Here is a 55,550-nt window from a genome sequence, read left to right as displayed (position 1 = left end):
GTCGTATGAGCCGTAGGTCGCGCGCGCCTTGAGGCTCAGATCGTCGGGCAGGTCGGCGGTGACATACTTGATCGCGCCGCCGATGGTGTTGCGCCCGTAGAGCGTGCCCTGCGGCCCGCGCAGCACTTCGATGCGCTCGACATCATAGACATCGAGCACCGCGGCCTGCGGGCGGTTGAGGTAGACATCGTCGACGTAGAGGCCGACGCCCGCTTCGAAGCCGGCGACCGGATCCTGTTGGCCGACGCCGCGGATGAAGGCGGTGAGCGTGGTGTTGGTGCCGCGGCTCACTTCGAGCGTGATGTTGGGCACCTGCTGGGCGACCTGGGTGATATCCTGCACGCCCTGCTTGGCAAGCGCCTCGCCCGAGATCGCGGTGACCGACAATGGCACGTCAAGCAGCTTTTCCTCGCGGCGACGGGCGGTGACGTAGATGACGCCGTCTTCCTCGGCAGCGGCAGCGGCGGCGGCTTCGTCGGCGGCGTCCTGCGCGGCGGCGGGGGCGGCATAGACGGCAAGTCCGGCGGCGCCGGCAAGCAGCAGTGCGCGGGTGCAAAGCATCGTTTTCATGGGTTGGTTCCTCTCCTGGCCCTCTTATGGCCATCACTCGTATTGAAAGTTGAACCACCTTTCAAGTTTAGACTTGTGCGGGCCCGTTGCGCGGCCTACCGAAAGCGCCGAGGGAGAGGCAGATGGGCAACACTCGGGAAGCTGCGGCGCCGGTCGCCGATGATGCGTCGCCTGACGCCAAGACGCCGCGCACCGAACGCGGGCGGCGCACCTTGCGCAAGCTGCTCGACGCGGCGGCCGAGGAGTTCGGCGAAAAGGGCTTCCACGAGGCTTCGGTCAGCTCGATCACCCGCCGCGCCGGCATGGCGCTGGGCAGCTTCTATACCTATTTCGACAGCAAGGACGCGCTGTTCCGCGCGCTGGTCGCGGACATGAGCGAGCAGGTGAAAAGCAGCGCGAGGTCGGCGATCAGCGAGGGCATGGGGGCGCTCGAGATCGAGCGCGCAGGGCTCCTCGCCTTCCTCAACTTCGCGGCCGAGCACAAGGAAGTCTACCGCATCATCGACGAGGCCGAGTTCGTCGATCCGGCAAGTTACCGCGAACATTACGAGACGATCGCCGCGCGCTTTGTCGAGCGCTTGCAGGCTGGCGCGGCACGGGGCGAGTTCCGCGACGGGCTGGGCGAGATCGAGGCCTGGGCGATGATGGGCATGAACGTGTTTGCGGGCCTGCGCTTTGCGGTGTGGGGCCGGAATGACAAGTCCCCCGAAGAGGTCGCCGACGGGGTCAATCGCTTGCTGGCGGAAGGCCTGCTGCGCCGCTAAGGCTTGCGGCGATGATCCTCGCTGTCGACGCTATCCCCGAGGCCGATCGCCTCGCCGCCATCCATGACCGCATTGCCCTGCTCGAATGGCGGGACGGGCGCGAGACGGCAGGGGCGGTCGCGCGCGAGGTCAAGCGCAACGCGCAGGCGGTGATGGATTCCACCGCGGGCCGCAGCCTCGCCGAGGAGATCACGGGCCTCCTGCAAAGCCACCCGGTGATCCGCGCCGCCGCGCAGCCGCGCCGCTTCTCGCACCTGCTGGTCAGCCGGACGGGCGAGGGCGGGGGCTATGGCGCGCATGTCGACAATGCCCTGATGGGGAAGGGCGACCGGCGGGTGCGCACCGACCTGTCCTTCACGCTGTTCCTGACCCCGCCCGAGGCATACGACGGCGGCGAGCTTGTCATTCACGCCGCCGGGGCGACCCAGTCGGTAAAGGGCGAGCCGGGGCATCTGGTGCTCTACCCCTCGGGCTCGATCCACGAGGTGCGGCCGGTGACGCGGGGACAGCGGATCGTGTGCGTGGGATGGATCGAGAGCATGATCGCCGACGCTGCCCGGCGCGAATTGCTGTTCGATCTGGAAAATCTGCGCGCTTCCTTGCGCGCGCAGCTGCCCGCACAGTCCGCCGAGCTGCTGACGCTCGACAAGACCATCGCCAATCTATTGCGGATGTGGGCGCGGGTCTGACCGCTTCGGCGCGGCGGCGCGTTTGCCCTTTACGGTGAACCACACGATCAGGCTCACCCCGATGACGCTCGGCCCCGCCCAGATCGCGGGGTTGAAGACATGTTCGGGCACCAGCCGGATCAGCCCCACCGACAGGAACGCCGTATAGGCCGAAATGCCCATGCCGATGAGGGCGCGGAAATGCTCGCCAATGTGGGTCCCGCGCGGCGGATCGCTCTCGCGCCAGATATAACGCTGCTGGATCAGCATCGCGGCGATGCCGATGAAGGCGACGAGCATCATCAGCGGATGGCCCACCTGCCAGCCGAACCAGCCGCACCACGCGCCGGTCAGTACCACCGCAGCGATGACCGCCTGATAGCGGGCCGAGCGCAAGGCGCGGCGGTTGCGGCTGTGCCTCACCACCCCAAGGCCATAGTCGACAAAGCCGATGGTGAGCATGCCGAGATAGAGCATCATCCACCCGAACAGCCCGTCGAACAGCCTGCGGTCGGTGACCTCGGGGTGGCGGTGTTCGGGGCCGTAGAGCGACAGGAAGGCCATCGCGATGGCGAGCGTCCCTGCGCCAAGGAAGCCGTAGCACGCTGCGCGGCCCCACTTGCGGTGCGCTGCTGCGCCCTTCCTCGTGACGATCGGTCCCCAGAACGCGATCAGCCCCACCGCGCCGGTGGCGACATGGAACACGACAAGCGCGTGAAACAGCGTCATGCCGGCCAGCATGACACAAACCGTGTCCATCCGCTAGGACACTCTGGCGTTCGGCTCAGCGCACCCGCGAGGGCGCGACCAGCACCGCGTTGGCGATCATCAGGTCGAGCCCGTCGAGGAAGGCGCGGGTCGAAGGGTCATGGACAAAGCCGATCACCAGCCCGCGACCGGTCGGCTGGGCCATCAGGTAGGGCTTGTAGGCCATCTGCCGCCGGTTCTCGTCCCACACATAGCCGCTGGCGACGAGGTTGCCGGGCGCCGCAAAGCGCACTGCGTTGACGCCCTTGTCGCGCCCCAAGGGCGTGAAGATCTGCGTCCCTGTCGCCAGCACCACTGCACCATCGTCATAGCCGGCCGAGAGGAAGTGGTCGGGCTCGCCCACCACGTTGAGCAGCGCGCCGGGCAGCGTGTCCGGGAGCGCGGCCGGGTCCTTGATCGCCTCGCGGTAGGCGGCATCGCTGGCGATTTCGGCGGCTTCGGCCAGATCGCTCTTGTCGCCGCTGGTCTCGCCGGGATCGCGGCCCAGCGCCGCCTCGCGCTTGACCGCAAGCAGCGGATTGTCGCCTGAACTGAACGTCTCGAGACTGTCGCCAATCGCCACCAGCACCCCGCCGCGCTGGACGAAGGCGCGCAGGGCCCGCTGGCCGGCATCGCCGAACTGGGCGGAAGGGTTGCCCTCGGGCACCAGCACCACGTCATAGTCGGAGAGGTCCGCGCGGGCCAAGCGAGAGGTGCGGATCGGGGTCACGGGCAAGCCGATGCGCTGTTCGAGCACATAGCGCAGCGCGCCTGCCGAAAGCTGGTCGATCCCGTCGTCCCACGCCACGGCCACGCGCGGCACGGTGAGGCGCACGAAATGCTCGCTGCCGAGATTGGGCCCGTTCTCGACCCAGCCATTGTCGAGCGCGACCGTGGCCGCGCCGATCTCGCCCGCCAGCGCGGCAAGGCGCGCCATCTTCCCGGGCGTGTTGGAACCGGCGGGGAACACCACCGTGCCGCGCGGGAACGTCCGCCCGCCTGCAACGAAGGCCTTGTCGGTGACGCGGCCCTCGATCCCTTCGCGAAGGGCAAGGGTAACGAGGCGCGCCTGCCCGCTGTCGGTCCATGGCACGGCAATGGCGAAGGCCCCGCTGCCTTCGGCCCTAGGCGTGATCGGCGCGTCGGCGCTGACCGTGTCGCCGCCGCTGGCAATATTGCACAGCGCCACGTCGACCCCCGCCATCGGCCCCACCGCCCAGGCGGTCACGTCGTAAAGCTCGTGCGGCAGATCGACCGAGCGGCGGCGCTCCTGTTCGGCGAGGAAATCGGGCGGCAGCGGCGTGTCGCGGTCGAGCAGGCTGCGCACCAGCCGTGCGGCCGGCTGGGCCTGCGGCACGGCGAGGTAGCCGGCGGGATAGGACTTGCCGCAAGCGCTGGCTCCGCCCTCGCGGCGCAGCACGGTGATGCCCTGCGCAGCAAGGCGCCGTCCGAGCCGTTCGGCATTCCAGCGGCGCTTGCCGAGGTCGATCACATAGGTGCCTTTGCCCGCCGCGCCGCTCGCATTGCCCGCGCGGTAGGCGGCGAAATCGGCGAGGAAACGCTGCGCATTGTCCGCCACCGCGCTCGCCGTTGCGAGGCTTGCCGAAAAGTGGTTGGCGATGCCATCGGCATAGGTCAGTTCGGTCCCGTCGCGGCGCTTGAACACGAGCCCGCGCGCCGACCCCTGTTCGTAGGTGCTCCCGACCGCCCCCTGATGCGCGTTCCAGGTGTCGCCATAGCCGGGGTAGAACAGGTCATAGACCTCGCGGGTGAAAAAAGGCTCGCCGCGCGCATCGAAGGCGGCGGCGTTGTAGCGGCCGATCAGTTCATAGGCGCGGATCTGGGCGGGGGTGAGGTTGGGGCTGTAGGGCTGGGCGGCCGGCGTGAAGAAATAGGTCTCGTCCCCGCCCATCTCGTGGAGGTCGACCACCACCACCGGGTTCCACTGGCGGATCGCGGCGACCTTGCCGCGGGTTTCGGGCTGCGAGAGCGTGAACCAGTCGCGGTTCAAATCGAACATGTAGTGGTTGACCCGCCCGCTCGGCCAGGGCTCGTCATGCTCGGCCGCCTGCCGGTCGGCGTCGGCGGCAATGCCGGTCGCGGCGAGGAAGTTGTTGACGAAGCGCGCGCGCCCGTCGGGGTTCTGCATCGGGTCGATCACCACGATGGTGCCGGCCATGATCTTGTCGGCCCGCGCGTCGCCCTTCGCGGCGAGCAGGTGATAGGCGGTCATCAGCGCGGCATCGGTCGAGGAGATCTCGTTGCCGTGGACGCCATATTGCAGCCAGGTCACCGGCAGCGCGCTGCCATTGCCTGCGCGGCCCGCAGCGATGTTCGCCATGTCGGCGCGAATCGCATCGAGCCGCGCCATATTGGCGGGTGCCGAGAGCACCAGATAGTAGAGCGGCCGCCCCTCCCAGCTCGTCGCATACTGCACCAGCCGCGCCCGATCGGGCGCGGCGGCGGCGAGCGCCTTCAAATAGGCATAGGCCTGGTCGGGCGAGGTGATCCGGCTGCCCGGCGCATGGCCGGCGGTGGCGGTGAGCGTCGGGATTGCGGGATCGAACTGCCCTTCGGCAAAGGATTGCGCACCTGCGGGCGAGGCCGAGGCGAAGATGGCAAGGAGAATGAGGCTCCAACCCCGGATCATGTCACGCATCGTCTGTCCCTGTTCGGCCGCAAGCAGCAAGATTGACGGACTTGCCGCGACAACCCCTGCATGGTCAAGCGGAGAGGGGCGAATGACGAAGGCCTGCCCCCGCCGGGCGCGCGGTCGCCGATGCGCGAGGCGGTTGCGCGCCGCGGAATGCCCCGCCATAGACACCCGGACGCGGCAAGGATGTGATTGGCATATGACGGTGATCGACGGTCTCGCTCCTCCCGCGACGACCATCTTCGAACGCATGTCCCGCGCCGCTGCGGCGAGCGGGGCGATCAACCTCGGGCAGGGCTTTCCCGATCTGCCCGAGCCGCCCGAACTGATCGCCGCGGCCGGCGCGGCGGTGGCGGGCCGCAGCAACCAGTATCCCCCGATGCGCGGGCTGGCCGAACTGCGCCGCGCGATCGCCGCCTACTATGCCCGCGAACAGGGGCTGGACCTCGACGAGCGCGAAGTGCTGGTCACCTCCGGCGCGACCGAGGCGCTGGCCGCCACGATCCTTTCGCTGGTGCGCCCCGGCGACGAGGTGATCCTTGTCCAGCCGCTCTATGACGCCTATCTGCCGCTGGTCCGGCGCGCCGGGGGCATCGCGCGGTTCGTCAACCTCGTCCCGCCCGGCTGGACCCTGCCGCTGGACGCGCTCGAAGCGGCGATGAGCGATGCCACGCGGCTGCTGATCCTCAACACGCCCAACAATCCCGCAGGCAGCCTGATCGACCGGGCGACCCTCGAAGCGATCGGCACCCTCGCCCAGCGGCATGACGTGATCATCCTGTGTGACGAGGTCTGGGAGGCGATGCTTTTCGAGAGCGCCGGGCATGTCTCGCCGCTCGCCATTTCCGCCTTGCGCGGCCGCACGGTCAAGATCGGTTCGGCGGGAAAGATTTTCTCGCTTACCGGCTGGAAGGTCGGCTGGGCGTGCGCGGCCTTGCCGCTGGTCGAGACCATCGCGGCGAGCCACCAGTTCCTGACCTTCACCACCCCGCCGATGCTGCAATGGGCCGTGGCCGAGGGGCTGGCACTGCCTGCCGATTGGCACGCGGCGCACCGGGCGCGCTATCAGGCGGGCCGGGCGCGGCTGGTTGCGGGGCTGGCGGATGCGGGCTTTGCCGTGCTTCCCAATGCCGCGACATGGTTCGTCACCATCGATCTGGCCGCATCGGGGATCGACGTGGCTGACGCGGCCCTGTGCGAGCGGCTGATCCCCGAAGCCGGCGTTGCGGCCATCCCGATCAGTGCCTTCTATGCCGAAAACCCGCTGACGGGTTATATCCGCCTGTGTTTCGCCAAGGGGGACGACACGCTGGACGAAGCCGTCCGTCGCCTCGCCCGGTTCCGCAGGAGCCTGCTGTGATGGACTTTGCTGCCGCTGCCGATCTGATTGTCGCCACCGGCCGCCGCCTCGACGCGCGCGGGCTCGCTCCGGCGACCTCGGGGAATTACTCGGTCCGGCTGGCCGATGGCAGCATCGCGGTCACCGTCTCGGGCCAGCACAAGGGGCGGCTGACGGCCGATGGCGTGATGCGGGTCGATGCGGCCGGCGTGCCGCTCGATGCCAAGCGTCCCTCGGCCGAAACGCTGCTCCATTGTCTCGTCTATGACCTCGACGAGGGCGCGGGCGCGGTGCTCCACACCCACTCGGTCGCCGGCACGGTGCTGAGCCGCGCGCTGGGCGAGACGATCATGCTGACCGGTTACGAGCTGCTCAAGATCTTCCCCGGAAACGACACCCACGACACCAGCATCGCCATTCCGCTGGTCGACAACAGCCAGGACATGGCGGCGCTCGCCGACGAGCTGCGGCCCCTGATCGCCGCGCAGCAGCCGATCATCCCTGCCTTCTACATCCGCGGCCACGGACTCTACGGCTGGGGCCCGACGATGGACGCTGCCGAAAACATGATCGAAGCTGTCGAGTTCCTCATCGCCTGCGCCTGGGAGGAACTGAAACGCGAAGGAGCCCGCCGATGACCAGCCTCACCCAGTATGACGACGCCGCCCCCCATGCCGTGCGCCAGCACCTGTCCGATCACCCCGCGATCGCCGCCGCGCTGGCACCGCACGGGATCGTGCTCGAACGTTGGGCGGCCGAAGCGCCGCTCTCGGCCGATGCCGACGACGCGGCGATCCTTGCCGCCTATGCGGGCGATATCGACAAGCTCAAGGCGCGCGGCGGCTACCGGAGCTGCGATGTGCTGCGGCTTTCCCCCGACCATCCCCAGCGCGCCGAGCTGCGCGCCAAGTTCCTCGCCGAACACATCCATGACGATGACGAGGTGCGCTTCTTCGTCGAGGGTGCGGGGCTGTTCTACATCCACGCAGGCGGCATGGTCCACGCGCTCGAATGCACGGCCGGCGATCTCATCGCCGTGCCTGCGGGCACGCAGCACTGGTTCGACACCGGCGAGCGGCCGAGCTTCACCGTCATCCGCCTGTTCACCACCCCCGATGGCTGGGTGGCGCGCTTCACCGGAGACCCGATCGCCGACGCCATTCCCAAATACGATGGCATCGCCGCGTGACGCCAGCCGCGATCCTCACCGATATCGAAGGCACGACGTCGAGCATCGCCTTCGTCCATGAGGTGCTGTTTCCTTACAGCCGGGTGCGGCTTGAGGATTATGTCGCGGCGCACGCCGGCGAGCCCGAAGTGGCCGCGATCCTCGCTGCGGTGCGCGCCGAGGCGGCAGAGCCGGGGCTGGACACCGACGGCTGCATCGCGCTGCTTGCCGAATGGCACGATGCCGACCGCAAGGTCGCGCCGCTCAAGGCGCTGCAAGGCCTGATCTGGGCGAGCGGCTATGCCGATGGCGCACTGCAAGGCCATATCTATGCCGATGCGGCCGAGGGCCTCAAGCGCTGGCACGGGCGCGGTATTCCGCTTTACGTCTATTCCTCGGGCTCGGTCGCGGCGCAGAAGCTGATCTTCGGCCACACCGCCTACGGCGACCTGACGCCGCTGTTTGCGTGCTTCTTCGACACCGCCATGGGAGGCAAGAAGGAAGCTGCCTCCTACACGTCCATCGCCGCCGCGATCGGGGTTTCGCCGGGCAGCATCCTGTTCCTTTCCGATGTCGAGGCGGAACTGACAGCGGCGGCCTCGGCCGGGCTGATGGTGACCCTGCTGGCGCGTGACGGCGCGCCCGCGGCATCGCCCTATCCGGTCGCCGAAGACTTCCGCACGATCCTGCCCGAAGGGGTATCGGCATGAGGATCGAAGGCGCTGTGACCCGTTCGATCTGGGTGGAGCCCGATGGCTGGGCCGTGGGCATTTTCGACCAGCGCCTGCTGCCCTGGCAGGTCGAACGCATGGTGCTTCGCGAGATCGGTGGGGCCGCCGTCGCCATTGCCGACATGGCGACCCGCGGCGCGCCGATGATCGGGGCGGTCGCGGCCTATGGTCTTGCCTTCGGGCTCAAGGCCGACCCGTCCGATGAAGGCCTCGCTGCCAGCTGCGAGCAGCTGCGCGTCACCCGGCCGACCGCGGTCAACCTGCTGTGGGCGCTCGAACGGGTGCGCCGCGTGGTTGCGCCCCTGCCGCCCGCCGCGCGCGCCGCAGCCGCCCATGCCGAGGCGGGCCGCATCTGCGACGAGGACGTTGCCATGAACCGCGCGATCGGTGAAGGCGGGCTCGGGCTGATCCGCGCGATCGCCGCCAGGAAGGCGGGCGCGCCGGTCAATGTGCTCACCCATTGCAACGCCGGCTGGCTCGCCACCGTCGACTGGGGCACCGCCACCGCGCCGCTCTACCTTGCGCATGACGAGGGGATCGCGCTCCACGTCTGGGTCGACGAGACCCGCCCGCGCAACCAGGGCGCGCTGACCGCCTTCGAACTGGCCGGGCACGGCGTGCCGCACAGCTACATCGTCGACAATGCCGGCGGCCTGCTGATGCAGCAGGGTGCAGTCGACATGGTGATCGTCGGCACCGACCGGGTCACCGCCAACGGCGATGTCTGCAACAAGATCGGCACCTATCTGAAGGCGCTCGCGGCCAGGGCGCACGGCGTGCCTTTCTATGTCGCGCTGCCTTCCGCGACCTATGATCCCGCGACCGCGACCGGGGCGGATGTGCCGATCGAGGAACGCAGCGGCAAGGAAGTCGCCTTCGTTGCGGGCGAGGGCGGGCACAAGGTCCGCGTCACCCGCTCGCCGGTCCGCAACCCGGCCTTCGACATCACGCCCGCAAGCCTCGTCACCGCCTACATCACCGAAGCGGGCATCGCCGCCGGCCCCGAAGCGCTGGCGCAGCTGCTCGCCGGGCAGGGATAGCGCCGCGCAGATCGTCTCGCGATGTCCGAAGAAAGCCGCCCGCCCCTTGGCGCCCCCCCATGGCGTGCATCGCCACCATCTCTTCCAAGTCTTTGAAAAGATGGTGGGCGCGACAGGGATTGAACCTGTGACCCCACCCGTGTGAAGGGTGTGCTCTACCGCTGAGCTACGCGCCCGTCCCTATGGCCTGAGGCCCGGACAGGGGGGCGCCATTACTGGGGTCGCGGGCAATTGGCAAGCACCTGCTGCGTGGCCGGTGCGATTTAACTGCCGGCGAGCCATGCGAGGAGCGCGAGCAACCCCTCGGGCCGCACGGCGGCGGCCTTGGGCGGGGCTGCGGCGGAGGCATCGAGGGGGGCGGGGCAGGCTAGGCAATAGGCCTGGACCCCGCGCGTGCCCAGCAGCCGCTCGGCATCGCGGGCGATGCGCGTGCCCATCGCCTGCGATCGCGTCGCGGTCAGCGCGAAGAAATCGCCCGCCGGCGCGGTGCGCGCCTTGGCCGCCTCGCCGGCGACGAGCTGGCGGATCAGCGAATCGTAATTCGCATCCTTCTCGCCGAGATAGACCGCGTGCCATTCGCCCTGCTTCGCGCCCGCCTTGGCCGCCGCCCATTCGAGCGCGTCGGACAGCCCGCCGAATTCATCGACCAGGCCGATCTGGCGCGCCGTGCCGCCGTCCCATACCTGCCCTTGGGCGATCTGGTCGACGCGGCTGACCGGCAGGCGACGCGCGCCCGAAACCAGCTTGAGGAAGTCCTGATAGGTCCCCCCGATCGAGGTCTGGAGCAGCGCATCCATCGCCGGCGAGAAGCCGCCGACGAAATCGGGCTGGCCCGAAAGCTCGGTGGTCCGGTAGCCGTCGGCCGTCACCCCGAGCCGCGCGGCGGCGTTCTCGAAGGTCGGAACAACCGCATAGACCCCGATCGAGCCGGTGATCGTCTCGGGCTCGGCGAAGATGCGCTCGCCCGGCGTGGTGACCCAGTAGCCGCCGCTTGCCGCAAGGTTGCCCATCGACACCGCGACCGGAATCTTGCGCGCGCGGAAACGCTGGATTGCGCGGCGGATTTCCTCGGACGCGGTGACCGAGCCGCCCGGCGAATCCACTCGCATCACCAGTGCGGCCAGATCATCGTCCAATGCCTCGTCGAGCAGGTCGGCGATGCGCGTGCCCCCGGCGATGCCCGGCCCCGCATCGCCATCGACAATCTCGCCGGCGATGGTGACGACCCCGATCGCCTTGCCCTTGCGCAGCTGGCCGAGGTCGGCGAGGTAGGCGGAAAGGTCGCTCGAGGCATAGGCGCCGGGAAGCGTGCTCCACGGGTCCTCGCCCGCAAGTTCGGCCACCCGCGCACCGAAGGCGGCCTTGTCGCCGAGCTTGTCGACCATGCCTGCATCGAGCGCGGCCTTTGCCATGTCGCCGCCCGAGCTTGCCACCCACGCCGCCGGATCGCCGGTGATCCGCGCCAGTTGCAGCTTGGGCCGGGCGCGGGTGACGTTTGCCTTGTATTCCTCCCACAGCGCTCCGTAGAGTCCGCCGATATTGGCGCGCGCCTCCTCGGACATGCCGGAGCGGGTATAGGGTTCGACCGCCGACTTGAACTCGCCCACGCGGTACACCCGCGCGTTGACGCTGAGCTTTTCGAGCAGGCCGGCATAATAGAGATTGCTGCCGCCCGGCCCCGCGATCACCGCCATCCCTTGAGGGTCGAGCCACACCTCGCTGGCATGTGCGGCGAGCAGCATGTGATCGTCGGCATAGGCCATGGCAAAGGTCAGCGCCGGCTTCTTGGCCTTGCGCAATCGGTCCATCGCCTCGGCGATCTCTTTCAGGTGCACCTGACCGCCGCCGAGAAAGGTGGTCATGTCGAGCACCACCGCCTTGACGCGGTCATCGGTTGCGGCCGCATCGATCGCGCGCACCACGTCGCGGGCGCGGATTTCCTCGACCGGCGCCTCGCGCGAGAGCAGCGCCTCGATCGGATCGAGCGCGCTCTTTTCCTCGACCACCACGCCCGCAAGGTCGATCAGCAGCGCCCCGTCACGCACCTGCCCGGGATTGGGCCGCGCCGAGAGCACGCCGAACAGCGCGACAAAGAACAGCAGCAAGAACAGCAGGACAAGCCCGTCCTTGATCCCGACGAGGATCTTCCAAACCTTGCCCACGAAGCTCATTGCATGTCCCTTATGATCTGCCCCGACCGCGATGTAGGATCTTTGCCCTTGCAGTTCTATCGGAAACCTTACGGCGCGGGTTGAGTGACAGACGCGCTTCGATTAAGCGCATCGCTTTAATGGCCAGCACCAATCTTACCGCCCTCTCGGGCCGCTTTCCGCCCGGAAGGCTCGCTTTCCCGCACCGCGATCTCACCGGCATCGGCAAGCTCGCACGGCACGAAATCCTCTATCTGCTGAGCGAGGCGCAGCAATGGGTTGCGCTCAACCGCCAGAGCGCCAAGCACACCGACCTGCTCGGCGGGCTGACCATCATCAACGCCTTCTTCGAGAATTCGACCCGCACGCTCTTGTCCTTCGAGATCGCGGGCAAGCGGCTGGGGGCCGATGTGGTCAACATGCACGCTGCGACCAGCAGCGTGAAGAAGGGCGAGACGCTGATCGACACCGCGATCACGCTGAACGCGATGCGCGCCGATGCGATCGTGATCCGCCACGGGTCTTCGGGCGCGACCGGGCTGATCGCGAACAAGGTCGATTGTCCGGTCCTGAATGCGGGCGATGGCCAGCATGAACACCCGACGCAAGGCTTGCTCGATGCGCTGACACTGCGCCATGCCCTGGCCGAGCGGGGGGAGGGCGCAGAGGATTTCACCGGCCTGACAGTGACGATCTGCGGCGACATCCTCCACAGCCGCGTCGCGCGCTCGAACATCCTGTGCCTCACCGCGCTGGGCGCGCGGGTGCGCGTCTGCGCGCCGCCCGCGCTGATGCCGCAAGGGGTGGAGGCAATGGGGGTGGAGGTGTTCCACAATTTCGATGCCGCGCTGGACGGCGCCGAGGTGGTGATGATGCTGCGCCTGCAATCTGAGCGGATGACGGGCCAGTTCATCCCGTCCCCGCGCGAATATCGGCATCTCTACGGCCTGACGACCAAGCGGCTCGCGCTCGCCCGGCCTGGCGCCCTGGTGATGCACCCGGGGCCGATGAACCGCGGGATCGAGATCGACAGCGAGGTCGCCGACCTTGCGGGCCGATCGCTGATCACCCGGCAGGTCGAGATGGGTGTGGCGATCCGCATGGCGTGCCTTGACGTCCTCACCCGCGAAGCGCGCGGCGTGGAGGGCTGGGCATGAGACAGATGCATCCGCTCGTCATCGTCAATGCCCAGCTGGTGACGCCCGGGGGCGTGGTGCAGGGGGGGCTGCGCTGCGCCGAAGGCGTGATTGCCGCCGTGGGCGCCGGAGTCGAGGCGATGGCGGGCGACGATGTCGTCGATGCGCGCGGCAAGCTCCTCGCTCCCGGCATCGTCGACCTCGGCGTGTTCGCGGTCGACAAGCCCGCGTTCCATTTCGGCGGGATCACCCGCGCCGCGCTGATGCCCGACCAGTCGCCCCCGCTCGATCTGCCGAGCCGGGTCGGCTTCATCGCCAAGAGCGGCAAGCCCGATCTGTGGGTCCACCCGCTCGCCGCCGCCACCCGCAGGCTCGAGGGGCGCGAGCTTGCCGAACTCGCGCTGATGCAGGATGCGGGCGCGAGGGGGATCGCCACCGGGCGGCGCTGGATCGCCGATAGCGGCGTGATGCTGCGCCTGCTGCAATATGCCGCGATGCTCGACCTTGCGGTCGTGACCCACGCCGAGGATGGCGGGCTTGCCGGAGAGGCCGCCGCGACCGCAGGCGAGATCGCCACCCGCCTCGGCCTGCCCGCCGCCCCCGCCGAGGCCGAGGCGCTGGCCATTGCCCGCGACATCGCGCTCGCCGAACTGGCGGGCGCGCGGCTGCATATCCGCCAGGTCACCACAGCGCGAGGGTTCGAACTGATGCGCGAGGCAAAGGCGCGGGGGCTGCCGGTCACTTGCGGGATCACGCCTGCGCACTTCATGCTCTCGGACCTCGCGACCGCCGATTTCCGCACCTTCACCCGCCTCTCGCCCCCCTTGCGAGGCGAGGCCGATCGGCAGGCGGCGCTGGCCGCGATCGCTGACGGCACGGTGGATGTCATCGCCAGCGGCCATGATCCGCGCGGGCCCGAGGACAAGCGCCTGCCCTTCGCTGACGCCGCGCCGGGCATGGCGGGGGCCGAAACGCTGCTCGCCATGGTGCTCGGGCTGGTGCGGGACGGCGTGATCGACACCCCCCGCGCCTTCCGGTTGCTCGCCGCCAATCCGGCACAGCTGCTCGGCGTGCCCGCTGGCGCTCTGGCGGTCGGGCTCGAGGCGGACCTCGCGCTTGTCGACCCCGACCAGCCCTGGATCATCGACCGCCGCAAGATGGAGGCGACTGCCGACAACACCCCCTTCGACCGCCAGGGCGCGCAAGGGCGCGTGCTGGGGCTGTGGAAGGGCGGGGTTGCCCTCGGCCACTGACGCATGCTTGCATTGCGGTGCCGGAGGCGTAGTCTGCCCGCGGGGTTGGCCAAGGGGGCGGGGCAATGGCAACACATGCGCAAGGCTTGAAGGGCAAGAGGGGCGGCTCGGGAACGCTGGTGGAGTTCCTCGACCGCTGGTTCTATGTCGGGATGGCGCTGTTCCTGATCGCCGTGATCCTGATCGGCTTCGTGCCGGATTCCTTCCTGCGGGCCGGTGACATCGCGGCCGGTGGCCGACCCGGGTTCCTCTGGCAGGCGCATTTCCATGCGCTGACCATGGCGGCATGGATGGGGCTGCTGCTCACCCAGACAGTGTTGATGGCGACGGGCCGCAACCGGTGGCACATGCAGTTGGGGCTTTTCGGCATGGTGCTTGCCCCGCTGATGGTGATCGGCGGTGTGATGCTGGTCCCCGCGCAGTTCGCCGCGCGGATCGCCTTTGCCGAGGCCGGCGATCCTGCCGAGGTTGCCGACATGGCGCGGGCAATGACCAACACCGCGCTGCTCCAGCTGCGCAGCGGCATCAGCTTCGCGCTGCTGGTCGCCATCGCGCTGGCCGCGCGGCGGTTCGATGCCGGAATGCACAAGCGGATGATGATCCTCGCGACCATCTCGCCGATCGGAGCGGCTTTCGCGCGGATGCCGTTCCTCTACAATTCGCAGCCTCAATCGCCTCTCTCGACGCTGGCCTGGCCGGCGGTCTGCGTGATCCCGATGATCGCGTGGGACCTCTACCGCCAGCGCCTCGTGCACCCCGCCTACTGGATATTCCTCGCGGTCACCCTGTCGGGCAGCCTTGTGGTCATGTGGCTGTGGGACACGCCCGGCTGGCAGGCCCTTGCCGGGCCCTTGCTGCACCCGTGACAAAGAAAACTCCCGGCCAGCGGCGGCTGACCGGGAGCAAGGCTTGCTCAGCGTGAATGACGACGAGGCGCCTCAGCGGCTGCGCGAGGCAACCTGCACGTCGCGTTTGACGACGCCAGCGGGCGGGGTCGAGGCGGCGTAGGCGAAGCACCCGCGGCCTGCCGACTTCACGGTGCCGCACATGGCGCGGGCGCCCTGCGAGGTGAAGCCGTCGGCGGCGACGCGCCAGAAGGTGCGGCCACCCACCAGCGCTTCGGTGATCACCGGCTTGCGGTCCTTCAGTTGCGGGAACTTGGCCAGCAGCGTGCTCCAGCCGCGCTGGGCTTCGGCCTTGCTGCCGTAGGAGCCGAGCTGGACGAGGTGGGTGGCCGGACCCCTGTCGGCGGCGGCGGCGGCGGCAGGGGCGGGTGCGCCGGCAGCTGTGGTCGCGGCCATGCGGCGCTGCGAGGCGGCCTGGGCGACACGCGGCGCGGCGGGCGCGGCAGGAGCGCGAACCGCCGCCGGCGTGGGCGTGGCGGCCGAAGCTGCGGGCAGCTGCTGGACCATCGGGTTCGAGACATAGCGGATCCCCGGCGCTTTGGGCTGTGCTGCGGCGAAGGTGACGAGGGGCTGTTGGGGCGCCGGTGCGGGGGCCGCTTCGGCAGCGGGTGCAGGCGCGGCGAAGGCGGCGGCGAAGCTGGCCGAGGCGGCGGGATCGGCGACCGCGGCGGGTTCGGCTGCGGCCAGCGCGACGTCAGCGTCGACACCGGCGTCGAACGCGGCGACCCTCATGTCCTGCGCCGGGAAGCCGGCGAGCGCGAGGTGCATCGGCTGGCCGGCATCGGCGCGCGGGGTGACATCCAGCAATGCGGCAACGCGCTGCGCGGCCATTTCGGGTGCGCTCGTCTGGGCCCACTGGGCAAGGCGCGCTTCGATCTGGTCGGCGGGCACGTCTTCGGCGGCCATCACGCGGGCAGCGCGCCAGTTGCCGGCCAGCGCATAGGCATAGGCAAGGTTCTGGCGCAGTTTGGGGGTGGCGACCTCGGCGCTGCGAACGCCGTTCACCAGCACAGCCACGCCGCGTTCCGGCTGCCCGGCAAGGGCCAGCGCAAGGCCGAGATCGGCAGGGTCGATCGCAGCCGAATAGTCATCGAGCACCAGCACCGCCGCCTTGGGATCGCCGATCGCGATCTTGGCGAGCGCGAAGCTGAGCACCGTGCGGGGGTTGTTGTCGCCCAGCTCCAGAGCATCGCCGAAGGTGGCAGCCGCGGATTCGAAGCGGCCCGCCTCGAGATAGGCCGCACCCAGCAGCGCGCGATAGGAGGGGTTGCGGCCATCGGCGAGCACGGCCTCCTCGCCATGCTTGATGGCCTTTTCGACCTTGCCCTTGGCGAGCGCTTCCTGCGCGTTCCCGAAGGACGTCTCGGCACGCGGTGCGGCCGAAGCGGGCGCTCCGGCGAAGGCCAGTCCCGCGATCGCGGTGGTGACGGCGAGCGCGAGACGCGGCGATGTCTTCCGGCCGGTTGTGATGCTGCGGTCCATGGTCAAAGTCCCCCGTAGATCCTGATGGTTCACGTTGTCGTGGCGGTTGTGGTGGCGGGCGCTCAGTGGCGCTTGAGGTGATTGGCGATGACATCGAGCTCGTCATATTCGGCGAGCAGGCGGTCGAGAGCCTCGGTCACGAGCACCTGGGCGCTGACGCCCTGCATGGTCGCGGCAAGGCGCAGCTTGAGGTGGCGGTCGGCATCGAGCCGCAGCGTGAAGGCGGCGCGGCGCGCGGACGGAGCGGCGGCAACGCGGGGCACTGGTGCCGGAGCCGGCGCAGCCTGCGGCACGTGGGACACCTGCGGGACGAGCGGCGAATAGATCGCGGTGTCTGCGTCCTCGTCCTCTTCGTCCGCGTCGTAATCGGCGGAATCGAAGACTTCGCCGTAGGGCGCCTCCTCGTCCTCGTCCTCGGCCCCGTCCTCGTCATATTCGGGCTCGCGGTCTTCCGGGCCGGTCATCGCCGCATCGGCGAGCACGCGCTCTTCGAGGCGGCGCTGTTGGCGACGGACGATCGGGCCGGGGCCGGCGGTGGCGGGGCTGGCGTTGAGGTCGGCGCTGATCGGCACGATCTGCGCGCCGCCCTCGCCATCCGAATCGCCCATATCGTTCCAGCCGAGATCCTCGAGCGCCTCCTCGGGCACCACGGCCGCTTCCTCGGCGACCAGCGGTGCGACCTGCGGACGCATCGCGGGCTTGGCGCCGCCCTTGCGGGCGAGCAGCGAAGGTCCGAGCGAGGCGAAACCGGAATCCGACATGGCCCTGTGCGCCTTCGCTTACTGCGCCACCCGGCGGCCGAAGCCGCCCGCGGGACGCGGCACGCCGCCCATGTGCTGGCCGGAGCCATTGGGCGCGGGCGCAAACACGGTGCGGCGGAAGTTCTTTTCCAGACGATCGGCGATATAGCGCCACAGCGCGGCGATTTCCGCAGCCGAGCGGCTTTCGGGATCGACCTCCATCACCGTGCGGCCGTCGATCATCGAGGCGGCGAAATCGGTGCGGTGGTGGAGCGTGATCGGGGCGACGGTGCCGTGCTGCGAGAGCGCGACCGCGGCCTCCGAGGTGATCTTGGCCTTGGGTGTGGCCGCGTTGACGACAAACACCAGTGGCTTGCCCGCGCGCTCGCACAGGTCGACCGTGGCACCCACGGCGCGCAGATCGTGCGGGGAGGGGCGGGTCGGCACGACGATCAGTTCGGCCACGCTGATGACCGACTGGATCGCCATGGTGATGGCCGGCGGGGTGTCGATCACCGCGAGCTTGAAGCCCTGCTGGCGCAGCACTGCAAGGTCATTGGCGAGACGCGCGACCGTGGTCTGGGCGAAGGCGGGATACTCTGCCTCGCGCTCGTTCCACCAGTCGGCAAGGCTGCCTTGCGGGTCGATGTCGATCAGCACGACCGGCCCGGCGCCAGCGCGCTGGGCCTGGACGGCGAGATGTCCGGACAGGGTGGTCTTGCCCGATCCACCTTTTTGCGATGCCAAAGCGAGTACACGCAACGCCTGGGTCCCCCATGGATTGAACCGCTGCGTGCTGCCCTATTGCAACGCCTGACAACGGCTGGATGGACACGGGATCGCAGGATACCCCTAATTTAGGGTTAACATGCCGGACGTGCGGGGAATGGCTGATGCGGCCCCGGCCCGGCCTCGCCGCGCGCGACCGGGCCTAGACCACGTGCAACCATTTGATAACCGTGTTGCCCTATGGATCGCTCCACCACCCCTTCTGCTGGGCCCAGCACCAACAGGCGAGAGACGATCGATGGCACGCTTCATTATGGCAGGTTCGAGGACGATGACGATGGCCGGCGCAGGGCTTGCGCTGCTTGCGGCTGCGGCGCCCGCGCTCGCGGACGTGAAGGCCGGCGTCGATGCGTGGAGTGCGGGCGACTATGCCCGCGCGGTGGTCGAATGGCAGGGCCCGGCCGCTGCCGGCGATGCCGATGCGCTGTTCAACCTTGCCCAGGCCTACCGTCTCGGGCGCGGGGTCGAGATCGACAATGCCCGCGCGCGCCAGCTCTACGAGCAGGCCGCGGCGCTCGGCCATGTGAAGGCCGCCGACAATTTCGGGCTGATGCTGTTCCAGGAAGGCGAACAGCAGAAGGCCATGCCGCTGATCCAGGCTGCTGCCGACCGCGGCGATCCTCGCGCGCAATATGTGCTGGGCCTGTCGCACTTCAACGCCGACTATGCTCCGCGCGACTGGACGCGCGCCTATGCGCTGATGACGCTGGCGAACGGCGCCGGCCTGCCGCAGGCGCGCGAGGCGCTGGCGCAGATGGACACCTATATTCCGCAGGCCCAGCGTGCCCAGGCGCAGTCGCTCGCCCGCGAGCTTGATGCCGGTGCCAGGGCCCAGCGCCAGACCGAACTCGCCGCCGCCGAGCTCGGCAGCCGCCCGGCCGCCGCAGCGGTGCTCGCGGTCGCAACTGCGCCCGCGCCCAAGCCGCCGGTGGTAACTGTCGCTGCCGCCGCGCCCAAGCCGATGGGCCTGCCGCCCGCACCCAAGCCGCTCGCTCCGGCCCCGGCGCCTGCGCAGCTCACGCTTGCCTCGGCCGGCAAGGGCTCGACCGTGACGCCCGTTCCGGCCGCGCTCGCCCCGCGCAAGCAGGGCAGCTGGCGCGTGCAGCTTGGCGCTTTCGGCGTGGCGGGCAATGCCGACAAGCTGTGGAGCCAGATCGGCAGCCATGCCGCACTCGCGGGCACCCGCAAGGCGCTCTTGCCGTCGGGCAGCCTCACCCGCTTGCTCGCCACCGGCTTTTCGAGCGAGGCCGAAGCCGGCCGCGCCTGCGCCGCGCTGAAGCGCGAAGGCAAGGCCTGCGTCGTCGCCGGGCAGGGCTGACCCACCAAGCGCCGCCGGGAATCGACCGGCGGCTCTTTCCAAGCTCCTGCAAATCGCTAATCTCCCGGCCCGGACCATGGGCTCGGGGGATCAGCCATGAACGACACGCTTTCACCTTCCGCGGCCGATGATGTTTTCGGTGACGGGCAAGCGTCCATCGCGCCGGTCGCCGCGGCGCAGCGCATCGACACGCTCGACTTCATCCGCGGCATCGCGGTGATGGGTATCCTGTGGGCCAATATCGTCGCCTTCGGCCAGCCCTTCGAGGCCTACATGTACCCGGCCGCCTTCCGCACCGATCCGGGCGATCCGGGCGGGTGGCTGTGGATCGCGCAGTTCGTGGCGATCGACGGCAAGATGCGCGGGCTGTTCACCATGCTGTTCGGGGCGGGGATGTACCTGTTCATGGAAAAAGCCTGGGCGCGCGGCGCGACATGGCGCCTCCAGGCGTGGCGGCTCGCCATCCTCGCGGCCTTCGGGCTGTTCCACTTCTTCTTCATCTGGCCGGGCGACATCCTGTTCTTCTATGCGGTGTTCGGCTTCGTGGTGCTCGCCTGCATCGGCTGGTCGGCCAAGGCGCAGCTTTGGACCGGGCTCGTCGGTTACATGTTCGGCGTGCTGTTCTACGCGATCTTCATCAGCCTGCCCTGGGCGGTGGTCGATACATCCTTCGGCACCCAAGGCGGCCCCGAAGTCGTCGAGATGCGCGCCGGCCTGATTGCCGACATCGACAAGACACTCGCCCACGGCGCGGTCCCGTCCGATGCGATCGCCGCCGGGGATTACGGAGCGCTTGTTGCCCACCGCTTCGCCGAGCAGTGGAGCGAGCCGCTCAGCAACGTGCTGTTCTTCTGCTTTGAATCGATCCCGCTGATGCTGATCGGCATGGCGCTTTACCGGATGGGGTTCTTCTCCGGCACCTTTACCCGCAGCAAGATGATCGCCTGGGGCTGGGCGGGGGTGATCGCAGGTGCTCTGGCGCACCTGGCGATCGGGCTCGCCGTCAAGGCGGGGGGCTTCACCTTCTACGGAACGCTTGCCGGGTTCATCGCCTGGAGCCCGCTGCCGCGCCTGCCGATGCTGCTCGGCCTTGCCGCGCTGATGGTGGTCTATGCCCCGTCCGCGACAGGCTGGCTGGGCGACCGCATCCGTGCTGCCGGCCGCGCTGCCTTCACCAATTACCTCGGCACCTCCGTCCTGATGATGTTCGTGTTTCACGGCTGGGCGTTGGGGCTGTTCGGCGCGCTCAACCGTCCGCAGCTTTACGTGGTAGTGGCGCTTTCCTGGGCAGTGATGCTGGCGTGGTCGAAGCCGTGGCTCGACCGCTACAATTACGGCCCTCTCGAATGGTTGTGGCGCTGCCTGACCTATGGGCGGGCCTTTCCGCTCAGAAAGTAGCACCCCCCTTGTTATTGAGAATAATTCGCATAGATTGCCTTGTGCAAACGCTTCGCAGGAGTGATTCGAGCGGCCATGTACATCTGCATCTGCAATGCCATCCGTGAGAATGATTTGCGCAAAGCCGCGCTCGCCTGCGATGGCGATGCCGAGGCGACCTATGCCTGCCTTGGCAAGCGCCCCAATTGCGGCCAGTGCCTTGAAGAGGCGCAGGAAATCATTGACGCCGAACGCGCGGCGGCGCGTTGCGATTTCCTCGCAGTAGAGGCGGCCTGACCCGCGATTGCGAAATCCTCGCAAGATGCTGATTAATAACGAATTTTGAGAATCATCCCCCTTGCGGACAGGCCCGGCAGCGTCTAGAATGGACGCAATGCCGCAACCCGGCTTTGACTTTTCGCAAAAGGACACTCCCCATGAAGGGCGACCCCAAGGTCATCGACTATCTCAACCAGGCGCTCACCAACGAGCTGACCGCGATCAACCAGTATTGGCTGCATTACCGCGTGCTCGACAACTGGGGCCTCAAGAAGCTCGCCGCCTATGAGCGCCACGAAAGCATCGAGGAGATGGAGCACGCCGACAAGCTGGCCGAGCGTATCCTGTTTCTGGAAGCGCTGCCCAATTTCCAGGCAATCCACAAGCTGAAGGTCGGCGAGAATGTCGAGGAAGTGCTCAAGGCCGACCTCGCGCTCGAACACGAGGCGATTCCCCTGCTGCGCGATGCGATCGAGCATTGCGAAAGCGTGCGCGACTATGTCAGTCGCGACCTGTTCGCCTACATCCTCAAGAACGAAGAAGAGCATGTCGACTTCCTCGAAACCCAGTTCGAGCTGATCGAGCGCATGGGGCTGCATAATTACTGCCAGCTGCAAAGCCAGGCTGCGGGCGAGAGCTAAGGGTCGGCCGCAGGGCTGCACAGAAATAGGGCAGAGCGTTTTTGTGTGCCGCCCGCCGTCCGGCGTGCAGTCCTCGACGCTGTTCCTCCGCTGCGCTCCGGGCGTCTGCGGGCGGCCACCTGAACCCTCTGGCGCCCTTGCGGCCCGTCCTCTGGCAGGCCGATCAGGCGTCCCCGCCTGCCGGTGCAAGCGGGTCGCGGGTTCAATCTTTCACTTGCGCACCGATCGCGGCCAGCCGCGTTTCGAACAGGAAGAAGCCGAGGCCCGTCACCAGCAGCACCATTGTCAGCACCCACATTGCGGCAATCAGCGTGCCGATCTGCGAGGTGATATAGGCCGAGACGAACAGCAGCATGATCACCGCGCTGATCATCACTGCCGATGCGGTCGAGAACATGATCGCGCCCTGCATCAGCCGTCGCCGCCGCATCAGCCAGCCATATTCGCGCGCCTGCCTGGCGGTGCGGCTGTCATCCATCTTGTCCTCGATGGTCTCGATCCGCTTGGCGATCCAGATCATCCGGCTCATGATGACATTCATGACCGCCCCGATGCCGGAGAGCAGGAAGGCGGGGGCAAGGCTGAGCTGCACCACCTGCTGGACGCGCGGGGTTGAGGCGGTGCGCTCGAGGATCTCGAGCGCGAAGGGTGCCTGCTGGGCAGCCGCTGCAAGGGTTTCGAGCAGCATTACGGACTACTCCTTGGCGTAGGGGTTCTTGTTGGCCTTGAGCGTCACGCGCACCGGCACCGCATCGAAGCCCAGCTTGGCGCGGATGCCGTTGACGAGGTAGCGTTCGTAGCTCTTGGGGAGCAGGTCCAACCGGGTGCCGAAGATCACGAAGCGCGGCGGGCGGGTGCCGGCCTGCGTGATATAGCGCAGCTTGATCCGCTTGCCGCCCGGGGCCGGGGGCGGATTGGCTTTCATCGCGTCATCGAACCAGCGGTTCAAGGCCGAGGTGCTGACGCGCTTCGACCACGCCTCGCGGATTTCGAAGGCCCCGGCGAGCATCTGGTCCAGCCCCTTGCCGGTCTTGGCGCTGACCGCGAACAGCGGCAGGCCGCGCACCTGCGCAAGGCCATCGTCAAGCGCCGCGCGGATGCCGTTGAACAGCTTGCTCGCGTCTTCGGCCACGTCCCACTTGTTGATCGCGATCATCAGCGCGCGGCCTTCTTCGAGGACGAGGCTGGCGATCTTCAGATCCTGATGTTCAAGGCCCTGCGTCGCGTCGAGCAGCAGCACCACCACCTCGGCAAAGTCCACCGCCCGGCGCGCATCGGCAACAGACAGCTTCTCCAGCTTCTCGGTGACGTTCTTCTTCTTGCGCATGCCCGCCGTGTCGATGAGGCGGATCTCGCGGGTCTCGCCCGACTTGGGATCGGTCCAGTTCCAGTCGATCGCGATCGAATCGCGGGTGATCCCGGCCTCGGGCCCGGTCAGCAGGCGGTCTTCGCCCAAGAGGCGGTTGATGAGGGTGGACTTGCCGGCATTGGGCCGGCCGACGATGGCGAGTTTCAGCGGACCGGAGGGGCGATCATCCTCGTCCATTTCGCGGTAAGCCGCGCGTGTCGCGTCATTGGCCTCTTCCCACTCCTCGGACCTTGCACCGATGATCGGCCACAGCCCGCCGAACAGATCGGCCACGCCCTCGCCATGTTCGGCCGAGACGCCGAGCGGTTCGCCCAGGCCCAGCGCATAGGCTTCCATGATCCCCGCCTCGGCGGCGTTGCCTTCGGCCTTGTTGGCGACCACCACCACCGGCACTTCCTGCTCGCGCAGGTAGCGGGCGATTTCCTCGTCCAATGGCGTGAGCCCCGCGCGCGCATCGACCACGAACAGCGCCGCGTCCGCGCCTGCCAGCGAAGCCTCGGTCTGCTTGCGCATCCGCCCCGGGAGCGAAAGTGCGTCCTCGTCCTCCCACCCGGCGGTGTCGACGATCGTGAAGTGCAGCCCCGCGATATTGGCGTCGCCCATCCGGCGGTCGCGCGTCACCCCGGGCTGATCGTCGACCAGCGCGAGTTTCTTGCCCACCAGCCGGTTGAACAGCGTGGACTTGCCGACATTGGGCCGGCCGATGATGACGACTTCGGGTTTTCTGACGGGGGACATAACCCGCGCCAAGTGGGCGCAAACAGCCCTTTTGGCAAGCTATGAGGCCAATCAGCCCTTCTTGGCGACCGGCGGGTTTTCGCCGAGGTCCTCGTACCAGGCTTCGACCGGGCCGGTCAGTTTGATCGTCAGCGGCTGGCCCTTGCGGTCGACCGCCTTGCCCGCCTGCACCCTGACCCAGCCTTCGGAGATCGAATATTCCTCGATATCGGTGCGCACCCGGTCCTTGAAGCGGATGCCGACCCCGCGCTGGAGCTTCTCGGCATCGAAGAAGGGGCTGCGCGGATTGACCGACAGGTGATCGGGCGGCACGTCGGCGCCGGAAGTGGCGGGGGCGGTTGCGGGGGGCTCTTCGGTCATGGCCGCGCCCTTATCCGCCATTCCGCAAGGCTTCAAGCGTGTTGCGCTTGCCCTTTGGGCGCAAGGGGGATAAGGGCCCACGCTGATACGCGCGGGGGGCCATGCTTCCCGCGCGGCTTCGTTCGGGCATGCGGGCGTGGCGAAATTGGTAGACGCACCAGATTTAGGTTCTGGCATCGCAAGATGTGGGGGTTCGAGTCCCTTCGCCCGCACCAGTTCGCTGCTCGGCACAGCCCGGCCTTACGGAATTCTAGCTTAGAAGGCATCAGACCAGTTCCCATGCAGACCCAGCAGACCGTCAACGAAGGCCTCAAGCGCGCCTATCTGATCACGATCACCGCAGGCGAAATCGCCGCGAAGATCGATGCCGAGATCAAGAAGGTCGCTCCGCAGGTGCGCATGCCCGGCTTCCGTCCGGGCAAGGTGCCCGCCAACCTCGTGCGCAAGATGCACGGCGAGGCGCTGCACGGCCAGGTGGTGAACGACACGATCCGCGAATCGGTCGACACGCTGCTGCGCAACGAGGCGCTGCGTCCGGCGATGCAGCCCGAAATCGGCCTCAACGAGGACTATGAGGAAGGCAAGGACGCCGCGATCACCGTCGCGCTCGAAGTGCTGCCCACCATCGAGGCGCCGAGCATCGACGGGCTCAAGCTTGAAAAGCTGGTCGTGCCGGTGACGGACGAACAGATCGACGAGGCGCTGGCGGGCATTGCCTCGCAGAACAAGAGCTACAAGGACGCGCCCAAGACGAAGAAGGCGGCGGAAGGCGACCAGCTGATCATCGACTTCGTCGGCAAGCTCGATGGCGTCGAGTTCGACGGCGGCAAGGCTGAAGACGCCGCGCTGGTGCTTGGTTCGAACACCTTCATCCCCGGCTTCGAAGATCAGCTGGTCGGCGTGAAGACGGGTCAGGAAAAGACCATCACCGTCACTTTCCCGGCCGAGTATCAGGCCGAACACCTCGCGGGCAAGGAAGCGACCTTCGACATCACCGTCAAGGCGGTGAAGATCGAAAGCGAAACCACGCTGGACGAGGACTTCGCCAAGAGCCTCGGGCTCGACAGCCTCGAGAAGCTGCGCGAGATCATGAAGGCGCAGCTCGAACAGCAGACCGCCGGCCTCACCCGCACGCAGATGAAGCGCGCGCTGCTCGATCAGCTTGCCGCGGGCCACAGCTTCGAAGTGCCCGGCACCATGGTGGAAGCCGAATTCCAGCAGATCTGGTCCCAGCTCCAGCAGGAAGCCGCGCGCGACGAGAACCCGGCCGAGGCCTTGAAGCAGATCGAGGACGAGAAGGACGAATATCGCGCGATCGCCGAGCGCCGCGTGCGTCTGGGCCTGCTGCTCTCGGAAATCGGCCAGGCCAACGGCGTGGAAGTGACCAGCCAAGAAATGGGCATGCTGATCCAGCAGGCCGCGATGCAGTACCGCGCCGAAGACCGCGAGCGTTTCGTGCAGTACATCCAGTCCGAACCGATGGCCGCCGCCCAGCTGCGCGCCCCGCTCTATGAGGACAAGGTCGTCGACTTCCTGTTCGACAAGGCCGAGGTCACGGAGCGCGAGGTGACCGTCGAGGAACTCCAGGCCGCGATCGAAGCCGAAGAGGGCGCGGAAGCGGCTCCGGCTCCGGCGAAGAAGGCCCCGGCGAAGAAGAAGGCTCCGGCCAAGCAGGAAGCAGCGGCTGAAGAAGCCCCCGCCGCAGAGGAAAAGCCCGCCAAGAAGGCCGCCGCCAAGAAGCCGGCTGCCAAGAAGGAAGCGGCTGCCCCGGCAGAGGAATCCGAAGCCAAGCCCGCCAAGAAGGCTCCGGCCAAGAAGGCTGCGGCGAAGAAGTAATCCGGCGTGGCGGGGGGCCTAATCCCCCGCCGGTTGCCACGGAGCGAAAGTCGGCGCGGGCAGCTTGGCTGTCCGCGCCTTTTCGTAGACCGCGCCTGCCTTCAGCACCGCGTGGTCCTGCCACTGGCCGCCCATGATGCTGAACCCGATCGGCAGCCCCTCGACACCGCCCATCGGCACGGTGATATGCGGATAGCCGGCGATCGCGGCGAGGTAGACCGTCTTCGTCATCGGCCCTGCGGTGTCCTGTGTGCTTGAGATCGGCACCACATGGGTGCGGCTGACGATCCCGACGCTGGGCTTGAAGCCGACAAGGCCGTTGATCGAGGCGGGGCAGGTGATCGAGCCGTTGGTCTCGGTCCCGATCGCGCCCCAGGCAAAGCCCGCCGCGATCGCCGCCCCGCTCCCCGAAGACGATCCGCAGGTGTTGCGGTCCGTCGCATAGGGATTGCGCGTCAGGCCGCCGACCCCGCTCCACCCGCTGGTGGAGTTGTTGGAACGGATGTTGGCCCACTCGCTGAGGTTGGTCTTGCCGAGCACCACGCCGCCCGCCGCCCGCAGCAGCGCGATCATCGGCGCATCGCGGCCCGTGGCATTGTCGGCCAGCGCAAGGCTGCCCGCGGTGGTCGGCCACTCGGCAGTCTCGACATTGTCCTTCACCAGCACCGTGCGCCCGCCGAGCAGCTTTTCGGTCTGGGCGACCGCCACGGCGGCAGCATCGCGGTTGTAGGCGATGACCGCATTGAGCACTGGCCCGGCATCGTCGAGCATCCTGATGCGCTCGATCTGCATGACGATATCGGTGACGGCGGTGGAGGGCGTTTCCTTGATCGCGATCGTGTCACCGGCCGGCGCGGCGTCTTGCGCCAGCGCGGGCAGGGCAGTGGTGGACAGAAGCAGGGCGAGGGCCGGACGGGCGAGGTTCCTGAGGGTTATCCCCCATGGTTTGCCATGCATCCGCCAAGGCTCAAGGGGCAAAATGGCCCCGGCCCCGCGGCGGCTCCATCAGCCAATTCACATGAACAAGGTAAACGCTCTTGAAATTGCCCCTGACACTCCGACATAGCCAGCTCGTGAAGCAGCAAGGGCAAAGGCACCACATGATCGATCTGTTCGGCAACGCAGGCGAAACCTACGGCACGCAGGGGCAATTCACCCGCGATCCCCTGACCGGCGCGCTGGTGCCCGTGGTGGTCGAGCAGACCAGCCGCGGCGAACGCAGCTTCGACATCTTCAGCCGCCTGCTGCGCGAACGCATCGTCTTCGTCACCGGTCAGGTCGAAGACGGCATGGCTTCGCTGATCGTCGCCCAGCTCTTGTTCCTCGAAAGCGAGAACCCGTCGAAGCCGATCAGCATGTATATCAACTCGCCGGGCGGCGTGGTGACCGCGGGCCTCGCGATCTTCGACACCATGCAATACATCAAGCCGCGCGTGTCGACCGTGTGCATCGGGCAGGCCGCCAGCATGGGCAGCTTCCTCCTCGCCGCGGGCGAGCCGGGCATGCGCATCGCGCTCCCCAATGCGCGGATCATGATCCACCAGCCTTCGGGCGGTGCGCGCGGGATGGCGTCGGACATCGAGATCCAGGCGCGCGAGATCCTGCGCATCCGCAGCCGCATGAACGATCTCTACGTCAAGTTTACCGGGCGCAGCCTTGAGGAAATCGAAAAGGCGATGGACCGCGACACCTTTCTCGAAGCCGAGGAAGCGCGCGCCTTCGGCCTTGTCGACAAGGTGTTCGAGACTCGTCCCGACAATGAGGAAACCGGCGCCGAGGACGGTTCGGGCGGCGCGCCTGAATAAGGCGCTGCGCCAAACCTGCGCCGCTGCGGGACAGTCTGCTGCAAAGCGTGGTTTTTCCGCGCTCTGGCGAGGGCGGGCATTATGGTAACACCACGAAATCGCGCACCATGTGTTGATTCATGGGTGCCAAGCGATACACTTGACGAATCCGCCCGGGGTGCTCCGGCATGCGCGCACGCGGATTCGAGGACACAGGAATGACCAAATTGAGCGGATCCGACAGCAAGAGCACCCTCTATTGCAGCTTCTGCGGGAAGTCGCAGCACGAGGTGCGCAAGCTCATCGCCGGCCCCACGGTGTTCATCTGCGATGAATGCGTCGAGCTGTGCAACGACATCATCCGCGAGGAAACCAAGGCAGGGATCGCCGGCAAGAAGGATGGCGAGATCCCCACGCCGATGGACATCTTCACCACCCTGAACGATTACGTCATCGGTCAGGACCGAGCGAAGCGCGTGCTCTCGGTCGCGGTGCACAACCACTACAAGCGGTTGAAGCATTCGGGCAAGGCGGGCGACGTCGAGCTGGCCAAGTCGAACATCCTGCTCGTCGGCCCGACCGGTTCGGGCAAGACCCTGCTCGCCCAGACCCTGGCGCGCACCTTCGATGTGCCCTTCACCATGGCCGACGCCACCACGCTGACCGAAGCGGGCTACGTGGGCGAGGATGTCGAGAACATCATCTTGAAGCTGCTCCAGGCCTCCGACTACAATGTCGAGAAGGCCCAGCACGGGATCGTCTATATCGACGAGATCGACAAGATCACCCGCAAGGCTGAAAACCCTTCGATCACCCGCGACGTTTCGGGCGAGGGCGTGCAGCAGGCGCTGCTCAAGCTGATGGAAGGCACCACCGCGAGCGTGCCGCCGCAGGGCGGGCGCAAGCATCCGCAGCAGGAGTTCCTGCAAGTGGATACGACGAATATCCTGTTCATCTGCGGCGGGGCTTTTGCGGGGCTCGACAAGATCATCGCCGACCGCTTGCAGAAGCGCTCGATCGGCTTCGGCGCGCACGTCGCCGATCCCGACAAGCGCCGCGTGGGCGAATTGCTCGAGAAGTCCGAGCCCGAGGATCTCCTCAAGTTCGGCCTGATCCCTGAATTCGTCGGCCGCCTGCCGGTGATCGCCACGCTGCACGATCTCGATGTGCCCGCGCTGGTGACGATCCTCAAGGAGCCCAAGAACGCTCTGGTCAAGCAGTACCGCAAGCTGTTCGAGCTCGAGGATGTGGAACTGACCTTCACCGACGATGCCCTCCAGGCGATCGCCGAGCGCGCGATCAAGCGCAAGACCGGCGCGCGCGGCCTGCGCTCGATCGTCGAAGGCCTGCTGCTCGACACGATGTTCGACCTGCCCGACATGGAAGGCGTCACCGAAATCGTGATCGATGCCGATGTGGTCGCCGGCAAGAAGGACCCGATCCGCGTCCACGGCGGTGACGTGGCGAAGAAGGAAGAGGCGGCATAAGGCCCGCGCGGGACGGTTGAGCGGATGCGAGGGCTCCGGTTTGGCGGCATGATGGCGGCCGGGCTTTCTCTGGCGGCCGCGGCAAGCCTTGCCGGAGCACAGCCCGCACCGCCTCCCGCTCCCCCGCCGTCACCGGCCTTGCCCAGCGGCCCTGTCCCGATCGGCTATGACGCGCTGGTTCAGCCAACGGGCATCACTCAAAGCGGGCTTGCGTCGCGTGGAAAGAGCCTTGCGGATGTGATCATCCGTCCCACCTCGGCAGTGGTTCTCCAGGGCACGCTCGATGCCGCCACGGCCAAGCTGGCCGCGGTCACGCCGGGCTTTGCCTTCGCCCCGGGCCGTGTCCTGTTCGGTACCCGGGAAAGCCCCGGCCTCTATTGCGACCTCATGCGCAATCGCGGGCTTGGATCATCTGCCGCATGCCTCAACGACATTGATCGCGACGGTCTGTTCGACGAGGCTGTCCGCTTCGATTTCAACTCGGCGAGCGCGGACCGGGTGTTCATCACCGACAAGGGCAAGGTGCGCGGGGGCAAGCTCAAGAAGCGTTACCCGCTCGCACAGAAGGTCGCCTATGCCGTTGCCCCGGCAGGCAATCTTGCCGAGGCCCGTATCGGCCTGTTGTGGGCTGACAGCCCGTCAAACAAGGCACGCCCCGGCCAGCCGCCGCTGGTCGAGCTCCTCATCACCGATGGCGACAACTTCACCGGCACCCAGATCATGTCGAGCAGCTATGCGCTGGTTCCGGTCTCAAGCGGGCTGCAAACGCTGGACTTTTACGGGGCGCGGATCACGCTTAAGGCCATTGCCGCTGACGGCGCGCTACAGTTCGACCTTTCGGCGAGCCCCGAACCGCGGCCCATCGGTCTGGTGTTCCGCGGCTACCGGCTGGTTCTCATCGGCTATTGAGCGGGCCGGCGCGGGCCGGCCTTGCGCGCACAGGTGAAAAACCCCGCCCGGCCCTGGAGGATGGCCGGACGGGGTCGGGAGAAGCGCTACCCCCCTCGGGTGGGGGATGGGGAAGCCGGGGGGCAGCGCCAGCCGGAGAAGGCTCAGGCGGGCAGGAACACGCCGTCGGTGACGTGGACCACGCCGTTCGAGGTCACGACGTCGGTCTGCGTCACAGCGGTGGCGCGGCCCATGGTGTCGGTGATCACGATCTTGTCGCCCGAAAGCCGCGCGGTCAGCTTCTCGCCCGCGATGGTGGTGATCGTAGCAGTGCCATTGTGCTTCAGGATCAGCGCGACGAGATCGGCGCTCGTCACCTTGCCCGCGACCGCGTGATAGGTGAGGATCTTGGTCAGCGTGCCCTTGTTCTCGGGCTTCACCAGCGTGGCCACGGTGCCGTCGGGCAGCTTGGCGAAGGCGGTGTCGGTGGGGGCGAAGACGGTGAAGGGGCCGGGGCTCGAAAGGGTGTCGACCAGCCCAGCAGCCTTGACCGCGGCGACCAGCGTGTTGTGGACGCCGGTGCTCATCGCGACCTGGACGATGTTGGGCGAAGCGGTCGCGGCAGCCTTGTGCTGGTGCGCGGCGGCGGGGAGCGCGGCGAAGCCGGCAGTCGCAGCCAGAGCCGCCGCGGCAAGCGCGGTGAGAGTGGTCTTGGGAGTCATAAGGGGGGATCTCCGTTGGGGGTTACGTCACGAGTGCAAGCCCCTCCGGCCTGCATAAGACGTTACGGAATCCTCGGGATTGCGGATGCGCGGAAAATGCTATTGCGGATGAATAGCGCATTTTGCGCGGTGAAGCGAAGTCGCCTCAGACTTCCTTGAACGAGCCGCTCGCGACCACCGGACCGGCTTCCTTGCCTTCGGGTTTGCCGCCGATCGGCTCGCGGGTCAGGACCAGTCCGGCGCCTCTGCCCAGCTGGGCGGTGACGGTGGCCGGAAGGACCATGCTGCGCACCTCGCCCGGCTTGACCACGCCCAGCGATTGCCGCGGTCCGTCATCCTTGGGCGTCAGCCACAATTCGTGATCGTGCACCCCGTCGGCGGTGAGGCCGAGCGCAGCGACCACCAGGCGATCGCTGCCGGGGATATAGGTGACATCGAGTCTGAGACCGGAATCGCCGATCGGGACAATGGCGACCATCGGTTCGGTAACGGCCAGCAGTTCGGCTGGCTCCGGCGTGACGGGCGTCTGCGAGGGCGCCAGCGCCATCCACGCCAGCAAGGCCGCCGCGGCAATGGACGAAAGCCCCGCCACCCGCTGCCACAACCGCACCCGCGCCTCGAGCGCCACGACATTCGCGCCCGCCGCACCGTCAGCGGTGGGAGCCTCTGCTGCGGCCTGCTGCGCGGCGACCCGCGCGGCGATGCCGTCCCACACGTGATCGCCCGGCTCGGCACCGGGCATGGCGTCGGAGAGCGGGGCGAACCAGTCGTCCCACCATTCCTTGCGCCACGCGAAGGCCGGGTCGGTCGCGTATTTGCCGCGCGCGGCGAGCAGTTCCTCGCCTTCGAGCAGGCCAAGCGCCCATTCGGCCGCGATCATCGGATCGTCGCGCTGCACCTCGGGGCCGGTATCGTCAGGCGCGCTCATGCCGCCTCGCTCGCTTCGAGACAGGCGCGCAGGCGTTGCAGCCCGCGCCGGATCCAGCTCTTCATCGTGCCGAGCGGGACATTCGCGGCATCGGCCAGCTGGGCATAGGTCTTGCCCTCGAAGAAGGCCGCGCGGATGTGGCCCTGCGTGCGGGCGTCGAGTGTGCCCAGGCACTTGTGGATCTGGGCGGTCTGTTCGGCATCGACCAGCAGCGCATCGGCAAGCGGACTCTCGTCGGCGAGCGGTGCGGCTTCCTCGACCGGCACGGCGCCGCCGCGCACCTTGCCCGTGCGCAACCGGTCGATCGCGCGGTTGCGCGCGAACGCCGCCAGCCACGCGATCGGGCTCGCGCGGGACGGATCATAGCGGTCGGCCCGCTGCCAGAGATTGACATAGACGTCCTGCAAGGCGTCCTCGGCTTCCTTTCGGTCACCCAAGATACGCAGGCATATGCCGAACAGCTTCACCCGGGTGGCGCGATAGATCTCTTCCAGCGCCGCCTGATCGCCTGCCGCCAGCCGCGCCATCGCCTCGCGCAGCGCCTCGCGCGCTTCGTCGGTCGAGGGGCGGGGGCGGGCGGCCATCAGCACTCGGCTCCGCAGGGGTGGGCGCAAGGGTCCTCGCCGCTTTCGATCTGAAGCGTTGCGTGGTGGACCCCGAAGCGCGCTTCGAGACTGGCGGCGACCTCGCGCAGGAAGCTGTCGGCGGCAGGGCGCGCGGGCATGACCAAGTGCGCGGTCAGCGCGACTTCGGTGGTCGACATCGGCCAGACGTGGAGATCGTGGACCGCGGTAACGCCCTCGAAGCTGGCAAGGTGGCGCTTCACCTCGTCAAGCGCGATCCCTGCCGGTGCCGCGAGCAGCCCCATCGCCACGGAATCGCGCGCCAGGCCCCAGGTGCTCCACGCGATGAAGCCGAGGATCGCGATGCTCACCGCCGGATCGACCCACGCCCAGCCGGTGAGGAGGATCGCAAGCCCCGCCGCCGCCACGCCCAGCGACACCAGCGCATCGGCCGCCATGTGGAGATAGGCGCCGCGGATGTTGAGGTCGGCCTGACCCTTCATGAACAGGAAGGCGGTGAAGGCGTTGATCGCGATCCCAACGCCCGCCACCATCGCCATGGCGAGGCCTTCGGGCTGGGCGGGGTTCATGATCCGGTGCAGCGTCTCGAACAGGATCGCGCCGATCGCCACTGCCAGCAGCAAGGCGTTGGCGAGGGCGGCGAGGATCGTCGAGCTCTTGTAGCCGTAGGTGAAGCGTCCCGATGCGGGCTGCCTGGCGGCGATGCTGGCGATCCACGCGAGCGCGAGGGCGAGCACATCGGACAGGTTGTGGCCCGCATCGGCGATCAGCGCCATCGAGCCGTAGATCAGCCCGGCCGCCGCCTCGAGCAGCACGAAGCCGGTGTTGAGCACGATGCCGACCAGAAATGCGCGGCCGAAATCGGCAGGTGCGTGGGCGTGGCCACCATGCCCGTGCCCGTGGTGCCCATGGTCATGCCCGTGGTGTCCATGGCCATGATCGTGGTGGTTATGGGCGTGCGCGTGGGCCATCGTCAGGCGCTTGTAGCGGCAAGCTCGCCCCGCGTCACGCGCGACGATGATCCCGCTGTGATTGCACGCGAAAGCCGTCGCCTCAATGATAGACGCAGGCGTCGAGCCCGTCGCGGCGCACCACGCCGATGCGGCGCTCGATCCGGTTGCCGTGGCGCGCCAGCCAGCCGCCCGGCCCCTTTACCGAGCGCTTCTTGGGGCTGGGCAGCGCGGCGGCCATGCGGCTCGCCTCGTCGCGGCTGAGGCGCGCGGCGGAATGGCCGAAATAGCGCTGCGCTCCGGCCTCGGCGCCGTAGGTCCCGATCCCGGTCTCGGCGACATTGAGATAGACCTCCATGATCCGCCGCTTGCCCCACACCAGTTCGATCCAGAAGGTGAACCACGCCTCCATGCCCTTGCGGAAATAGCCGCCGCCCTGCCACAGGAAGACGTTCTTGGCGGTCTGCTGGCTGATCGAGGATCCGCCGCGGATCTTGCCGCCCTCCATGTTCGCGCGCATCGCCTGTTCGATCGCCTCGGTGTCGAAGCCCGAATGCGAGCAGAAGCGCTGGTCTTCCGAAGCGATCACCGCGGAGACCAGATTGCGGTCGATATTGTCCAGGCTCTCCCAGTCCTTGGTGATGCCGTTGCCGTCCATGATCATGGTCGCGGTGACAGGGACGGGCAGCCACTTGAAGGCCACCACCAGCACCAGTGTCAGCGCGATGAAGGCGGCGATGGCACGGGCGAGATAGCGCAGGGCGAGGGAGATCATCCCCAAGCTCTAGCGCCAAGCGGGGGACGTGGGAAGCATCCCGCTTGCGGGGCGGGGCTTCGCGCGGCTAGCGTGCCGCCAAACGTTCCAAGGGGAGATTGTCCGATGCGCCTGTGCCACCTCGCCGCGAGCGCGCTCGCGCTTGCCGCCGCTGCCCAGCCCGCTCTGGCCGAGGACGAAGCGACCAGGAAGGCGATCGAGGCGGAATATGACAGCTACCTTGCCCCGCTGTTCCTCGATTTCCACCAGAACCCCGAACTCGGCTTCCTCGAAAACCGCACCGCGGCCAAGATGGCGGCGGAGCTCAAGGCGGCCGGGCTCGAGGTGACGACCGGCGTGGGCGGCACCGGAGTGGTCGGCATCCTCAGGAACGGCAAGGGCCCGACGATCCTGATCCGCGCCGACATGGACGGGCTGCCGGTCGAGGAGAAATCGGGCCTCGCCTATGCATCGAAAGCGAAGCAGGTGGGCGAGGACGGCAAGGAATACAGCGTGATGCATGCCTGCGGGCATGACACCCACATCACCGCGATGATCGCCACCGCGCGGCGGCTGATGGCCACCCGGAGCCAGTGGAGCGGCACGCTGATGTTCGTCGTCCAGCCTGCCGAGGAAGGGGTGCGCGGGGCCAAGCGGATGATGGCGGACGGGCTCTACCAGCGCTTCGGCAAGCCCGACTATGCGCTCGCCTTCCATGTCGCCGCCGAACTCGAGACCGGCAAGGTCTCGGCTGCCGAGGGCATCCAGTATTCGAGCTCCGACACGCTCGACGTGCGCGTGCCCGGGATCGGCACCCACGGCGCCTCGCCGCACCTCGGCAAGGACCCGGTCTATATCGCCGCGCAGATCGTCACCGCGCTGCAATCCATTGATTCGCGAGAGATTTCTCCGCTCAAGCCGGTGGTGGTGACGGTCGGCTCGATCCACGCCGGCACGACCTACAACATCATCCCGGACGAGGCGAACCTCAAGCTCACCGTGCGCGCCAATGACGAGGAGACGCGCGCCAAGGTGATCGCGCTGGTTGAACGGATCGCGGTCAATATCGGCAAGGCGCACGGCCTGCCCGATAATATGCCGGTGACGGTCAAGCATTTCTCGGGCACGCCCACCACCATCAACGACCCCGCGCTCGCCCGCCGCCTCAACGCGACGATGAAGCGCGCACTGGGCGAGGGCGCGGTGGTGCCCTACGAACAGCAGAACATGGGCGCGGAGGACTTCACCTATTTCGTCGCGCCCGGGCTGGGCGTTCCGGGCTACTACTTCGCGGTCGGCGGGACGAGCCCTGAGCGGATCGCGGCGGCCAAGGCGGGCGGGCCGGCGATTGCCGGACACCACTCCCCGCTGTTCCAGGTTGCGCCCCGGGAGAGCATCACGCTGGGCGCGCGGGCGATGGTCGCGGCGGTGCAGGATCTGGCCGGGAAGAAGTAGGCCGGACAAGCAAAAGGGGCGCCGCGATCTGTTCGCGGCGCCCCTTTGCATATCCCGGCGGGGCGGTTGAGGCCTGAGCCTTACGCCATCCCCGGCAGCAGCCGTTCGCCCGCGATCCGCTGCATCGCCTTCTGGAGCTTCTCGAAGGCGCGCACTTCGATCTGGCGGATGCGTTCGCGGCTGACGTCGTATTCCTGGCTCAATTCTTCGAGCGTCTGCGGCTTCTCGGTCAGGCGGCGTTCGGTGAGGATGTGGCGCTCGCGCTCGTTGAGGCTTTCCATCGCCTCGCTGAGCATCGCCATGCGCAGCTGCGATTCCTCGGCCTCGGCGACGGTTTCGTCCTGCAAGGGGCGGTCATCTGCCAGCCAGTCCTGCCATTCGCCCGAGCCTTCCTCGGCCCCGCGCAAGCTGACGTTGAGCGAGGCATCGCCGCCCATCATCATGCGCCGGTTCATGTTGATCACTTCGGCCTCGGGCACGCCGAGGTCGGTGGCGATCTTGGTCACGTCTTCGGGGCTGAGGTCGCTGTCCTCGTAGGCTTCGAGCTGCTTCTTCATCCGGCGAAGGTTGAAGAACAGCTTCTTCTGGGCCGCGGTGGTGCCCATCTTCACGAGGCTCCACGAGCGCAGGATGAACTCCTGGATGCTCGCCTTGATCCACCACATCGCGTAGGTCGCGAGGCGGAAGCCGCGATCGGGTTCGAACTTCTTGACGCCCTGCATCAGGCCGACATTGCCTTCCGAAATCAGGTCGGAGACGGGCAGGCCATAGCCGCGGTAACCCATCGCGATCTTCGCGACGAGCCTGAGGTGGCTGGAGACGAGCTGGGCGGCGGCTTCGGGATCCTCGTGTTCCTGATAGCGCTTGGCGAGCATGTATTCCTGCTCGGCGGTCAGCACCGGGAACTTGCGGATTTCGGCGAGATAGCGGTTGAGGCTCTGCTCACCACTAAGGGCCGGGACCGAATTGGTCTTCACTTTGGACACTGGTTACCTAACCTTTCTGGCGTCGACCGCTGGGCAAGGACCCCTGATGGGCATCCGTCGCGCTTGGGCCACGGGTTACGGATATACGCGAAAATCTGCCCGATGTATGCGCGTTTCATCGATCACTACGGCTCAGTTCGTCGATCAGTTCCGCCATGTCTTGCGGCAGATTGCTCCGGAATTGCACCATTTCCCCGGTAACGGGGTGCTGGAAGCCGAGCTCTGCCGCGTGAAGGGCCTGACGGGCAAAGCCGAGTCGCTCCAGCAGCGGGCGAAGCTGTTTCGGGGTGCGGCCATAGGCAGGGTCTCCCAATAGCGGATGGCCGATTGACGCACAGTGAACGCGGACCTGGTGGGTGCGCCCGGTCTCCAGCCGGCATTCGATCACGGCGGCGCCATCGAGTCGCTCCATCATCTTGTAATGGGTCACGGCCGATTTCCCGCGCGAGGAATTGTTGGGGAGCACCGTCATTTTCTTTCGGTCCGCGTCCGAACGGCCGATGCGCGCGTCGACCGTGCCCTCGGAGGGGCTGGGGTGCCCGGCGCAGACCGCGATATAGCGGCGGTGGACAGAGTGCGCGGCGAACTGCGCGGCCAGCCCCTCGTGCGCGGCGTCGGACTTGGCGACCACCAGCAGCCCCGATGTGTCCTTGTCGATGCGGTGGACGATGCCGGGGCGCGCGACGCCGTTGATGCCTGAAAGCTGCCCCCGGCAATGGTGGAGCAGCGCGTTGACCAGCGTGCCGGTGATGTTCCCCACCGCCGGGTGGACGACCATCCCGGCCGGCTTGTCGACGACGACGAGGTGCCGGTCCTCGAAGGCGACGACCAGCGGGATGTCCTCCGGTTGCGCGGCGGCGGGCATGGCAGCCGAGACGATGATCCGGAACGGCGCGCCGCCCTGGACCTTCATCGAAGCCGAGGCGGCGGTCATCCCCGCGATATCGACGCGGCCTTCCTCGATCAGCCCCTGCACCCGCGCACGGCTGAGGCCGGTCGCCTCGGCGAGCGCCTTGTCGAGGCGGCCTGCGAGCGCGATCGTGCCGGTGATGATTTCGCTGTCGGACATGCTATGGCCATGCGCGATGCGCTGCGAAGTGACAAGCGAAGCCCTCGGGGCGATGCGCGCCCATGCCGCTGCCGCCTTCCCGTTGGAAGCCTGCGGGATGCTGCTGGGGGAGGGCGCGCGCATCACCCAAGCCCGCGCTGCCGCCAACGTCCATCCCTCGCCGCACACCCATTTCGAGATCGACCCGCAGGCGCTGATCGACGCCCACCGCGCCGCACGCGCCGGGGGCCCGGCTGTCATCGGCTACTATCACTCGCACCCGCAGGGCCCCGCCGAACCTTCCCCCACCGACCGCGCCTGCGCGAGCGGCGATGGCCGCATCTGGGCGATCATCGGCAAGGACGATGCAAGGTTCTGGCAGGACGGCAAACAAGGGTTTGTCGCACTTCCATTTACCATCGGCGATGGCTAGGACAGCAGGCATGATCTCCCAGACCGATCTTGCCGCGATGCTGTGCTCGCGCCTGTGCCACGACATGCTCTCGCCGGTCGGCGCGCTCGCCAACGGTCTGGAGCTGCTCGCGGACGAGAAGGACCCGCAGATGCGCGCGCAGGTCGTCGAACTGCTCGAACAGTCGGCCAGGATCAGCACCGACAAATTGAAGTTCTTCCGCCTCGCTTTCGGCGCGGCCGGCGGCTTCGGCGAGGCGATCCCGGTCGACGAGGCCAAGGCGGTGATCGATGCGCTGGCGGGCGATGCCAAGAAGGTCGAGGTTCACTGGGCGATTGCCGAGCCGAGCCTGCCCAAACCTGCGGTCAAGGTGCTGCTCAACCTCGCGCAGATCGCGCTCGATTCGCTGGTGCGCGGCGGCACGCTCGACATCGGGGCCGAGCGGCGCGAGGGCGCGATCGAGATCGTCGCCCGCGCGCGGGCCGAACGCATCGCCTTCGACGAGACCATCGGCCGCGCGCTTCAGGGCGATCTCGATGACGGCGAAATCACCAGCCGCACGGCCGCCGCGCACATGATCGCGGTGCTCGCCGAGGAGATGGAAGGCGGCCTCCAGTACAAGCTGGGGGATGGTGCGCAGGTCTTGGGCGCGGTGCTGCCCGAGCCCGAAGGCATGATCGGCTGAGAGCCAAGGGGGCGTGATGGAGGGGGAGGACGAGCTGGTTCACGAGGAACGCCTCTCGCCCAATTTCGACCAGCGCAGCCTGCCCATCACCATGGTGGTCCTGCACTACACCGAGATGAAGCCGGTCGGCACCGCGATCGAGCGGCTCACCGATCCCGCCGCCAAAGTCAGCGCGCATTATCTCGTCACCGAAGAGGGCGGTGTGATCCGCCTCGTGCCCGAGGACAAGCGCGCATGGCACGCGGGCGCAAGCTTCTGGCGCGGCATTCCCGACGTCAATTCGGCGAGCATCGGGATCGAGCTTGACCACCCCGGCCACGGCCTTGGCTATCGCGGCTTTGCCGATGCGCAGATCGACGCGCTGATCCCGCTGCTCGCGCGGATCGTGAAGCAGTATGACATCCCGCGCGCCAATGTCGTGGGTCACTCCGATGTCGCGCCGATGCGCAAGGTCGATCCGGGCGAGCTGTTTCCGTGGGACCGCCTTGCGCAATTCAAGCTGTGCCTGCCGCGCCCCGAATGCCTGGCGGCGGGCAACCCGTTCCACAACGAGGGCAGCTTCTTCCTCGCCCTGGAGCGCTTCGGCTACGACATCACCGATCAGGCCAAAGCGGTCGAGGCTTTCGAGCGCCGCTGGCGGCCCGAACGCATCACCGGCATCCCCGATGGCGAGGTGGCGGCGATCCTGTGGCAATTGCTGCTGGACCGCGATCAGGGGCGAACGCGGTAATTTTGCAATATGTCGGGTCTGTGCCTATAGGCCGCCCGGTCAGGGGGCCTGAGGCAGCCGCGTGTCTTTCGGGACGCGAGGAAAGTCCGGGCTCCACGAAACAAGGGTGGCGGGTAACGCCCGCCGGGCGCGCGCTTTCGGGCGCGGGTCAAGGGAAAGTGCCACAGAGAGCAAACCGCCGATGGCTTCTTCGTAAGCACAGGCAAGGGTGAAAGGGTGCGGCAAGAGCGCACCGGGGGGCCGGCAACGGCAACCGCATGGCAAACCCCACCCGGAGCAAGGCCGAATAGGGGTCTCGCGCCGCTCGCAAGAGGGGCAGGCGTGTTTCGCGCCGAGAGACCCGGGTTGGCTGCTAGAGCGCGGGAGCAATCCCCCGCCCAGATGAATGGCTGCCACCCCGGCGCTGGTCCGCAAGGATACCGTCCGGGGAGACAGAACCCGGCTTATGATGGCCCCCTGATGTTGTTTTTGTTGCCCTACCGCTTCGCTGCTTGAGGGCGAGGTTGTGTTGCGCTCGCCCCTCCGGGCGAGCGTCCTCGGTGCTGTTTCCGCCGTCGCGCGCCGGAGCACCTGCGGCTCGGCCGCGTCGCCTCGCGTTCGCTGTGCGACCGATCCAGCGCTCCCTTCGGACATCCTGTCATCCCCGCGCAGGTAGGGATCCGCGCTCGCTCCCCCCGCCAACGGGGTTGGTGCGCGCCCCGCCTTCGCGTAACCTCGGCGCCGGAAGGAAACGCCGCCAATGTTCACGCTCGCCGCCGCGCTCGCCTTGGCCGCGCCGGAGCCCGGGACGCGCCGGGAAGACCCGCCCGTCACCAACCTGTGCGCCATGCCGGGCGAGGATGCGGCTTCTGCCGGCGCCACGTGGACGATCATCGACGCGCGCGAGATGGACAACCCCTCGGACCTCGCCGACGCGCTCAGGTTGGTGCCCGCGGGCAAGCGCGCCGTGGTGCGCGGCGGCAGCTTCAAGGACGCCGACATGCGCAAGGTCGCGCCGCTGCTGACGGGGGCTTGTCTGGCCGAAACCGAACTGGAGGGCACCAACTGGGAGGGGACCGCCATCCCGAACCTGCGGCTGGTGCATATCGATCTTGTCGGCGCGAAGGCCGCTCGCGCCCGCTGGCCGGGGCTTTCGACCCACGGGGTCAACCCCCAGGGTTCCGACTTCACCGGTGCCGACCTTTCCGGAATGCGCTTCGTTTCTGCGCGTCAGGGCGCAGATTTCGAGGGCGTTTCCTTCCGCGCGGCGAACCTCAAGGATGCGACCTTCGCGTGTGTCGATGTCTACCCATCGTGGTGCATCAACGCGCCGGGCGACTTCTCCGGCGCGGACCTCACCGGTACCGATCTCAGCAGCCTCGGCGCGTGGGAGGAGAGGATCGCTGGCGCGCGGATCGACGGGACGATTGTCGCGCCGGAAGCGCTCGCCGCTCTCGTCGCCGCGCGGATCGAAGGCCCGGTGCGGCTGGCGGACACCTTCACCACCGTCCCCTTGGAGGACGATCTCGGCGATGACTTTCCGCCCTACGTCCCCACCCTTGTCACCATCAGCGCCGACGAAGCGCGCACGCTGATCGCCGCCACCCGCTCGCTGGCCGAGGCCGAGGACCGCCCGAGCTTCGATTGCGCCAAGGCCGCCGCCCCGATCGAAAAGACGCTCTGCGGCGAATACGAGAGCGCGCTGCGCAGCCTCGACCGTGCGCTTGCCGAAACATGGGCGGCGGCGCGGGCGGCGGGGAAGGGCGACCTTGCCGCACAGCGCCGCTGGCTCGCCTCCCGCAACAAATGCGGCGATGACCGAATCTGCCTCGCCGATCTCTATCAGGCGCGCATCGCGGTGCTGCGCGGCGCGCTCAGCCCCGGCCTCACGCTGAAGCCGGGCGAGGAGGTCACCTATTATTACGACAGCCTGCCGCTGCCCGATGCAATGCGGACGGGCGAACTTTACGAACGCATTCTGCCGGTGCTCATGTCGGCGAGTGAAGAGCAGATCACCCTCACCGGCAATCCCGACGGCAGCGTCGCGGCCGAGGGCTCCGCGATCGGGTCGAACGCCCACTTGTGCGACCTCACGGTGGAGAAGGCGCGCTTCGATCCCGCCACGGGCTGGTGGAGCGCGCGCGACCCGGAGACGGGCAAGACCGTACCCTTGTTCCGCATCGAAGGACGGCGGATCATCCCGCGCTACAGCGGAAACATGGGCGACACGCCTGACGAGGCGAAGAACTTCATCAGTTGCGGCGCGCGGGCCTATTTCGTTGACGCGACCGACCTGACGCCGCGCTGACCTGACCCCGCCCGAGAGCGCTGGCCCGGCCCGCCAACAGACGGGCCGCAAGGGCGAACGCCCGCCCGCAGGTGCCCGTAGCGAAGCGGAGGAACAGCACCGAGGACGTGCCCGCCTCCACGGGCAGGCAAACTATCAGCTTCTACCCACGCTCGTGTAAGCAAACCCCGCCGCGCGCATGTCCTCGGGCTTGTAGACGTTCCTGAGGTCGACCATCACCGGCGCGTTGGCGAGTTCCTTGACGCGGCGCAGATCGAGCGCGCGGAAGGCGTCCCATTCGGTCACGATCACCACCACATCGGCGCCGGTGATCGCCTCGTAGGCATTGTCGCACATGGTCACTTCGGGCAGCAGCGGGCGGGCCTGCTCCATGCCTTCGGGGTCATAGGCGGCGACCGCGACGCCGGCATCCATCAGCGTCTGGGCGACCGCGATCGCCGGGCTGTCGCGCATGTCGTCGGTGTTGGGCTTGAAGGTGAGGCCGAGCAGCGCCGCCTTCTTGCCGCGCGCCGCCTCCATGCCGCCCAGCGCATCGACCACCTTGCGGCCCATCGCGCGCTTGCGGCTGTCGTTGACCTTGACCACGGCCTCGACGATCCGCGTCGGGCTGTCATAGTCCTCGGCGGTCTTGAGCAGCGCGAGCGTGTCCTTGGGGAAGCAGCTGCCGCCATAGCCGGGGCCGGCGTGGAGGAACTTCGCGCCGATGCGGTTGTCCATGCCGATCCCGCGGCTCACGTCCTGCACGTTCGCGCCGACCTTCTCGCACAGATCGGCCATTTCGTTGATGAAGGTAATCTTGGTCGCAAGGAAGGCGTTGGCGGCATATTTGATCAGCTCGCTGGTGCGGCGCGAAGTGAACAGGATCGGCGATTCATTGAGGAACAGCGGGCGGTACACCTCGCGCATCACCTCGCGGCCGAAATCGTCCTCGGCGCCGATGACGATGCGGTCGGGGCGCTTGAAATCGCCGATCGCGGCGCCTTCGCGCAGGAATTCGGGGTTGGAGACAACCGACACCTCATGTGCGGTGCCGGTCTCGGCGATGATCCGCTCGACCTCGTCGCCGGTGCCGACGGGGACGGTCGACTTGGTGACGACCACCGCGTCATTGGCGAGCTTCTCGCCCACTTCGCGTGCGACTTCGTAGACGAAGGTGAGGTCGGCGTGGCCATCGCCGCGGCGGCTCGGCGTGCCGACCGCGATGAAGATCGCATCGGCCCCGGCGATCCCTTCGCCCAGCGAGGTGGTAAAGCTGAGGCGGCCGGCCTTCACATTGCTTTCGACCAATGCATCAAGGCCCGGCTCGTAAATCGGCATGATCCCGGCGTGGAGGCGGTCGATCTTGCCCTGGTCCTTGTCGATGCAGACCACATCATGGCCGAAATCGGCAAAGCACGCCCCCGACACGAGCCCGACATAGCCCGATCCCACCATCGCAATCTTCATGAAACTCGGCCCTCAAGAGAATTCGGCGCCTGCCGGCGCGCGGGATGCTGGTTGGCGACCTTTGTCCTCAATGCGCCCGGTCGCCGTGGAACACCTGCGCCGCCCCGTCTTCCCCGGTCCGGGCCTGCAGAATGCGCCGCTGGTCGCCCTCGAGCACGAGCGCTGTAAGCACACCCGAACGGAAAGCGCCAGTGTCAATTCCGATCCGGTTGCCGCAATCCATCACATGCTCGAAGATCGTGTGGCCGTGGACCACGACCTTCTCGAGCGGGCCTTCGTGGCGCAGGAAACGCTCGCGGATCCACAGCAGGTCGCCGCGGGTCTGCTCGCCGAGCGGGCGGGCCGGATCGATGCCGGCATGGACGAAGACATAGTCGCCCGCGCGGATCATCGTCTCGAAGCCGGCGATGTAGTCGCGGGTCTGCTGGCTGACCACCTGCGGCAGTGCCTCGAACAGCTCCTCGAGCGGGAGGTCGCCGAGCTGGCGCGGGGAAAAGCCGTAGCTCAGCAGCGTCTCGTAACCGCCATGTTTCATGAAATGGCGCAGCGCCTCGGGCTTGGTGAAGGCGGAGAGGAACATCTCCTCGTGATTGCCTGCCAGCACGCGGACATTGCGGGCCTGCTGCCAGGCGCGCGTGCGCTCGACCACGCCCGCACTGTCGGGGCCGCGGTCGACAAGGTCGCCGAGCACGATGATCCGGTGATCGACCTGCGGCGTGACGGCGATCTCCTCCTCGATCGCGCCGATCAGCGCCTCGTAGAGGTCAAGCCGACCGTGAATGTCGCCGATCGCATAGTAGCGCCGGCCATCGGGCACGGCGGCCAGCTTGGGCGGCGGCGGCGGTGTAAACAATTCGCGAAGACGCTGTAACATGGCCCGTGTGGTGTTCCGGTTGATGCGACCCGGCCAAAAGCCTCAAGGTCAGGCAGGAATGACCACGCCCCCCTTTGTTATCGGAGGGCGCGATAACCTGCTTAACGTGGCGGCGCAACAGACCCTCTGCGGCCCGCGACCAAAGGTGCGAATTTGTCGGCAGGCGGTAACCAGCCGATCACTAATCGAGCGTGAAACTGACTGTCGTGACCACTCGCACCTTCTTGTAGGGGCTGTCGGCCGATCCCCATCCGCCGGAATCGCCGTCGCGCGCCTCGATCTCGAAATAGCCCTGCGTCGCGTCCCTGATCTTGCCGACGCCCGAATTGGAATCCTTGGCGAATTGCTGGGCGGCCGAGCGCGCGTCCTTGGTCGCGGCGGCGACCATTTCGGGCTTGATGTCGTTCAATCTGGTGAAGGTGTAGGCCATCCCCGAGCCTTCCTCGAGAAACACCCCGCGCCCGACAAGGTCGAACTGGCGGGCGACCGCCTTCTGCGCGCGGGCGATGTCGGTGGTGCGCAGCGCGAGCCGCTGGCGCACGGTGTAGGTGGTGGTGCCGCTCATGTCGGTCGAGCTGTTGACGTTGGCGCCGGTCGGCTGGAGCGCCTCGGCGGGAAAGCCGAGCTCCTTGAAGAAGGCCTCGATGCTCTGCGTGTCGCGGCGCACCTTGTCCTGGGCTTCGGCAAGGCTGGTCGAGGAGGCCGAGTAGGAGATCGTCCAGGTGGCAAGATCGGCGGTCACATCGCGCTCGGCAAGGCCGCGCACGGTGACCGCGCGCTCGGCATCCTTGGCGCGCAGCAGGCCGTCACCCAGCAGATATCCGCCCGCGACAAGGCCCGTCGCCAGGATCGCCGCCGTGCCGAACCAGCGCAGGGCTTCGGGCTCTGTCAGAACACCTCTGGTCGTGTTTGCAGGTTGTATGTCGTCACCGCTCATCGCATTGTCCCCCGTAAGAGTTGGTACGACGAGTTGTGCATCATCGTCGATGAATGGAGTTTGAATGGCAGGGGAGGGGACACATTTCTCCACCTCCGCCTTTTATCGCCGCGCGGTCTAGTTTTCCGCACGCCCTCCGGCGTGCGGTCCGCGCGAGACGCGCAGCAAAGCTGCGCCCGCTGCGCCCGCCCGTTCGGGCTTGCGGTCGCTGTGCGACCGATTATCTCGCGATGCGAAAGGATTTTCTTATGGTGAAGTATCTCCACAGCATGATCCGCGTCGCCGACCCGGAAGCGACGGTCGCCTTCTTCAAGCTGATCGGGCTCGAGGAAGTGCGCCGCTTCGACAGCGAGGCCGGGCGCTTCACGCTGATTTTCCTCGCCGCCCCGGGGCAGGCGGGGCTGGCCGAGGTCGAACTGACCTACAACTGGCCGCCCGAGGACGGCACTGCCCCCGAGGAATATGCCGGCGGGCGCAATTTCGGGCACCTCGCCTACCGGGTCGAGAACATCTACGAGACCTGCCGCAAGCTCGCCGAGGCCGGGCACACCATCCACCGCCCCCCGCGCGATGGGCACATGGCCTTCGTCAAATCGCCCGACGGCATATCGGTGGAACTGCTGCAAGACGGCCATCTGCCGCCTGCCGAACCCTGGGCGAGCATGGCTAACACCGGCAGCTGGTAAGCTGACGATTTTGTACAAGTGGCGGATTTTAAATCGCTTTAAACCAACAAAATAGCTTCCCCCTGTTGCAATAGTTACCCTGTCAAGGTAGATTCACACCTTAATCGGGGAGGGGGTCGCCTTGTCCTTTGTTGAGCCTGGTCTGTGGCAGGGGCTCGCCCTGTTGCAGCACGAATTACTGCTGTTCGCGGGGGTGTTCTTCCTTGTCGGCGCGCTCGACGATCTTGCAGTCGATGCGGCGTGGCTGTGGCTCAAGCTTCGCGGGCGCGCGGCGACCCAGAGGCGCCAGCGGGCGATCCTCAGGCATCGCAATCTTGCCGGGCCCGTCGCGGTGCTGATCCCGGCCTGGCAGGAGGCGGCAGTGATCGGGCAGACGATCCGCCACCTGCTCGATACCTGGCCGCAAGGGGCCTTGCGCCTCTATGTCGGCTGCTACCGCAACGATCCCGCCACGATCGGCGCCGCGATCGCCGCCGCGCAAGGTGATCCGCGCTTCCGGCTGGTCATCCACGGGCGCGAGGGTCCGACCACCAAGGCCGATTGCCTCAACCGCCTGTTCGCCGCCCTGACCCTCGACGAGGAGCGCGCCCAGCAGCGCTTTGCCATGCTGGTGTTCCACGATGCCGAGGACATGGTCGATCCGGGCGCGCTCGGTCTGCTCGACGAGATCATCGACGGCGGCGCGGACTTCGTGCAGCTGCCGGTCGAGCCGCTGGTGCCGCGCCAGCGCGCGTGGCTCGCGCGGCACATCGGCGCGCATTACTGCGAGGAATTCGCCGAGGCGCACGGCAAGGCGCTGGTGGTGCGCGATGCGCTGGGCGCGGGGCTGCCGGGCGCGGGTGTGGGCTGCGCGGCATCGCGCCGCGCGCTCGACTGGCTGGTGCTGCGCCAGCGCGCCGAAAACGGGATCGCACCGGGCGGACCGGCGCTGCCCTTCGCCAGCGATTCCCTCACCGAGGATTACGAGCTCGGCCTTGCCATCGCCGCAGCCGGCGGGCGCTGCCGCTTCGTGCGCGCGCGCGGCGAGGATGGCCGGCTGATCGCCACCCGCGCCTTCTTCCCCCACCGCTTCGACACCGTGGTCCGCCAGAAGGCGCGCTGGGTGCTCGGGATCTCGCTGCTCGGCTGGGACCGGGTCGGCTGGGCAGGGGGCTCAGCGAATACTGGATGCGTTTCCGCGACCGGCGCGGACCGCTCACCGCGCTGGTGCTGATGGCCGGCTACACGCTGGTGATGCTGACCGGACTGATGGGCCTGATGATCGCTTTGGGCCTTGCCGAGCCGCCACAGATCACGCCGCTGCTGGCGGTGGTGCTGGGTGCCAATGGCGCGGCATTCGCGTGGCGGATCGCGATGCGCTTTGCCTTCACCGCGCGCGAATATGGCCTTGTCGAGGGCGTCTGGGCGGTGCTGCGCCTGCCACTTGCCAATGTCATCGCCATCATCGCCGGGCGCCGCGCGGTGTTCGCCTATGCCCGGACCCTGCGCGGCAGCGCGGCGGCGTGGGACAAGACCGATCACGACGCGCATCCCACAGCAGCGGAGCGGTTCGGCCCTGCAAGACCGTGACCGCTCCCGCCAGCCGCACCCGGACCGCACCGAAAGGTGGTCCGCTGGTGATGCTGGCGCTGCTGATCGGCGGGTGGTGCGGGGCGCGGGTGATGTGGTGGGAGGACCCGCTCGCGCCCGGTCCTGCCGCCGCCGCGCAGGCTCCGGCAATCCCCGTCCCGCCCTATCGCGCCCCCGCACTTGTCTGGGGCGCCGCGCCGATCGACGTGGCGCGTGCGCGGGTCGTGGCGGCGTGGGAGGAACAGATGATCGCCGAGGCGGCCGCCTATCCTCAAGGTGTGCCCGAGGGATCGCCCTACTTCGTGGCCCTCGCCATGCGCCCCGGCCTGTCCCGCTCCGTTCCCGTTGCCGCGCGCCCCTTGGCCGCCGCTGCCGCGGTGCTGCCCGCGCTTGCCGGCAGCCCGCAATGGCGCCTGACCCCCGGCACACCGGGCACGGTGCGCGTGGGGCGCGCGCCGGAGAGCCCGCCCGCCGGCCCCGCAGCCCCCTATCTGCCGCCCGCGCTGCCCGTGCCGGTGGCCGCACGGCCGGGGCGCTGGTCGCTCGACAGCTGGGCGTTCTGGCGCCAGGGCTCGTCTGCCGCACCGGTCAGCCAGGGCCGCGTGCCGGTCTATGGCGCGAGCCAGGCGGGCGCGGTGCTGCAATACCGGATTGCTCCGGCGAGCGGCCACGACCCGCGCCTCTACCTGCGCGCCTACCGCGCGCTGGTGACCCGCGGCGAGAACGAGGCCGCGCTCGGCGCCTCGCTGCGCCCGCTCGCCCGCGTGCCGGTGCGCCTTGCGGGCGAAGTGCGCTACACCGACGCCGCCTTCTTCAACAGCTTCCGTCCCGCCGCCTACGCCGTCACCGAAATCCCGCCGCTGGCCCTGCCGCTGGGCGCCGAGGCCGAGCTCTACGCGCAAGGCGGCTGGGTCGGCGGGCGGGGCAAGACGCCCTTCGCCGACGCGCAGGCGAGCATCACCCGCGAGCTGCCCTGGGCCGCGCGTTTCACCGACGACCGGCTGCGCCTGCGCCTGGGGGCGGGGGCATGGGGCGGGGCGCAGAAGGACGCGCAGCGCCTCGACCTCGGTCCGACGCTGCGCTTCGACACACGCATCGGCAAGGTCCCGGCGCGCATCGCCGTCGACTGGCGGATGCGGGTGGCAGGCGACGCCGCTCCGGGATCGGGCGTGGCGGTGACGGTGGCGGCGGGGTTCTGATCGCGGGTCCGGCGCAGCGGGGCGGGGCTGCATCCTCGCAAAATCCCCGAGGATAGGCGCGTCCCACGCCTTCCAAGCCCCCGCCGCCTCGGCTAGCGTCCGCTGCATGGACGTCTACCTGCCCATCGCGAATCTCTCGGTCAACGGGCTCTACATCGTCCTGCTGGGCGGGCTGACGGGCATCCTGTCGGGCCTGTTCGGGGTCGGCGGCGGGTTCCTGACGACGCCGCTGCTGATCTTCTACGGGATCCCCCCCACGGTCGCCGCCGCCTCGGCCGCCACGCAGGTCACCGGCGCGAGCGTGTCGGGCGTGCTCGCCCATTCGCGCCGCAAGGGCGTCGATTACCGGATGGGCGCGGTGCTGGTCGCAGGCGGGATGCTCGGCGCGCTGATCGGGGCGGGGCTGTTCAGCGTGATGCAGGCGCTCGGCCAGATCGATGTCGTCATCTCGATCCTCTACGTCCTGCTGCTGGGCTCGATCGGCTCGCTGATGATGCGCGAGGCGGTCGGCGCGCTGCGCCCCGGCCTGCTGGGCAAGAGCGGCCCGCAGGTGCGCAAGCGCCGCCACCACCCGCTGGTCGCATCGCTGCCCTATCGCTGGCGGTTCTACGCCTCGGGCCTCTACATCTCGCCGCTCGCCCCGCTGATCCTCGGCATGCTGGTCGGCATCCTGACCATGCTGATGGGGGTGGGCGGCGGCTTTCTGCTGGTGCCCGCGATGCTCTACATCCTGGGCATGAGCGGCAATGTCGTGGTCGGCACGTCGCTGTTCCAGATCCTGTTCGTGACGATGGTCACCACCATGACCCACGCGCTCACCACCAAGGCGGTCGACCTTGTGCTGGCCGCGCTGCTGCTGCTGGGATCGGTGCTCGGCGCGCAGTTCGGAACGCAGATTGCATCGCAGGCGCGGCCCGAGGTGCTGCGCCTGGCGCTCGCCGCGCTGGTGCTGCTGATCGCCTTGAGGATGCTCTACGGCCTCGGCGTCCAGCCCGACGAGATCTACACCGTGGTGCCGCTGTGAGAGCTGCCCCATGAGACTGGCGGCGCGGCTTGTCCTGCTGGCCGCCGCTTGGGGCGCGCTGACCGCCCAGCGCGAGCCGGTGCTGGTGCCCGCCGTCAGCCAGTCGCTGATCGAGGTCCGGCAGGGCTTCACCGGCGCGCGGCTGCTGCTCTACGGCGCGGTCGTCGATCCCGACAGCGGCGGGCGCGCGGGCGATTACGACATCGTCGTGGTGCTCAAGGGCCCGACCGCCCCGGTGCGGATCCGCGAGAAGGAGCGCATCCTCGGCATCTGGGCCAATGCGGGGTCTTCCGATTTCCGCTCGGTGCCATCATTCTTCGCGGTCGCTTCCTCGCGGCCGGTGGAAAAGATCGTCGATGAACGCACCGCCGCCATCTACGAGCTGGGAACGCAGTTCATCCAGCTCTCCCCCTCGGGCCAGATCGATCCGGAAGAACAATCGCGCTATGCCCGCGGTCTGGTCGAGCTGCGCCGCCGGCAGGGGCTCTACCAGGAGAACCCGGGCGGGGTGAGCATCGCCGAAAAGGTGCTCTACCAGGCGCGCATCGACCTGCCCTCCACCGTCACCACCGGCCGCTACACCGCCGAAACCTTCGCGATCAGCCGCGGGCGGGTGGTGGCGAGCGCGACCGCGCGGATCGAAGTGGTCAAGGCCGGGCTCGAAGGGCAGGTGGTGAGCGCCGCGCAGCGCTGGTCGTTCTTCTACGGCCTCGGCGCGATTTTCCTGTCGCTGGGGATGGGCTGGCTTGCCGGACGCCTGTTCGCCCGCACCTGACGGGCGCGCAAGGGGCGCCCCCGCAGGGCCCGTTGTTGACGCGATCTTAACTCCGATACGGCTAGTTCCTGCGGGTATTTTCTAGGCTGCGCGAGGAAAAGGCGCCGATGACGGATCACGCCAACCAGGATTTCGAACGCTTCACCGGTCCCAATCCGGCGGGGGCCGAGGAAGTCGCTGCCGCCTATGCGCGCGGGAGCCAAGACAATGCGCGCCTGCCGATCGGCGTGGTGCTCGAAATCTCCGGCTCGGGCTCGCAGATCGCGCTCGACTTGCAGCGCATCACCGAATGCATGGAGGATGCCGATCCCTCGGTCGCGCTGGCCGGGCAGGTCGGCAGCCAGGTCAAGATCCGGGTCGGGGATTCGTGGCTGCTCGCCAGCGTGCGCGACCAGCGCAAGGACCGCCGCACCGATAGCGGGATCATCGCCCATATCGACTTTGTTGGCGAAGGTTCGGAAGAACGGCTGACCGGCCACATCCACGGCTTCCGGCGCGGGGTGACCCGCTACCCGATCCCGGGCGCGATGATCTATCCCGCCACCACCCGCGACCTCGAACAGATCTACGCGAGCGACGGGCGCGCGGCCATCACCATCGGCAAGGTGTTCCCCACCAAGGACATCCGCGCCGGCCTTTATATCGACGCAATGCTCGGCAAGCACTTCGCGCTGTTGGGCTCGACCGGCACCGGCAAGTCGACCAGCGCCGCGCTGATCCTGCACCGCATCTGCGAGGCCGCGCCCAAGGGTCACATCGTGATGATCGACCCGCACGGCGAATATGCCGCCGCGTTCCGCACGACGGGGCAGATCCTCGACGTCTCGAACCTCCAGATGCCCTACTGGCTGATGAACTTCGAGGAGCACTGCGAGGTGCTGCTGTCCTCGAGCGGGAACGACCGCCAGACCGACAGCGACATTCTCGCCAAGGTGCTGCTCGCCGCGCGCACCAAGAACCGGTTGGCGCAGGTCATGGGCAAGATCACGGTGGATTCGCCGATCCCCTATCTCCTGAGCGATTTCAGTAATATCCTGCAAAACGAGATGGGCCGCCTCGACAAGGCGACCTCGAGCGCGCCCTATATGCGGATCAAGCAGAAGCTCGACGAGATCAAGGCCGATCCGCGCTACCAGTTCATGTTCTCCGGCATGCTGGTGGGCGATACGATGGTCGAATTCATCGCCAAGATCTTCCGCATGCCGGGCGGCGGCAAGCCGATTTCGATCATCGACGTCTCGGGCGTGCCGTCCGACATCACCTCGACCGTGGTCGCCGTGCTCAGCCGCCTCGTGTTCGACTTCGCGATCTGGGGCCGCGACGAGAAGACCCGTCCCGTGCTGCTGGTGTGCGAGGAAGCGCACCGCTACGTGCCCAACGAGAAGAACGCCGATGGGTCTTCGGTCGGCAAGATTTTGAGCCGCATCGCCAAGGAAGGCCGCAAATACGGCATCAGCTTGGGCCTTATTACCCAGCGCCCCTCGGACCTTGCCGAAGGCGTGCTCTCGCAGTGCGGCACGATCATCTCGATGCGCCTCAACAACGACCGCGACCAGGCCTTCGTCAAGGCCGCCATGCCCGAAGGCGCGCGCGGGTTCCTGGATTCGATCCCCGCACTCAGGAACCGCGAATGCATCATCTGCGGCGAGGGCGTGGCGATCCCGATCCGCGTGACCTTCGACAGCCTCGAGGAACACAAGCGCCCGGCCTCGGAAGACCCGAGCTTTGTCGACCTGTGGAACCGCGACGGCGGCGAGGAAGAACTGGTCGAGCGGGTGGTGATGCGGTGGAGAAGTCAGGGGTAGGCTTGTTTGTGTGCGGGGCCCGCCTCCGCGCGGAGGTTCTTGTTTTCCGCACGCCATCCGGCGCGCGAAATCCTCGCTCATGCGGGCTGAAGCCCGCGACGCTGCGGGCGCGCGTTCGCGCTTGCGGCCCGTCCTTCGGCGGACCGAACCGGCGCGACCCGATCAGCAAGCGTTGATTTCGGTCGCGTCAGCGACCGCGAGCGCACGCGCGCGAGCCGCAGGTGCCCGGAGCGCAGCGGAGGAACAGCACCGAGGACGAACCCGCGGAGGCGGGTTCGCAAACAAGCTACGTCCCCCGCGTATCCCCATACAGGTGAATATGCAGCCGGTCGCTCATCCGGAAGCCGTGCCTCAGGCATAGCTCGCTGAGCCACGCCTGCCGCGCGCGCAGGGCCGCGCTGTCGGTGCCTTCGGCCATCAGGAACACGCGTTCGGGGCGGAAGCGGTAGCGGGCTTGCAGCGCGAGCACCTCGTCGACGTCGGCGGGCGCGGCGATCACAAACTTGAGGAAGGCGCGCGGATCGGTCGCCCAGGCATCGAGCCGCTCGGGCAGCAGGGCGAGATCGGCCGGGTTGCCGCTATGCGCGAGCTTGGGGCTGACATTGTACTGATCGACCAGCACATCCAGCCGGGCGGGCGGGGCGACGGTGCCGTTGGACTCGATCTCGACGGTGATGTCCGGGAGGTGCGCGAGCATTTCAGCCAGCGCCGGGGCCTGCAACAAGGGCTCGCCCCCGGTGATGACGAGGCGCTTCTGGCCCAGCATCGCGATCCGCTCTGCCGTTTCGACAGGGGAGAGCGTCACCTGATTGGCCTTGCGGTCATAGGCGATCCCGTCGCGGTGGGGCCGGTTGTCGCCTTCAAAGCGCCAGGTATAGGCCGTGTCGCACCAGGTGCAGGCAAGGTTGCAGCGCGACAGGCGCACGAAGGCGACCGGCATTCCGGCGCTCGGCCCCTCGCCCTGGAGGCTGGCGAAGATTTCCGGCCCGCCGCGCTGGTCGGTGGCAAGGGTCAGGTTCATGGCGCGGCCTATGGCACGAATTGCCGCCTCGGGAAATTCCCCCGCGCAAGGGGGCTAGTTGATCCCGGCGCTGAAGGTGATCGCAAACCCCGCGCCGGGATCGAGGCTGGGTGCCGAGCCGGTCAGCGTCGATCCGCTGAACGCCGTGCCGTAGGGATCGCTCTCGTCGGTGCCGCTGGCATTGTCGTCCTCGATCGTGGTCGCGGCGGTGCAGGTGGTGCCGGTGCGGCTGGTCCCGGGGATGTAGAGGATGCCCGCCGGCAGGTTGTCGACGACGCTCACCTGCGTGGCGGGCAGGGTGCCGGGGTTGCTGACCGCGATGCAATAGCGGACCGTCGCGCCGGGGATCGCCTTGGGATTGGCGCCGCCCGTCCCGTCGGCGAGCACCACCGAGCTCTTGCTCACCACCACCGGCACCAGCCGGGTGTTGGTGAAGGTGCACACGATCGCGGTCTCGCCCGCGCCGATGGTGAGCCCGTCGACGAGCACCGTGTCGGCAGCGCCCGTGCAGGCGAGGGTCTGCTGGTAGGCCCCTGCATTGGTGGCAGGCAGGGTCTCGGAAAGGCTCACGGTCTCGCCGATCACCACCGGGGTCGGGGTGGGATCGGTGTCAATCTCGCCCGCCGCGCCCGCATCCGAGGCGAAGGTCTCGATCGCGGTGGTGCCGCGCGCCACCACGAGGTTGGCGTCGTCGCCGGGCAGCGCATTCAACCACTGCTTGCGCAGCGTCACGCGCGCATCGTTATCGGTGATGGTGTAGCTGCCGGTCGTCTGCGCCGCCGCGCCGCAGGTGGTGGTGTGCGCCGGGGTGTAGCTGGTGCCGGTGGCGATCGCGTAGGTGATCGTCTCGCTGCCCTCGAGTGCGGTATCATCGACCACCGCAATGCCCAGCGGGATGGCGGTGTTGTAATAGGTGCCCGCCGGAATGGTGACGGTGAACGACGCGCCCCCGCCCGGCGTGGTGTAATCGGTGCCGCGCACCGCAGTGCCGCCGGTGATGGTGATCGTCACCGGCAGGGCAGTGCGGGTCTGGCCGGTGACGAGCAGCGTCGGCACGGCGGTCCCCGCGATGCTCTCAGGCCCCGTTCCCGAGGCGGCGGAGAACTGCACGAAGGGGCGCAAGGTCAGCTGGATCGCATCGAGGAAGTTGCCATAGGAACCCGGGTCGCTGGTCGTGAACTGCACCCGCTGCAGCCCCGAGGCGCCGGTGTAGGTGGCGGTGCCGGTGTTGACGTTCCACACCCGGTTGGCGGTGGTCGAGGCCTGGGTGGCCAGCGTCTGGATCAGCGTGCCGGTGCTGCCTGCGACCTGGAAGCGCACCGTCTGGGTCGCCGCCCCGCCGGCGCGCGCGCGGTGCGCGAAGGTCCAGCCGAAAGGCTCGCCGTTGATGAGGCAGATGTTCTGGTAGAAGGTGCCGTTCACATTGGCGTTCATCTCGGCAAAGATGACGCCGTCATAGGCCGGGACACCTTCGTAATTGCTGTCCCACAGTTCGATCTCGTTGGTGGTGGTCGACCAGCCGGGCACGGCGGTGCCGGTGAAGATCTGCCAGTTGGGCGCGCCGGGCCCCTGCGGGTCGTTGGCCTCGAACGAGGGGTTCCGGAGCGAGCGCAGCTGCCCGATCGCCGGGGCTGGCAGCATCGCCGCAAGCGCGATCGCGGCGCCCGCGCATCTCAACCCGCTTGTGCGATGCCTCAATGACGTGGCCCGATCCAACAATCCGCTCCGGCTGGCGCGGGATGCTGCATGCGGAACGGCCAGATCATCCAGCCAGCCCTAGGGCAAAATGGCTAAGTCCCGGTTAACCAAGCCTTGCGAGCGCCGCCGTCAGCCGCGCGACCTCGCCGGTGTGATGGGCGAGATCGGCGCGGGCTTTCTCGACCGCTTGCGGAGCTGCCTTCTCGGCGAAGGCGGGGTTGCCAAGGCGGCCTTCGAGGCTCTTGGCTTCCTTGCTGCTGGTCGCCAGCGCCTTTTCGAGCCGGGCTTTCTCGGCCGCGATGTCGACGATGCCTTCGAGGGGGATCACGAAAACGTCCTCGCCCGCGGTCACCTGCATCGCGGGGCCTGCCGGAGCCTCGCCGATGGTCACGGGCGTGAGGCGCGCCAGGCGTTCGATCGCGGCGCTGGAGCGCTCGATGGTGCGCGCCGCGACGTCCGAGGGGCTCGCCAGCCACGCCGCCAGCTTCGCACCGGGCGCGATGCCGAGCTCGTTCTTCGCGCTGCGGGTGCTGGTGGTGAGGTCGATCACCCAGTCGATCGCGTCGGTCGCGTCCTTGCTCACCTCGGCTTCGGGCTTCGGCCACTGGGCAACGATCAGCTCGTAATCGCGCGCGCCCAGCTTGTGCCACAGCTCCTCGGTGATGAAGGGCATGAAGGGGTGGAGCATGACGAGGATCTGGTCCAATGCCCAGCCGGCCACCGCGCGGGTCTCGGACTGGGGGCTCCAGTCCCCCTCCCGCCC

General features: G+C 67.8%; 54 protein-coding genes, 2 tRNA genes and 1 other RNA gene (1 of these 57 running past the window's edge). 32 read left to right on the top strand and 25 right to left on the bottom strand.

Features of this window, described 5'->3' with window-relative positions; genetic code table 11:
* On the bottom strand, nt 1–570 hold the start of the coding sequence (locus tag D620_RS0100795; RefSeq protein ID WP_017663876.1) for a TonB-dependent receptor domain-containing protein. Its footprint begins 1,752 nt before the window's first position; the window shows 570 of its 2,322 coding nt (coding positions 1–570); the start codon lies at nt 568–570; its stop codon lies off the left edge, out of view.
* Between the two features lie 122 nt (nt 571–692).
* Here D620_RS0100795 and D620_RS0100790 point away from each other — a divergent pair, with 122 nt between their 5' ends.
* Together D620_RS0100790 and D620_RS0100785 are read left to right on the top strand one after the other, a co-directional pair.
* On the top strand, nt 693–1,334 hold the full coding sequence (locus D620_RS0100790) for a TetR/AcrR family transcriptional regulator (RefSeq protein WP_017663875.1): 642 nt from the start codon (nt 693–695) through the stop codon (nt 1,332–1,334).
* A gap of 11 nt (nt 1,335–1,345) precedes the next feature.
* Complete coding sequence (locus D620_RS0100785) at nt 1,346–2,023, top strand: Fe2+-dependent dioxygenase (RefSeq protein WP_017663874.1); 678 nt, start codon at nt 1,346–1,348, stop codon at nt 2,021–2,023.
* Here D620_RS0100785 and D620_RS0100780 read toward each other — a convergent pair.
* Nucleotides 1,997–2,731, bottom strand: coding sequence for a hypothetical protein (locus tag D620_RS0100780; protein ID WP_033375791.1), 735 nt, complete (start codon nt 2,729–2,731; stop codon nt 1,997–1,999). The genes D620_RS0100785 and D620_RS0100780 overlap by 27 nt on opposite strands.
* 55 nt (nt 2,732–2,786) lie before the next feature.
* On the bottom strand, nt 2,787–5,408 hold the full coding sequence (locus D620_RS0100775; protein ID WP_051020487.1) for a M14 family metallopeptidase: 2,622 nt from the start codon (nt 5,406–5,408) through the stop codon (nt 2,787–2,789).
* A 193-nt stretch (nt 5,409–5,601) separates the two neighbouring features.
* Between D620_RS0100775 and D620_RS0100770 the strand changes: the two genes are divergently transcribed.
* Genes D620_RS0100770 through mtnA form a run of 5 tightly spaced genes read left to right on the top strand, consistent with a single transcriptional unit; the run spans nt 5,602 to nt 9,680 of the window.
* Complete coding sequence (locus D620_RS0100770; protein WP_017663871.1) at nt 5,602–6,762, top strand: aminotransferase; 1,161 nt, start codon at nt 5,602–5,604, stop codon at nt 6,760–6,762.
* Nucleotides 6,762–7,379 carry a methylthioribulose 1-phosphate dehydratase gene (locus D620_RS0100765; RefSeq protein ID WP_017663870.1) on the top strand — a complete coding sequence of 206 codons (618 nt, stop codon included), beginning with the start codon at nt 6,762–6,764 and terminating at the stop codon, nt 7,377–7,379. The genes D620_RS0100770 and D620_RS0100765 overlap by 1 nt, the downstream gene beginning before the upstream one ends.
* Nucleotides 7,376–7,930: a 1,2-dihydroxy-3-keto-5-methylthiopentene dioxygenase gene (locus tag D620_RS0100760; RefSeq protein WP_017663869.1), complete on the top strand. Its 555-nt coding sequence runs from the start codon at nt 7,376–7,378 to the stop codon at nt 7,928–7,930. Before D620_RS0100765 ends, D620_RS0100760 begins: the two co-directional genes overlap by 4 nt.
* Nucleotides 7,927–8,619: an acireductone synthase gene (gene mtnC, locus D620_RS0100755; protein WP_017663868.1), complete on the top strand. Its 693-nt coding sequence runs from the start codon at nt 7,927–7,929 to the stop codon at nt 8,617–8,619. Before D620_RS0100760 ends, mtnC begins: the two co-directional genes overlap by 4 nt.
* Nucleotides 8,616–9,680: an S-methyl-5-thioribose-1-phosphate isomerase gene (gene mtnA, locus D620_RS0100750; RefSeq protein WP_017663867.1), complete on the top strand. Its 1,065-nt coding sequence runs from the start codon at nt 8,616–8,618 to the stop codon at nt 9,678–9,680. The genes mtnC and mtnA overlap by 4 nt, the downstream gene beginning before the upstream one ends.
* 101 nt (nt 9,681–9,781) lie before the next feature.
* Here the strand turns inward: mtnA and D620_RS0100745 are convergent.
* Both D620_RS0100745 and sppA read right to left on the bottom strand, forming a co-directional pair.
* Nucleotides 9,782–9,856, bottom strand: a tRNA-Val gene (locus D620_RS0100745).
* Between the two features lie 87 nt (nt 9,857–9,943).
* Entirely contained in the window at nt 9,944–11,851 is a 1,908-nt protein-coding gene (gene sppA, locus D620_RS0100740) for a signal peptide peptidase SppA (RefSeq protein ID WP_017663866.1), read from the bottom strand.
* A gap of 119 nt (nt 11,852–11,970) precedes the next feature.
* On the opposite strand from sppA, the gene D620_RS0100735 reads away from it, so the two are divergent.
* The 3 genes from D620_RS0100735 (at nt 11,971) to D620_RS14355 (ending at nt 15,085) form a co-directional block, all read left to right on the top strand.
* Nucleotides 11,971–12,987, top strand: a complete 1,017-nt coding sequence (locus D620_RS0100735) for an aspartate carbamoyltransferase catalytic subunit (RefSeq protein ID WP_017663865.1) — start codon at nt 11,971–11,973, stop codon at nt 12,985–12,987.
* Entirely contained in the window at nt 12,984–14,219 is a 1,236-nt protein-coding gene (locus D620_RS0100730; protein ID WP_026091846.1) for a dihydroorotase, read from the top strand. Before D620_RS0100735 ends, D620_RS0100730 begins: the two co-directional genes overlap by 4 nt.
* 65 nt (nt 14,220–14,284) lie before the next feature.
* Entirely contained in the window at nt 14,285–15,085 is an 801-nt protein-coding gene (locus D620_RS14355; protein ID WP_155799910.1) for a hypothetical protein, read from the top strand.
* A gap of 72 nt (nt 15,086–15,157) precedes the next feature.
* Here D620_RS14355 and D620_RS14350 read toward each other — a convergent pair whose 3' ends face one another.
* From D620_RS14350 to D620_RS0100710, 3 genes are all read right to left on the bottom strand, one after another.
* The gene (locus tag D620_RS14350; protein WP_017663862.1) at nt 15,158–16,606 is read right to left on the bottom strand and encodes a tetratricopeptide repeat protein; all 1,449 of its coding nucleotides are present in this window, start codon (nt 16,604–16,606) and stop codon (nt 15,158–15,160) included.
* Between the two features lie 62 nt (nt 16,607–16,668).
* Nucleotides 16,669–17,367: a hypothetical protein gene (locus D620_RS15590; RefSeq protein WP_017663861.1), complete on the bottom strand. Its 699-nt coding sequence runs from the start codon at nt 17,365–17,367 to the stop codon at nt 16,669–16,671.
* Between the two features lie 18 nt (nt 17,368–17,385).
* The gene (locus D620_RS0100710; protein ID WP_026091845.1) at nt 17,386–18,108 is read right to left on the bottom strand and encodes a ParA family protein; all 723 of its coding nucleotides are present in this window, start codon (nt 18,106–18,108) and stop codon (nt 17,386–17,388) included.
* A 265-nt stretch (nt 18,109–18,373) separates the two neighbouring features.
* On the opposite strand from D620_RS0100710, the gene D620_RS0100705 reads away from it, so the two are divergent.
* The 4 genes from D620_RS0100705 to bfr all read left to right on the top strand — a co-directional run bounded on the left by D620_RS0100705 (nt 18,374) and on the right by bfr (nt 21,750).
* The gene (locus D620_RS0100705) at nt 18,374–19,453 is read left to right on the top strand and encodes an SPOR domain-containing protein (protein WP_155799908.1); all 1,080 of its coding nucleotides are present in this window, start codon (nt 18,374–18,376) and stop codon (nt 19,451–19,453) included.
* 96 nt (nt 19,454–19,549) lie between these two features.
* On the top strand, nt 19,550–20,851 hold the full coding sequence (locus D620_RS0100700; protein ID WP_017663858.1) for a DUF418 domain-containing protein: 1,302 nt from the start codon (nt 19,550–19,552) through the stop codon (nt 20,849–20,851).
* A 75-nt stretch (nt 20,852–20,926) separates the two neighbouring features.
* The gene (locus D620_RS0100695; protein WP_017663857.1) at nt 20,927–21,127 is read left to right on the top strand and encodes a (2Fe-2S)-binding protein; all 201 of its coding nucleotides are present in this window, start codon (nt 20,927–20,929) and stop codon (nt 21,125–21,127) included.
* A 140-nt stretch (nt 21,128–21,267) separates the two neighbouring features.
* On the top strand, nt 21,268–21,750 hold the full coding sequence (gene bfr / locus D620_RS0100690; RefSeq protein WP_017663856.1) for a bacterioferritin: 483 nt from the start codon (nt 21,268–21,270) through the stop codon (nt 21,748–21,750).
* Between the two features lie 202 nt (nt 21,751–21,952).
* Here bfr and D620_RS0100685 read toward each other — a convergent pair whose 3' ends face one another.
* Genes D620_RS0100685 through D620_RS0100675 form a run of 3 tightly spaced genes read right to left on the bottom strand, consistent with a single transcriptional unit; the run spans nt 21,953 to nt 24,217 of the window.
* A complete protein-coding gene (locus D620_RS0100685) occupies nt 21,953–22,438 on the bottom strand; it encodes a DUF2721 domain-containing protein (RefSeq protein ID WP_017663855.1) in 486 nt (161 codons plus the stop codon).
* A 6-nt stretch (nt 22,439–22,444) separates the two neighbouring features.
* The gene (gene der, locus D620_RS0100680; protein WP_017663854.1) at nt 22,445–23,857 is read right to left on the bottom strand and encodes a ribosome biogenesis GTPase Der; all 1,413 of its coding nucleotides are present in this window, start codon (nt 23,855–23,857) and stop codon (nt 22,445–22,447) included.
* A 51-nt stretch (nt 23,858–23,908) separates the two neighbouring features.
* Nucleotides 23,909–24,217 (bottom strand): DUF3297 family protein, encoded by a 309-nt coding sequence (locus D620_RS0100675; RefSeq protein WP_026091844.1) that lies wholly within the window; start codon nt 24,215–24,217, stop codon nt 23,909–23,911.
* Between the two features lie 130 nt (nt 24,218–24,347).
* Here D620_RS0100675 and D620_RS0100670 point away from each other — a divergent pair.
* A tRNA-Leu gene (locus D620_RS0100670) sits at nt 24,348–24,432 on the top strand.
* Nucleotides 24,433–24,496: 64 nt separating this feature from the next.
* Nucleotides 24,497–26,053: a trigger factor gene (gene tig, locus D620_RS0100665; protein WP_017663852.1), complete on the top strand. Its 1,557-nt coding sequence runs from the start codon at nt 24,497–24,499 to the stop codon at nt 26,051–26,053.
* Between the two features lie 18 nt (nt 26,054–26,071).
* Here the strand turns inward: tig and D620_RS0100660 are convergent, their stop codons facing one another.
* Nucleotides 26,072–27,010 carry an amidase family protein gene (locus D620_RS0100660; protein ID WP_017663851.1) on the bottom strand — a complete coding sequence of 313 codons (939 nt, stop codon included), beginning with the start codon at nt 27,008–27,010 and terminating at the stop codon, nt 26,072–26,074.
* A gap of 143 nt (nt 27,011–27,153) precedes the next feature.
* Here D620_RS0100660 and clpP point away from each other — a divergent pair, with 143 nt between their 5' ends.
* The 3 genes from clpP to D620_RS0100645 all read left to right on the top strand — a co-directional run bounded on the left by clpP (nt 27,154) and on the right by D620_RS0100645 (nt 30,233).
* Nucleotides 27,154–27,858 carry an ATP-dependent Clp endopeptidase proteolytic subunit ClpP gene (gene clpP / locus D620_RS0100655; RefSeq protein ID WP_017663850.1) on the top strand — a complete coding sequence of 235 codons (705 nt, stop codon included), beginning with the start codon at nt 27,154–27,156 and terminating at the stop codon, nt 27,856–27,858.
* 197 nt (nt 27,859–28,055) lie between these two features.
* Nucleotides 28,056–29,324 carry an ATP-dependent Clp protease ATP-binding subunit ClpX gene (gene clpX / locus D620_RS0100650; protein WP_017663849.1) on the top strand — a complete coding sequence of 423 codons (1,269 nt, stop codon included), beginning with the start codon at nt 28,056–28,058 and terminating at the stop codon, nt 29,322–29,324.
* A gap of 237 nt (nt 29,325–29,561) precedes the next feature.
* On the top strand, nt 29,562–30,233 hold the full coding sequence (locus D620_RS0100645; RefSeq protein ID WP_017663848.1) for a hypothetical protein: 672 nt from the start codon (nt 29,562–29,564) through the stop codon (nt 30,231–30,233).
* Between the two features lie 143 nt (nt 30,234–30,376).
* Here the strand turns inward: D620_RS0100645 and D620_RS0100640 are convergent, their stop codons facing one another.
* The 5 genes from D620_RS0100640 to mtgA form a co-directional block, all read right to left on the bottom strand.
* Nucleotides 30,377–30,934, bottom strand: coding sequence for a fasciclin domain-containing protein (locus D620_RS0100640; protein WP_017663847.1), 558 nt, complete (start codon nt 30,932–30,934; stop codon nt 30,377–30,379).
* A gap of 145 nt (nt 30,935–31,079) precedes the next feature.
* Nucleotides 31,080–31,862, bottom strand: a complete 783-nt coding sequence (locus D620_RS0100635) for an anti-sigma factor (RefSeq protein WP_017663846.1) — start codon at nt 31,860–31,862, stop codon at nt 31,080–31,082.
* A complete protein-coding gene (locus tag D620_RS0100630; RefSeq protein WP_017663845.1) occupies nt 31,859–32,446 on the bottom strand; it encodes a sigma-70 family RNA polymerase sigma factor in 588 nt (195 codons plus the stop codon). Before D620_RS0100630 ends, D620_RS0100635 begins: the two co-directional genes overlap by 4 nt.
* On the bottom strand, nt 32,446–33,417 hold the full coding sequence (locus tag D620_RS0100625; RefSeq protein ID WP_026091841.1) for a cation diffusion facilitator family transporter: 972 nt from the start codon (nt 33,415–33,417) through the stop codon (nt 32,446–32,448). Before D620_RS0100625 ends, D620_RS0100630 begins: the two co-directional genes overlap by 1 nt.
* An 82-nt stretch (nt 33,418–33,499) precedes the next feature.
* The gene (gene mtgA, locus D620_RS0100620) at nt 33,500–34,171 is read right to left on the bottom strand and encodes a monofunctional biosynthetic peptidoglycan transglycosylase (protein WP_017663843.1); all 672 of its coding nucleotides are present in this window, start codon (nt 34,169–34,171) and stop codon (nt 33,500–33,502) included.
* Nucleotides 34,172–34,276: 105 nt separating this feature from the next.
* On the opposite strand from mtgA, the gene D620_RS0100615 reads away from it, so the two are divergent.
* Complete coding sequence (locus D620_RS0100615) at nt 34,277–35,605, top strand: amidohydrolase (protein ID WP_017663842.1); 1,329 nt, start codon at nt 34,277–34,279, stop codon at nt 35,603–35,605.
* Between the two features lie 80 nt (nt 35,606–35,685).
* Here D620_RS0100615 and rpoH read toward each other — a convergent pair whose 3' ends face one another.
* Together rpoH and D620_RS0100605 are read right to left on the bottom strand one after the other, a co-directional pair.
* The gene (rpoH, locus tag D620_RS0100610) at nt 35,686–36,582 is read right to left on the bottom strand and encodes an RNA polymerase sigma factor RpoH (protein ID WP_233991921.1); all 897 of its coding nucleotides are present in this window, start codon (nt 36,580–36,582) and stop codon (nt 35,686–35,688) included.
* 124 nt (nt 36,583–36,706) lie between these two features.
* Nucleotides 36,707–37,660, bottom strand: coding sequence for an RluA family pseudouridine synthase (locus D620_RS0100605; RefSeq protein WP_017663840.1), 954 nt, complete (start codon nt 37,658–37,660; stop codon nt 36,707–36,709).
* Between the two features lie 16 nt (nt 37,661–37,676).
* Here D620_RS0100605 and D620_RS0100600 point away from each other — a divergent pair, with 16 nt between their 5' ends.
* From D620_RS0100600 to D620_RS15585, 5 genes are all read left to right on the top strand, one after another.
* Nucleotides 37,677–38,072: a M67 family metallopeptidase gene (locus D620_RS0100600; protein WP_017663839.1), complete on the top strand. Its 396-nt coding sequence runs from the start codon at nt 37,677–37,679 to the stop codon at nt 38,070–38,072.
* 10 nt (nt 38,073–38,082) lie between these two features.
* Nucleotides 38,083–38,736, top strand: coding sequence for a histidine phosphotransferase family protein (locus D620_RS0100595; protein WP_017663838.1), 654 nt, complete (start codon nt 38,083–38,085; stop codon nt 38,734–38,736).
* 16 nt (nt 38,737–38,752) lie between these two features.
* Nucleotides 38,753–39,466 (top strand): N-acetylmuramoyl-L-alanine amidase, encoded by a 714-nt coding sequence (locus D620_RS0100590; RefSeq protein ID WP_017663837.1) that lies wholly within the window; start codon nt 38,753–38,755, stop codon nt 39,464–39,466.
* A gap of 39 nt (nt 39,467–39,505) precedes the next feature.
* Nucleotides 39,506–39,930: RNase P RNA component class A (gene rnpB / locus D620_RS15595), an RNA gene on the top strand.
* A gap of 275 nt (nt 39,931–40,205) precedes the next feature.
* Complete coding sequence (locus tag D620_RS15585; RefSeq protein WP_017663836.1) at nt 40,206–41,753, top strand: hypothetical protein; 1,548 nt, start codon at nt 40,206–40,208, stop codon at nt 41,751–41,753.
* Nucleotides 41,754–41,888: 135 nt separating this feature from the next.
* Here the strand turns inward: D620_RS15585 and D620_RS0100580 are convergent, their stop codons facing one another.
* From D620_RS0100580 to D620_RS0100570, 3 genes are all read right to left on the bottom strand, one after another.
* Nucleotides 41,889–43,199 (bottom strand): UDP-glucose dehydrogenase family protein, encoded by a 1,311-nt coding sequence (locus D620_RS0100580; protein WP_017663835.1) that lies wholly within the window; start codon nt 43,197–43,199, stop codon nt 41,889–41,891.
* A gap of 67 nt (nt 43,200–43,266) precedes the next feature.
* A complete protein-coding gene (locus D620_RS0100575; protein ID WP_026091840.1) occupies nt 43,267–44,073 on the bottom strand; it encodes a metallophosphoesterase family protein in 807 nt (268 codons plus the stop codon).
* Between the two features lie 181 nt (nt 44,074–44,254).
* The gene (locus D620_RS0100570) at nt 44,255–45,010 is read right to left on the bottom strand and encodes an SIMPL domain-containing protein (protein WP_017663833.1); all 756 of its coding nucleotides are present in this window, start codon (nt 45,008–45,010) and stop codon (nt 44,255–44,257) included.
* Between the two features lie 248 nt (nt 45,011–45,258).
* Between D620_RS0100570 and D620_RS0100565 the strand changes: the two genes are divergently transcribed.
* The 7 genes from D620_RS0100565 to D620_RS0100540 all read left to right on the top strand — a co-directional run bounded on the left by D620_RS0100565 (nt 45,259) and on the right by D620_RS0100540 (nt 52,068).
* Complete coding sequence (locus D620_RS0100565; protein WP_017663832.1) at nt 45,259–45,696, top strand: VOC family protein; 438 nt, start codon at nt 45,259–45,261, stop codon at nt 45,694–45,696.
* A 121-nt stretch (nt 45,697–45,817) separates the two neighbouring features.
* Entirely contained in the window at nt 45,818–46,909 is a 1,092-nt protein-coding gene (locus tag D620_RS15480) for a glycosyltransferase (protein WP_324603054.1), read from the top strand.
* Entirely contained in the window at nt 46,864–47,265 is a 402-nt protein-coding gene (locus D620_RS16890) for a hypothetical protein (RefSeq protein WP_324603053.1), read from the top strand. Before D620_RS15480 ends, D620_RS16890 begins: the two co-directional genes overlap by 46 nt.
* Nucleotides 47,262–48,464 (top strand): hypothetical protein, encoded by a 1,203-nt coding sequence (locus D620_RS0100555; protein WP_155799906.1) that lies wholly within the window; start codon nt 47,262–47,264, stop codon nt 48,462–48,464. The genes D620_RS16890 and D620_RS0100555 overlap by 4 nt, the downstream gene beginning before the upstream one ends.
* A 106-nt stretch (nt 48,465–48,570) precedes the next feature.
* On the top strand, nt 48,571–49,488 hold the full coding sequence (locus D620_RS0100550; protein WP_017663830.1) for a sulfite exporter TauE/SafE family protein: 918 nt from the start codon (nt 48,571–48,573) through the stop codon (nt 49,486–49,488).
* Between the two features lie 10 nt (nt 49,489–49,498).
* Nucleotides 49,499–50,263 (top strand): TIGR02186 family protein, encoded by a 765-nt coding sequence (locus tag D620_RS0100545; RefSeq protein WP_017663829.1) that lies wholly within the window; start codon nt 49,499–49,501, stop codon nt 50,261–50,263.
* Between the two features lie 107 nt (nt 50,264–50,370).
* Nucleotides 50,371–52,068: an ATP-binding protein gene (locus D620_RS0100540; RefSeq protein WP_017663828.1), complete on the top strand. Its 1,698-nt coding sequence runs from the start codon at nt 50,371–50,373 to the stop codon at nt 52,066–52,068.
* Between the two features lie 286 nt (nt 52,069–52,354).
* Here D620_RS0100540 and D620_RS0100535 read toward each other — a convergent pair whose 3' ends face one another.
* The 3 genes from D620_RS0100535 to D620_RS14330 all read right to left on the bottom strand — a co-directional run.
* Nucleotides 52,355–53,089 carry a 7-carboxy-7-deazaguanine synthase QueE gene (locus D620_RS0100535; protein ID WP_017663827.1) on the bottom strand — a complete coding sequence of 245 codons (735 nt, stop codon included), beginning with the start codon at nt 53,087–53,089 and terminating at the stop codon, nt 52,355–52,357.
* Between the two features lie 54 nt (nt 53,090–53,143).
* Nucleotides 53,144–54,730 (bottom strand): DUF11 domain-containing protein, encoded by a 1,587-nt coding sequence (locus D620_RS0100530; RefSeq protein ID WP_155799905.1) that lies wholly within the window; start codon nt 54,728–54,730, stop codon nt 53,144–53,146.
* Nucleotides 54,731–54,890: 160 nt separating this feature from the next.
* On the bottom strand, nt 54,891–55,550 hold a 660-nt coding region (locus D620_RS14330; RefSeq protein WP_017663825.1), incomplete at its 5' end, for a class I tRNA ligase family protein.

Origin of the sequence: Porphyrobacter sp. AAP82 (genome assembly GCF_000331285.1) — a bacterium.
GTDB lineage: Bacteria > Pseudomonadota > Alphaproteobacteria > Sphingomonadales > Sphingomonadaceae > Erythrobacter.
The sequence above is the reverse complement of the archived record's forward strand: the minus strand, read 5'-3'. Positions and strand labels throughout refer to the sequence as shown.

Coding starts and splice junctions, on each gene's coding strand:
- D620_RS0100635 (WP_017663846.1), bottom strand. CDS start 31,862: ATGAGCGCGCCTGACGATACCGGCCCCGAGGTGCAGCGCGACGATCCG.
- D620_RS0100700 (WP_017663858.1), top strand. CDS start 19,550: ATGAACGACACGCTTTCACCTTCCGCGGCCGATGATGTTTTCGGTGAC.
- D620_RS0100565 (WP_017663832.1), top strand. CDS start 45,259: ATGGTGAAGTATCTCCACAGCATGATCCGCGTCGCCGACCCGGAAGCG.
- D620_RS0100540 (WP_017663828.1), top strand. CDS start 50,371: ATGACGGATCACGCCAACCAGGATTTCGAACGCTTCACCGGTCCCAAT.
- clpX (WP_017663849.1), top strand. CDS start 28,056: ATGACCAAATTGAGCGGATCCGACAGCAAGAGCACCCTCTATTGCAGC.
- D620_RS0100600 (WP_017663839.1), top strand. CDS start 37,677: ATGCGCTGCGAAGTGACAAGCGAAGCCCTCGGGGCGATGCGCGCCCAT.
- D620_RS0100775 (WP_051020487.1), bottom strand. CDS start 5,408: ATGCGTGACATGATCCGGGGTTGGAGCCTCATTCTCCTTGCCATCTTC.
- D620_RS15590 (WP_017663861.1), bottom strand. CDS start 17,367: ATGTCGGATTCCGGTTTCGCCTCGCTCGGACCTTCGCTGCTCGCCCGC.
- D620_RS0100780 (WP_033375791.1), bottom strand. CDS start 2,731: ATGACGCTGTTTCACGCGCTTGTCGTGTTCCATGTCGCCACCGGCGCG.
- D620_RS0100590 (WP_017663837.1), top strand. CDS start 38,753: ATGGAGGGGGAGGACGAGCTGGTTCACGAGGAACGCCTCTCGCCCAAT.
- D620_RS0100675 (WP_026091844.1), bottom strand. CDS start 24,217: ATGACCGAAGAGCCCCCCGCAACCGCCCCCGCCACTTCCGGCGCCGAC.
- D620_RS0100580 (WP_017663835.1), bottom strand. CDS start 43,199: ATGAAGATTGCGATGGTGGGATCGGGCTATGTCGGGCTCGTGTCGGGG.
- D620_RS0100660 (WP_017663851.1), bottom strand. CDS start 27,010: ATGCATGGCAAACCATGGGGGATAACCCTCAGGAACCTCGCCCGTCCG.
- mtgA (WP_017663843.1), bottom strand. CDS start 34,171: ATGATCTCCCTCGCCCTGCGCTATCTCGCCCGTGCCATCGCCGCCTTC.
- D620_RS0100595 (WP_017663838.1), top strand. CDS start 38,083: ATGATCTCCCAGACCGATCTTGCCGCGATGCTGTGCTCGCGCCTGTGC.
- D620_RS0100625 (WP_026091841.1), bottom strand. CDS start 33,417: ATGGCCCACGCGCACGCCCATAACCACCACGATCATGGCCATGGACAC.
- D620_RS16890 (WP_324603053.1), top strand. CDS start 46,864: ATGCGTTTCCGCGACCGGCGCGGACCGCTCACCGCGCTGGTGCTGATG.
- D620_RS0100575 (WP_026091840.1), bottom strand. CDS start 44,073: ATGTTACAGCGTCTTCGCGAATTGTTTACACCGCCGCCGCCGCCCAAG.
- D620_RS0100535 (WP_017663827.1), bottom strand. CDS start 53,089: ATGAACCTGACCCTTGCCACCGACCAGCGCGGCGGGCCGGAAATCTTC.
- mtnA (WP_017663867.1), top strand. CDS start 8,616: ATGAGGATCGAAGGCGCTGTGACCCGTTCGATCTGGGTGGAGCCCGAT.
- D620_RS0100770 (WP_017663871.1), top strand. CDS start 5,602: ATGACGGTGATCGACGGTCTCGCTCCTCCCGCGACGACCATCTTCGAA.
- D620_RS0100530 (WP_155799905.1), bottom strand. CDS start 54,730: ATGCTGCCAGCCCCGGCGATCGGGCAGCTGCGCTCGCTCCGGAACCCC.
- clpP (WP_017663850.1), top strand. CDS start 27,154: ATGATCGATCTGTTCGGCAACGCAGGCGAAACCTACGGCACGCAGGGG.
- D620_RS0100615 (WP_017663842.1), top strand. CDS start 34,277: ATGCGCCTGTGCCACCTCGCCGCGAGCGCGCTCGCGCTTGCCGCCGCT.
- D620_RS0100605 (WP_017663840.1), bottom strand. CDS start 37,660: ATGTCCGACAGCGAAATCATCACCGGCACGATCGCGCTCGCAGGCCGC.
- D620_RS0100705 (WP_155799908.1), top strand. CDS start 18,374: ATGGCACGCTTCATTATGGCAGGTTCGAGGACGATGACGATGGCCGGC.
- D620_RS0100765 (WP_017663870.1), top strand. CDS start 6,762: ATGGACTTTGCTGCCGCTGCCGATCTGATTGTCGCCACCGGCCGCCGC.
- D620_RS0100545 (WP_017663829.1), top strand. CDS start 49,499: ATGAGACTGGCGGCGCGGCTTGTCCTGCTGGCCGCCGCTTGGGGCGCG.
- D620_RS0100695 (WP_017663857.1), top strand. CDS start 20,927: ATGTACATCTGCATCTGCAATGCCATCCGTGAGAATGATTTGCGCAAA.
- D620_RS0100730 (WP_026091846.1), top strand. CDS start 12,984: ATGAGACAGATGCATCCGCTCGTCATCGTCAATGCCCAGCTGGTGACG.
- tig (WP_017663852.1), top strand. CDS start 24,497: ATGCAGACCCAGCAGACCGTCAACGAAGGCCTCAAGCGCGCCTATCTG.
- D620_RS0100550 (WP_017663830.1), top strand. CDS start 48,571: ATGGACGTCTACCTGCCCATCGCGAATCTCTCGGTCAACGGGCTCTAC.
- D620_RS0100570 (WP_017663833.1), bottom strand. CDS start 45,010: ATGAGCGGTGACGACATACAACCTGCAAACACGACCAGAGGTGTTCTG.
- D620_RS15585 (WP_017663836.1), top strand. CDS start 40,206: ATGTTCACGCTCGCCGCCGCGCTCGCCTTGGCCGCGCCGGAGCCCGGG.
- D620_RS0100685 (WP_017663855.1), bottom strand. CDS start 22,438: ATGCTGCTCGAAACCCTTGCAGCGGCTGCCCAGCAGGCACCCTTCGCG.
- der (WP_017663854.1), bottom strand. CDS start 23,857: ATGTCCCCCGTCAGAAAACCCGAAGTCGTCATCATCGGCCGGCCCAAT.
- sppA (WP_017663866.1), bottom strand. CDS start 11,851: ATGAGCTTCGTGGGCAAGGTTTGGAAGATCCTCGTCGGGATCAAGGAC.
- D620_RS14355 (WP_155799910.1), top strand. CDS start 14,285: ATGGCAACACATGCGCAAGGCTTGAAGGGCAAGAGGGGCGGCTCGGGA.
- D620_RS0100640 (WP_017663847.1), bottom strand. CDS start 30,934: ATGACTCCCAAGACCACTCTCACCGCGCTTGCCGCGGCGGCTCTGGCT.
- D620_RS0100735 (WP_017663865.1), top strand. CDS start 11,971: ATGGCCAGCACCAATCTTACCGCCCTCTCGGGCCGCTTTCCGCCCGGA.
- D620_RS0100785 (WP_017663874.1), top strand. CDS start 1,346: ATGATCCTCGCTGTCGACGCTATCCCCGAGGCCGATCGCCTCGCCGCC.
- D620_RS0100760 (WP_017663869.1), top strand. CDS start 7,376: ATGACCAGCCTCACCCAGTATGACGACGCCGCCCCCCATGCCGTGCGC.
- bfr (WP_017663856.1), top strand. CDS start 21,268: ATGAAGGGCGACCCCAAGGTCATCGACTATCTCAACCAGGCGCTCACC.
- D620_RS0100790 (WP_017663875.1), top strand. CDS start 693: ATGGGCAACACTCGGGAAGCTGCGGCGCCGGTCGCCGATGATGCGTCG.
- D620_RS0100630 (WP_017663845.1), bottom strand. CDS start 32,446: ATGGCCGCCCGCCCCCGCCCCTCGACCGACGAAGCGCGCGAGGCGCTG.
- D620_RS14350 (WP_017663862.1), bottom strand. CDS start 16,606: ATGGACCGCAGCATCACAACCGGCCGGAAGACATCGCCGCGTCTCGCG.